The sequence below is a fragment of the Verrucomicrobiota bacterium genome (assembly GCA_019247695.1).
In the GTDB taxonomy this organism is placed as follows: Bacteria; Verrucomicrobiota; Verrucomicrobiia; order Chthoniobacterales; family JAFAMB01; genus JAFBAP01.
The window spans coordinates 1-57,498 of sequence record JAFBAP010000183.1 but is presented as its reverse complement, the minus strand read 5'-3'; the positions used below and the strand labels follow the sequence as shown (position 1 = coordinate 57,498).

Genomic DNA, 57,498 nt, shown 5'->3' with positions numbered 1-57,498 from the left:
CGTGCAGCGCCGGGCGGGCCAACCGGCTCCACCAGGTCTCATCGACAAAACCCACCACCCAGTCGGGGTGCGCCTCAGCTAACCTCAAGAGCCGCGCCCGGGCTTTTTTTTTCGCTCGTGGGCCGGGTCGGGGCTCGTGATCCACTGCTTGGCCCGCTTCCAGCCCAGGCGCAGCCGCTGGATGGCCTGCCGCACCGTCTCAGCACTCAACACCCGCTCGCTGAGCCCCTGCTGGTAAGCCACTTCGGCCGCCAGTGGCAACGTCCAGTGGCTCTGGGGGTAGCCGAAGGCGCGCGGGCTTTGGTGCAGCAAGTCCCGTAAGCGCTCGGCCCGCGGGGCGTCCAGCAGCCGGTGGGCCGAGTGGGGCCGGCTGGAGCCCCGCGTCAAGCAGTCGGGCCCTTGCTGCTCGAAGGCGTGGAGGGTGTTGCGCACCGTTTGGGAGGCGCAGCCCAGGGCGGCGGCGATTTGGGCCGGCCGTTGGCCCTGGGCGCTGGCCCGCAGGATTTGGCAGCGACGCAGCGTGAAGGCGTCCCGGGACTGCAGGCCGGCGCGCAGCTGCTGGACTTCTTCGGCCGTCAAGGGCCGCACAAACAACGGAGGCTCCATCGTCGAGCTTACCACGGCCCGGGTACTCTCACAACACGTCCTTCGAGATTGCACTAGGTCCGGGGTACCCGCGGTACTGTGCCGGGTGCCAGCGATTACGAGGCAGAAACCTCCAAGTCATTGCGCCTTTCGTCATTCCACACTCGGGAAACAAACGGACCTGTCCCTAGGAGAAAAACGGGCCTGTCCCTATGTACGCCCAGGGTCCAAGGAAGAACGGACCCGCTCTTCCGATCTGGAGGAGAGCCTTGGCCCTTGTAGGCCGCTCCCTGGTATCATCTGGCCTGTCCCCGTCGTATAATCTGGCCTGTCCCCGTACCGGAGGTTTCCCGGGGGCGGCGCAGCCGGAGCGCCAGCGGGCTAAATCGGCCCATTTGGCCAACCTTGGCCCGGCGCTGCGCCCAAGTCGGGGAGGGTAATACGGGTGGGCACGTCTTGTGGGGCGACCGGGACAGACCCGCTTACCGGAGCTGGCCATTATTCGTCGATGCGGACAGGCCTAATTGATCGATGTTTTATCGGCGCCCGGCCTCGGTTGGGGCGACCCGCGGGAGCGCGGTCGCTGGTTGGCGTGGATCGATAGGGACAGACCAATTGCCGCCAGGGCAAGGGGAATGAGAATCCGTATTTGCAACTTTGTTTTTATGAGTTATGAATTCGCCTGACCCATGCGTCTCGCCCGCCTCAAAGGCCCCGGCCCCACCTGCTTTTACCACTGCCTGTCGCGCATCACCGGCGGCGAATTCATCTTTAAAACCACCGGGTACGGCTCCGGAGAAGCGGAGTACTTCGTACGCCTTCTGCACGGGCTGGCGGCTTTCAGCGGCATCACGATTCTCACTTACGCCCTTATGGGCAATCACTTCCATATCTTGTGCGAAGTGCCCCAACCCCGTCTCCTGTCCGACCCGGAGTTGCTGGACCGGGTCGAGGCCCTCTATGGGCCGGAACGCCGCAACACCGACGAGCGGGTGCTGCAAGGCAAGACGCCCGGAGGCGAGCTAGCTGCCCAAACCTTACGGCGAAGCTACCAAGCGCGTATGTTCGACCTGTCCCGCTTCCTTCAGGAGCTCAAAAGCCGCTTTGCCCAGTGGTACAACCGCAAGCACGATCGCTACGGGGCGCTGTGGGCCGAACGATTCAAAAGCCTGCTGGTCGACGGGGGCGTAGCGCTGACGGCCGTGGCCCTCTACATCGACCTCAATCCGGTGCGGGCTGGATTATGCGCTGACCCGAAAGATTACCGTTACTGCGGCTATGGCGAGGCGGTGGGGGCAGGCCGGTTGCGGGCAGGGCTTGCGCGCGCCTTGGGTTACGATTCGCAGACAGGGGCTGACTGGACGGAGGTGCAGGCGGCCTACCGGCGATTGCTGTATCGTACGGGGGTGGTCAGTTCGCAGGCGGGCCAAGCGGCGCTGGGCCTGGAGGCAGCCCGCCGGGTGGTCGAGCAGGAACAGGGGGCGCTGTCGTGGCTGGAGCGGCTGAGGTGCCGGCTGCGATTTCTGACCTACGGGCTGGTGCTGGGCCGCCGGGCGTTTGTGGAAGAGCAGGGGGCGCGGGTGCGGCCGCGGACGACGCAGCACTTGAGGGAGGCTGGGGTGACCGCCGGGGATCCGCCGGATGAGAAAGCGGTCGGGGGTTGGTTTGTGTGGCGCCGTGGCCGTGCCGTGCCGGTGGAAGAGAGCGGTTGAACGCCGTGGTGCCCGGCTAACCCTTACGGAAATGGGTCACGGCAATCCGTCTTTTCCGGCGCCTTACCTTGTTGAGCCCGCTGAAACCGTTCGACGGTTAACTCCCGTTCGCGGTCGTGGTCGACCATGGGCAGAGGGTAACCTTTAATCAGCGGGCTGTTTGGGGGCCGCATAAGGTCGATCAGCTTCACGTCGCGGAGTTCGGGTACCCATTTCTTAATGTACACGCCTTCGGGATCGTAACGCTTCGTCTGGGTCCATGGGTTCTGGATCCGGAAATAGGGCGCTGCGTCCGCCCCCGTCCCAGCGCTCCATTGCCATCCACCGTTGTTGGACGCGATTTCACCGTCGACAAGTTTTCGGCAGAAGAACTGTTCGCCCCGCTTCCAGTGCACGTGCAGATCCTTGGTCAGGAACATGGCCGTTATCATGCGCAGCCGGTTATGCATGAAGCCGGTGGCCAATAGCTCGCGTATCCCGGCATCGACGATCGGGAAACCAGTGGCGGCTTCACGCCAACGGCGGAAAGCGGCTTCGTCGTCGTCCCAGGCCAGCGCATCAAGGCCGTGGACGAAATTCTGATGCACCACTTCGGGGTAATGCCAAAGGATCTGCAGATAGAATTCGCGCCAGATGAGCTCATTGATGAACGCTCCGATGCTCCGGCGTTGGGCGGCATCACCGCCGTGCAGGAGTCTTTCGGCCGCGGTTAACACCTGACGGGGCGAGAGCGTGCCCCAGCGCAGGTCTTGCGACAGTCGCGAGTTGCCCGCCTCGGCCGGCAGGTTGCGTTTAGCAGCGTATTCGAAGATCGGGCCATCCAGAAACTGTCTGAGGCGATTCCGGGCCGCCTTCTCGCCCGGTTCGACGATGCTGGCTTCGGGTTGCAGGTTCCAGTGGGCAAGGGTGGGAAGGGGTTCGCTGGGGACAGTCCCCGGGGTATGTAACCGGTCGATTTTAGGTAGTACCGCCGGACGCGGGACGCCCTGCCAGGCGCGCGCGTAGGGACCGAAAACGCGAAAGGGCTGCCCGGACCGGGTCAGGACGGCATTGGGGGCTTGAATCGTCACGTCAAGAAACCGGTGGAATTCGATGCCCCAGTCGCGCGCCCTTTTTTCGAGACAGCTTTCCAATGTCACGTCGAAAGGGTCCACCCCGCGGTTGGTATAAATCGCTTCAGCAGAGGTTTCTTTGACCAAACGTTCGAGCTCGGCGCACGGTTCACCGATCCGGATGATGAGGCGCCCTCCGACCAGGGCCAGGTTCTTGGCCAATGAATCCAGGCAGCCGCACAAGAATTGCTGGCGGCTCGGGCCGGTCCAGGGATGGCGGCCTTTCCACGTCGACACGACGTAGAGAGGCAGCACCTCGTCGCCGGCCCTGCAGGCATGGTAAAGGGCGGTATTGTCCGAAATCCGAAGGTCGCGGCGGAACCAGTGGATGACGCGTTTCATCGAGGACGTTACGCCTGGGGCGCTCAAGCGGTTGAACCGCCCATAAACCGGTTGACAGCCCTAAGGCAGAAAGTTAATTTCCCGGCTCTTTTGGAAGCACTTTATGAAGACGTTTTCAGCCAAAGCGAGCGAGATAGAGCGTAAATGGTACATCATTGACGCCAAAGATCAGCCGCTGGGCCGCGTTGCCGTCAGGATTGCCAACGTCCTCCGGGGCAAGAACAAGGCAATTTTCACGCCCCATGTGGACACGGGTGATTATGTGGTGGTCATCAACGCCGAAAAAGTCTGGCTTGGAGGTAAAAAAGAGACGCAAAAGACGTATATGAGCTTTTCGGGTTACGTTGGGGGCCACAAGTCCGAAACGGTGCAGCAGCGGCGCCAGCGCCGTCCTGAGCTTCTGATTGAGCACGCCGTGAAAGGGATGATTCCACACAATCGTCTTGGCCGCCGAATCTTTACGAAGCTGAAAGTTTACCGGGGCGACCAGCACCCCCACCAAGCGCAACAGCCGATTCCTCTGAACTGAACCGATTGTCATTATGCCTGAAGTTTTTGCCGCCACAGGTCGCCGTAAGACCGCCGTTGCCCAGGTTCGCCTTGTGCGGGGTACCGGGAAAATTGTCGTGAATGGCCGTTCATTTGAAGAATACTTCACGACCCCGTCGCTGCAGTTAACGGTGCTTAAGCCGTTTGAGGTGACAAAGACCACAAACAACTTTGACGTACGGGTGCGCACGGACGGAGGTGGTATCGCCGGCCAAGCTGGCGCGGTCCGCCTTGGCATCGCTCGAGCGCTGCTCCAATACGACGCGGCAACGCGTCCGTCCCTGAAGGAGCAAGGTCTGCTGACTCGGGATCCGCGCATGAAAGAGCGCAAGAAGGCGGGTCAACCCGGTGCCCGGAAGCGGTTTCAATTTTCCAAGCGTTAAGCCTTCGTTCCGGCAAGATTTTCAGAAGGCGCCGTCTTACGGCGCCTTTTTTGTCACACGGCGCCACGGCGGAACACGGGGCTGACGGCGGGAAGGCGGATTACTTTCGGATTTGGGGCTGCGATGGACGTTTGCCCTTCACACTGCCGCTGCGAACCCCGAACTCCGAACCTTACCCGCGACCCGCCACAGCGATTTGCAAACCGGGCTGGCTCCCGGTAATTTCGAGTTCTCATGTCGTGTCAAAAGATTGACCCGTCCCTCCACCAGGCGAAGAAGCCCGAATGGATCAAGGTTCGGCTGCCGAGCAGCCCGGTTTTCTTCTCAACCAAAGCGCTCATCTCCGACCTGCGGCTCCATACCGTTTGTGAATCGGCCCAGTGCCCGAACCGCTGGGAGTGCTGGAGTCAAGGCACGGCTACCTTCATGATCGCCGGAGAACGTTGCACGCGGGCGTGCGGCTTTTGCGCGGTCTCAACGGCAAAACCGTTCGCGCTGGAAGCGGACGAACCGCAGCGGGTGGCGGAAGCGGTGCGGCGGATGCGTCTTAAGCACATTGTGATCACGGCCGTGGCCCGCGACGACCTGGCTGACGGGGGCGCGGAGCACTTTGCCCAGACGATCCGCGCCGTGCGTGCACTCGATCCGGAAATCGTGATTGAGGTTTTGACGCCCGATTTCAACGGCAAAGAACCGGCGCTGGCATCGGTGGCGGCGGCGCAACCGGACATTTTCAACCACAACCTGGAGACGGTTGAGCGCTTGACCCCATTTGTTCGGTCCCGTGCGAAGTACCGCTTATCGCTGAATGTGCTTCGCCGGATGAAGGCAGTCGATCCGGCTGTGGTCACCAAGAGCGGGCTGATGCTCGGGCTGGGTGAAACGGAACCAGAGCTTTTTCAGGCCTTGGACGACTTGCTGGATGCCAAGGTCCAGGTGCTGACTCTGGGCCAGTATTTGCGGCCCACGCCGCAGCACCTGCCCGTGGTTGAATACGTCCGGCCGGAAACGTTCGCTTTTTACAAGGAAGTTGCTGAACGAAAAGGATTTGAGTACGTCGCGTCCGGTCCTTTGGTGCGTAGTTCCTACCACGCGGCCGATTATCATCCGGCTCGACGGCGCTCGCGCTGATGGGGCAGCAACCGTCACAGTCGCCGTGGACCGGCGCGATTATTCCGGCGTATCGCGAAGAAGCGTTCATCGGAGCTGTAGTCCAGGGACTCCGGAAACAAGTGGGCCCGGTTGTGGTGGTCGACGATGGTTCGCCTGATGGAACGGCGTCGGCAGCCGAGCGCGCGGGTGCGTTGGTGTTACGCCACGAACGTAATCGAGGCAAAGGCGCCGCCATTCAGACCGGGCTGAATTTTCTGGCCGGTACCGGCGTGGAACGATTTTTTCTCCTGGACGGCGACGGCCAGCATGATCCCGGGGATATCCGGCTGTTTTTTGATGCCGCGGACCGGACCGGGGCGGACCTGATTGTGGGCAACCGCATGAATGATCTCTCGGGCATGCCGCTGATTCGCCGCTGGACGAACCAGTTCATGTCATGGCAGATCAGCTCCGTTTGCGGACAGAAGCTTCCCGACAGCCAGTGCGGCTACCGGTTGGTGCGTCGCGAATTGATTCCGCTGCTGATGAGGTGCAGCACCGGCTTTGATTTCGAAACCGAGACGCTGTTGCTGGCTTGCCGCGAAGGTCACCGTGTGTGCTTCGTACCGATCCGGACAATTTACCGGGATGAAACCAGCAAGATACGACCCGTTCGGGATACGATTCGATACTTCAAGTTGATGGCGCGTTACCGGAAAAGACCGGGTAAGGCGTAGATGGAAGCACTCCGGCAGCCAGCCCGGAGGCTTCGCCCCGGCGCCGCTCCCCCCGCGCACCGCTGAAGGCACCACTCACCTCATCGAATTCGAGGGTGAGCTCGAGGTGAATTCCTTTCTTAATTCCTCGATGATCGCCGTATTGCCGGCCTGGCGGCGTTCCTGCGTCTCTTTCAAGAGTTGCTCTTCCAGCTTGCGCCGTTCCTGCTGGTAACGTTTGCGGAACCGTTCGCGTTGATCCTCGGTCAGGTGCAGACCTGATCTTTGCAGGGCTTCAGCGGTATCTTCGTCCCGCTTTTTCTCGCGCATGCGCTGGCGTTGCCGCAAAATTTCGCGCTCCTCGGAAGTGAGATCCTCCCAGCGATGATAATTCTGGAGGAATCTCTGCTGCTGCTCAGGCGTGAGTTGCTCAAAGGAATGCCTGAACTCCTCCAATCGATTTGTCGTTTGCTGCTGGGCCGACGACGACGGGGAACTCAGGGGCGAGCCCGGCACCGGCGTGGGTGCTGGCGTCTGCGCGTGCCCGGTGACAAAAAGACCAAAGATGAGAGCGCTTAACGAGCTGAGGAATCTAGCCATACGGAGGATTCCTCTGAAGCCATATCGTAGTCCAAGTCGGCAATAACTTCGACATCAGACGGCTCTGCTTGCGAGACGACGATCGGTTTCGGCACAAAAACCTTTTTGCTGTGCTGAATCGGCAATGCCAAAATTGCCAGGGACACAGCCACAGCCCCGGCAGCCGCACCAGGCAACCCGAAACTAATCCAGTTTCGCCAAAAGCTTCGCCGTCTGGCGTCAACCTGCCGTACGGCCGCAAGCACTTTGGCGCTGAAGAAAGCTGAAGGCTCAACCCTTCTTGCTTTGCCCAACAAAGCCCACAACTCGTCCTGTTCAGGATCCTTCATCTCGTGTTATTCAACCCTGGGCTACGGTCAAAGTTTCGAAACAGATACGCTAAATCAGGTAATCCGCAGCCTCGTTTCCAGCCGCTTCAAACGGCCGGGAATACCTCCGGGACCCAAGATAACTCAGGAGTGGCCCGTCTTCCAGTTAGTCTCCGGCTTCCAGGAAGCCTTCAAGCTGGCGGATGCGGGTCGGGTGACGCATTTTACGCAGGGCTTTCGCTTCAATCTGCCGGATACGTTCCCGGGTAACGCGGAACTGGCGGCCAACTTCCTCAAGGGTCCGGCTGTAACCGTCCACTAGACCGAACCGCTGTTCCAGCACCTGGCGTTCCCGTTCGGTCAGGGTGTCCAAAACGTCGCGGATCTTTTCGCGCAGGAGGACAATGGCCGTCATGTCGCTCGGATTTTCCGCGCCTTTGTCCTCGATGAAATCTCCGAAGCTGGTGTCTTCACTATCGCCAACCGGTGATTGCAACGAGATCGGCTGTTGCGCCATCTTCAGCACGGCGCGAACCCGCTCGACCGGCAGTTGGATTTCTTCGGCCACCTCCTCCGGATTCGGCTCGCGCCCGTACTCCTGAACCAGTTGCTTCTGCACCCGCATCAGCTTGTTGATCGTCTCGATCATGTGCACGGGAATGCGGATCGTGCGCGCCTGGTCGGCAATGGACCGCGTAATCGCCTGTCGAATCCACCAGGTGGCGTACGTCGAGAATTTGTAACCTCGCCGGTACTCGAATTTTTCGACGGCCTTCATCAGCCCCATGTTGCCCTCCTGAATCAGGTCCAGGAACGAGAGGCCGCGGTTGGTGTATTTCTTGGCGATGGAAATGACCAGCCGCAGATTGGCTTCGACCATTTCGGTTTTGGCGCGCAGGGCCTTGCGCAACCATGACTTGAGCTCCTGGTACTGCGCCAGAAAGTCTTCAGGTTTCTGCCAGAGCCGGCTTTCGAGTTGTTGCAGTTTCTGGCCGTACTCAGCCATCTTTTCGGTCGCCTGCTGGTGCCGGAACTTGGCGATCTCGTTCTGGAGGCTATGAATGTGCCGGGATTGGTCATCCGCCAACTGAACGAATTCTTCGATGACCTTCTGTTTGAAGTAGAAGCGGGGGTAAAGCTTCATCAGGGCGGTGTGCGCCTTCTGAAACTCGATCCTGGCCGTGTTATTGTCCTGGTTGCCTTCCGCCGCCCGGACCCGAATGAGCCTGGCGTATAACTGTTCGGCGTCGTTGCACGCCTTTTCCAGCTGAGCGCAGAGCTTCGGCAACGCCTTCAGGTACCGTTCGCGGCTCTCGATCTTCTTATCGAGGATAACGCGATCGAAGCGTTCGCGTCCTTCGACCAACTTCTGCGCCAGCTCAAGGTAAGCCCGCGCGGTGAACCCGAAGCGGTGGATATGCTTTTGCACCATCACTTCGGCGCCTTCAATCCGCTTGGAGATTTCGACTTCCTGTTCCCGCGTGAGGAGGGGAACCTGGCCCATCTGCTTGAGGTACATGCGGACGGGGTCATCGAGGATGTCGATCGTTTTATCCTTTCCGTCTTCATCGTCGTCCTCGAGGTCCTTTTTACCGTCCTTAAACCGGTCAACTTCGGACGCGTCGATGATGTCGACTTCCATCGTCCGCAGACGGCTGAGAAGCTGATCCATTTCGTCCGGATCAGCCATGCCGTCCGGCAAGGCTTCGTTGATGTCGTCGTACGTAAGGTACCCTTGCTCCTTGGCGAGCTTCAGGAGTTCACGCAGGCGCTCCTGCAGATCCACGCTGCCCTCACCGGAGCCGGATTTTAGTTCGGAGCCCACGAGCCCGTTTGTACCTTTTGGTTCCACCGGATCGTCTTGATCGGCAGCGAGGCTTTCGATTTTAGTTTCAGCCCGGGAATTCAACTTTTTACCTGCGGTCACCGTTCCGCGGTGAGCCCTTTCGCCTGTCGTGTGTTTGGAAGCAGCCGGCGTTCGGGCGGCCTTTGGATTCTTTTTATTTGAGGTCACCTTCTTGGGCATAACGAAACGAGTAGGCGCAGGTAGTAGTTGCGGGGACGCACCGGCAGACGTAACCGAGAAAAGCTTTACGAGGAGGATGCACCATCGATCACAACGCCCGGGTCAAAAGTCGCGAAATATCTTTGACGTCCGATTCATGGTCAAGAGTTTCTTTTAGCTCGCGTTCCGCCGCCAGCGACGCGGGTGAATCCTCAGGGCTCAGCCGCAGGATCCGTTCGAGCTGAACGCGGCGTTCGCGCAAATGCTTGGCCGCGAATTCGAGCCAGAAGACCTTGCGCACTTCAGGGTCGATGGGTTTGAGGGCAAGCACTTGTGAAGCGAGCGCTGCCTCCACGGGCTCGCGGGTGGCGAGGAACGTGGCCAGACTGGCCGCATTTTCCGGGTCAAAATCTGCCGCCAGGACGGTGCGAAGGAACCCGGCCTCCGGCAAGTGATCGAGGATAAAACCCCAGGACTGCGCCCGCAGCCATTCCCGGGTGGCGCGATCGGTCAGGGCGATGTTGGCGAGCACCGTCAGGTCGTGCCGGAGGGTGGCCGGGGGTGGGTTGGGGCCGTTGGAAGGTAAGGTTCGCCCCCGGGCAGCCGGCTTGGGCGCTCTGATCATCTCTTCCAAAGCCGTCCGCGGCAGGTTGAACCGTGATGCGAAGCGGCTGAGCATGGTTTCGCGGGTGACCTGGTCAGGAACGAGGCTCACAAAATGGGCCAGTTTGCGCGCAGCCGCGACCCGCTCGGCCGTGGTCGGGTTTGTGGTCTGCGCCGACACGCGTTCGATTTCGAAGTCGAAGAAATCCTTGCTCTGCTCGACGAGGGCCTGAAAGGCCGCGGCGCCCTGGCTGCGAATCAGGGAGTCCGGATCCTCCTTGGGCGGCAGCCGGCCGATCCGCACCTGCAACCCGGCCGCGTAAAGGATTTCGAGGGCGCGTTCCGCCGCCTTTTCGCCCGCGCGGTCGGCATCGAAGAAGAGCAGCACTTCCTCCGCAAAACGCCGGAGCAGGGCGGCATGTCTTTCGGTGAGCGCGGTCCCTTGCGGGGCAACGACGTTCTCGATGCCCGCTTCGAAGCAGGAGATCAGATCGATCTGTCCCTCCAGGATGATGGCCACCCCCGCCTTGGCCACGGCTCGTTTCGTCCGGTCAAACCCGAAAAGGATGTTCCCTTTCGAAAAGATGCTCGTTTCGGGCGAGTTGACGTATTTGCCCCCGGAAGCATTCGGGTCAAGCACGCGGCCGCTGAAAGCGATCACTTCGCCGACGTCATTGCGGATGGGGAACATGAGCCGGTCGCGGAACCGGTCGTAGTAATCCCCCTCGTGTTCGTTGCGCAACACAACCAAGCCGCTCTCCAGCAGTTCCTCGCGCCGGAAGCCCGCCGTTTCCGCCCACCGGCTCAACTGATTCCAGCTGTTCGGGGCGTAACCGATCTGCCAGCGTTTGGCGACGTCGATGTTCAGGCCGCGCTGCTGCATGTAAGCCCGGGCGTGATCGGCCTGTCTCAGGCGCAGCAGGTTGTGGTGAAACCAAGCCGCGGCTTCGGCGTGCAGGCGCAGCAGGCGGCTCCGGCGTTCACGGTGGGCTTCCTCTTCCGGGCTCCGCTCCAGTTCGGTCAGGGTGATCCCGGCGCGACGCCCGAGCCGGCGGACGGCTTCAGGGAAATCGACGTTCTCATACTGCATGAGGAACTGGAACGCCGACCCGCCGGCGCCGCAGCCAAAGCAGTAATAGGATTGTTTGGACGGGCTGACGTGGAACGAGGGCGTCTTTTCGTCGTGGAACGGGCACAGGGCCCGAAATTCGGTGCCGGCACGTTTAAGGGGAAAGTATGACCCGATCAGCTCGACGATATCGGTCGCGGCTGCAACCTGTTCGATGGTTTCCGGTGCAAAACGCCCCATGTCTCAGCTCTGTACAAAATCCAGCCGGCGCCCGGATCAACAGCCTGGCCGGGGTCAGCCGCCGGCCACCATCTGCACGATCTCCACTACGTCGCCTTCCCTAAGACGGACCCCGTCGAAATCTTTGCGCGCCACGGGCTCACGGTTACGTTCCACCAGGACCGCTTTTTCCGGCAGGTTAAGCCTGGCCAGCAGTTCGCCGACGGTGAGGTCGTCGGACTGAACCGAAGGGTGGCCGTTAATCAGAATTTTCATGCGTCCGCCAGGGTGAGAGCCGGGTCCCAATCCTTCCAAACCGGCTCAAGGCCGAGGCGGGTCAACGTGGCGGCGACCTCTTCAGGCGAGCGATCGTCGTCGATGGCAAACTGCGCTTCGGCTTTCCCAGGGACATTCGTGGCGGCCGTGGCACGGCCGCGAACCGTGAGGTGGAGCGATTCGCAGCCCTGGCCGGTATAGCCTCCCGGCGCCGTGCAGCTGCCCGCGCTCATCATCGTGATTCCCAACGGCATCAGCGCATCCCGGAGGGGCCCCGGTTCGCGGGTGCTGAGAACCAGACCGACTTGCGGGAGCATGACCCTGAGCGCGCAGACCAGCTGGACGAGTTCGCGTTCTGAAAACGTCGTCCTCGGGTGAAAGTCGCCCGCCGCCGGGCGCAATCGCGGCAAGCTTACCGTGATTTGTGCCCGCCAACACTTGCGCAGCAGAAATTCCACGTGCTCAAACAAGTGCATCGCTTCCGTCCGCCAATCCCCCAAGCCGAAAAGGACGCCTATCCCCAGCCGCCGGAACCCGGCGGCAAACGCGCGTTCGGGACATTCCAGGCGCCAATCGAAATTGCGTTTCGGCCCGGACGTATGCATTTCCCGGTAGATGGCGCGATCGTAAGTCTCCTGGTAAACGACCAGCCCTTCCGCGCCGTTGGCCACCAGGGGGCGGTAATCTTCCACCTCCATCGGCGCCACTTCGAGGGATACCGCCGGAATCACGTCCCGGACCGCGGCCACCACGGAGGCCAGGTACCCGTTGGACACGTACTTGGGGTGCTCACCGGAGACGAGCAGGACATTGCGGATGCCCCGATCGGCCAGGTAACGGGCTTCAGCCAGGACCTGCTCGACCGTCAGGGTCACCCGCAGGATAGGGTTGTCACGGGAAAAGCCGCAATAGGCGCAGTTGTTGATGCACTCGTTGGACAAGTAAAGCGGTGCAAACAACCGCATCGTGCGCCCGAAATGCTTGCGGGTGATGGCGGCCGCGCGCTGCGCCAACGCCTCCAGACCCGGATTCGACAAAGGTTCCAGAAGGCGTCGGAAAGATTGGGCGCTGGCGGACAAGGTGCGGTTCGGATCACGGAAGCGTTCGGCAAACGTCATGTAGGCAAATGGGTTACCGGGATCACCATACGCCGGTGTGCCCGGGCTGCAATGAGTTCGGGGTTCGGAGTTCGGAGTTCGGTCACACGGCGGGCACAGCGGGATTGGCGGGCACGGCGACAGAGTTCACACGGCGAACACGGCGGACCACGGCGACCACGGCGGGAGGAGGAGAGTTCGGAGTTCGGAGTTCGGAGTTCGGAGTGCGGAGCGGCATCATGGGTGCCGGCTGCCGCTGTCAGGTCCAGCGTTTGGGATTCTTTTTCTGCGTTCTCTGCGTGTTCTGCGGATGATTCTGCCTTCCCGCCATGTGAGCGTGCCCCTCGGAGGAGATCGGACCCGGTTCCACGACGGCTCCGAGCCCCGAACCCCGAACTCCGAACCCGCCTGAGCATCCAAATATTTACACCTCGCGTATTTTTGGACGTGGCACCGTTAACTCAGGGACTACCGGCGGAGGATTTCACGCCTACTCACCCGCAGGTTTTTCGCCGGTTGGTAGACGACCAACTCGTACGCAAGTTGGCCGGGTTAACCCAGCTATACCGCGACAAACGCCTGGACCTTTTTCATGAAGCGCTTCTGGAGTATATGCGGAGGCCCGGCAAACGCATCCGGCCTCTCCTGTTTCTCCAGGCAGCGGAGCTGTTCCAGCCAGCAGAATCGGCGCATCTGCTTAATGAGCTTGTGTCGGTTGCGACCGGTCTGGAATTGTTGCACGCGTTCGTGCTGATCCACGACGACCTGATCGATAGTTCTGATTTCCGGCGTGATTTGCCGTCGCTGCACCGTTCCCTCGAAGACCGAAGTAAGGGCGGCCAACCGGCCCGCACCGGTTCTAACCTGACGATCGTTTTCGGAGACCTGCTTTTTGCGTTAGCCCAGAAATGCATCATCGATACGCGGATCCCGGTCCGTGCAACCTTGCTTTCGAAACTTCTGGATTACGTTTTTGATACGGGTTATGGCGAGATCGCCGACATCCTGCTGGGCGAGGGTTGTATTTCGCAGGTAAGCGCAAGGGAGATCAAGTGGATGTATCAATGCAAGACCGCCCGGTACACCTTCGAATGCCCGCTCGTTCTGGCCGGAATCATCGGCGGCCTTACGGAAACGGAATTGCGCCAGTTGGCTGCCGTGGCGCAGCCGGCCGGTCTGGCGTTTCAGATTCAGAACGACTTGAAAGAATTCGTGCGCGGGGTTCAGGGCGGGTTAAGCGATGATCTGGTAGAAGGTAAAAAGACCTTGCTATTATGCACCGCTTACGATCGCCTCGGGCCGGAAGACCGCATGCAGTTGCGTAACTTGCTGGGTCAGAAGTCACGCACCGCATCGGATCTCCGTCAGATGCAACGGCTCATCGTGAAGAGCGAGGCAGTGGCCGAGCAGGAGGCGGTGGTGGAACAATTATTCCAGCAAACCTGCCTGGCGATCGAATCACCGATGCTCAGGCCCGAAATCCAGACCGGACTGCACAATCTTTTGCAAACGATCCGACGCCTCATTCAAACCTCATGACAACGTGCACGCCAGCGGTCGCACCTTCATCAGCCGAACGGCCTGGCCCTCAGCTCCGGGCGGCGGTGATCGGGAGCGGTTTTGGCGGGTTGGCGGCCGCGATTCGTCTGCAGGCGCGCGGCTACCAGGTCCACCTGTTCGAAATGCGGGATAAACCGGGCGGCCGGGCGTACGTTTATGAACAGGACGGGTTTACGTTTGATGCAGGTCCCACCATTATTACGGCGCCATTCCTGATCGAGGAACTGTTCACGCTCGCTGGGCGAAACCTCGCCGATTACCTGCGGATCGTCCCCTGCGACCCGTATTACCGAATCCTTTTTCCTGACGGCCGCCGGTTTGATTACACCGGCGACGAAAGCCGCATCCTCGCCGAAATTGAGAAGTTCAACCGTGCTGACGTCGCGGGTTACCGCCGGTTTGTCCGGCAATCTGAGGCGATCTTCCGGCGTGCGTTCGTGGACCTGGCTGACCGGCCATTCTCGACTTTCCGGGACATGGCCAGAATTGCGCCGGATCTTATCCGCCTGCGCTCGCACGAATCGGTCTACGGGCTGATCTGCCGTTACCTGCAGGACCCGCAACTGCGCCAGGTGTTCAGCTTTCACCCCTTGTTAATCGGCGGCAACCCGTTTCAGGCAAGTTCGATCTATTCAATGATTCACTTTCTGGAGCGGAAGTGGGGGGTGCATTTCGCGATGGGCGGCACCGGGGCAGTGGTTAACGCTCTGGTGCAACTCTTTCGCGAGATGGGCGGCGTGCTGCACCTGAACTCGCCGGTGTCGCAGATCCTGGTGGAGCGGGGACGCGCGACCGGGATACGGACGGCCGGCGGCGCCGAGTTCCGCACCGCGCTGGTCGTGTCAAACGGGGATACGGCGAACACCTACCGAAAACTGATCGCGCCGGAGTGGCGCCGGAAGTGGACCGACCAACGCCTGCAAAGGATGCGCTATTCAATGGGCCTGTTTGTCGTGTACTTCGGCACGGACCGCACCTACCCCGACCTGGCCCACCACACGATCATCCTGACCGAGCGTTACGGCGAGTTGCTCAAGGACATTTTCAGCCGCAAGGTTCTGGCCTCCGACTTTTCAGTCTACCTGCACGCACCGACCCGGACTGACCCGACGCTGGCACCGCCGGGCTGTGAATGCTTCTATGTCCTTTCACCGGTGCCGAATCTGCAGGGGCGCGTGGACTGGGCCGGCGTCAAGGAAGCGTATGCCGAGCAAATTCTGGCCTCGTTGGAACGGTGGTGCCCGGATCTGCGCCGTCATATCGTCACACGGCGCATCATGACGCCTGCGGACTTTGAGTACGAACTTGATGCATACGCAGGATCTGCGTTCCAGTTCGAACCGGTTCTCACGCAGAGCGCCTGGTTCCGACCCCATAACGTCAGTGAAGATGTGCAGGCGCTCTATTTCACTGGCGCCGGTACCCATCCCGGGGCGGGCCTGCCGGGGGTGCTCTGCAGCGCCAAAGTGTTGGACCGGGTGGTGCCGGCGCCGGGGGCGACGGCGGGTTTAAGCTCGACCCGCCGGGACATTCTGGCATGATCGCCAGGGAAACCAGTTCAGGGCTATGTTTGCTATCTCTGCAGGGTGCCGCCGGCCGGATGTGGCCGCTCATGTAACGCTTGCGGCAAGTGAGCGCTATTGCCGGGAGAACACCCGCAGGCATGCCCGGAGCTTTTATTTTGCCTCATTCGCACTGCCTAAAGGTAAGAGAGTCGCGGCGTACTCGCTCTACGCCTTTTGCCGTTACCTGGACGACCTGATTGATCAGCGGCAACCGGGACACAACGGTGCCGAACTGGTTGCCCGGGTCCGTGAAGAATTCGCGGGCCTGGTTTCCGGGGAGGTGCCGGGCCCACCGTTTGCCCTCGCGTTTGCCAATTCCGTCAAGTCGTATCGGATACCTCCGGAACCGTTTTTGGACCTAACCCGAGGGGTGCTGATGGACGCCGGCCCGATCGCACTCCGGACGTGGGATGAGCTTCGCCGGTACTGTTATCATGTGGCCTCGGTGGTTGGGCTGGCGATGTGCCCTGTCCTGGGCCTCGCCGGTGGCCATGATGGCGCCGAGCACGCGGTGGAGTTGGGGATTGCCATGCAGTTGACCAACATCCTGCGGGACATCCGCGAAGATTGGGAACGGGGCCGGGTTTATCTGCCGGCGGATGAACTGGCCCGCTTCGGGGTGAAGATCGAGGACGCGGCGTGCGGCAGAGTTACAGAACCTTTCCGGCAATTAATGCAGTTTCAAATCGCGCGGGCGCGGGCCTTCTACATTCGCTCCGAGGCCGGAATCCCGATGCTGGCCGATGATGGTTCCCAGGTTACGGTCTGGATGATGCGCCATATCTACGCCGGCATTCTGGAGGAGATTGAAAAACAGCAATTCGATGTTTTCCGGAAGCGTGCCAGCACCTCACTCGCGCGTAAAATCGCCCTGGCCGGACGGGCGTACCGCGACTACCGGCGCACCCGGGCCAACAACCGCGGATCCGCGGTCGCATGCTGAAGGCGCGCCGCCAGGGTTCGTTCGTCCTGCTTGTGCGCGTGCTTATCTGGCTGGCATTGCGCCGCCGGTTCCAAGGCATCTACCTGATCGGGGCCGAAAACCTGCAAGCACTGGGCCGGAAACAATCCCTGGTGGTGTGCGCCAATCACACGAATTGGTGGGATGGTTTTGTCGCCGGTTTGCTCACCGCGCAACGGCTCCGTAAACGATTCTATGTGGTGCAGGAAGAACGGCACTTGCGGCGTTACTGGTTTTTTCGTTTTGCCGGCGCCTTCGGCGTCGACCTGGATGCCCCAGGAAAGGCGCTCGCCACCGTCCGGCACGCGCAGGCGCTCCTCAAGCAGCCGGGCGCGGCGGTATGGATCTTTCCGCAAGGCAAGTTGATGGCGCCCGACGAACCTATCCGGGTCCGCCGGGGCGCCACCTACATTGCCGCCCGGGCCGGTGCAGCCATCCTGCCGTGCGCGCTCCGGTACGAATTCCGGGACCAGGAGAACCCATTTATTTTCGTTGCGTTTGGGCGCCCGTTGCCCGCACCCGCCGCGGACGAAACGCTGCAGGCGGAGTTGCAGCGTTTGGTGCGGGAAGCCAAGCGTTTCGCCGATCCGGACGTACCGTTGCCTGAATGTGCATTGCTTCGGTCCAAGCTTTCGATCAACGAGCTCTGGGATGCATGCGTAGCCCTGATCAGGGGATTGCTACGCCGGCGCTACCCGTAAGGACTTTCGTTGATCGAAAGGCGGCTAACATCGACCTGCTGACCCGCTCCTTGCCCGCGTCGATTGGGTAAGAGCTAATACCATTCAGGCGATTATCTCGGTAACGTTTCGACCGGATTTCAGCCCTGAAGGGGCGCTGGAACATAGCCCGGGGTTACCCAGGGGGTAAAGCCCCGGGCTAAGTTCCTTTGGCCCTTCAGGCCATCAAACCGTCTGCCGGCCCGTTTGGCTTCGCCCGTGTATACGGTCCAATAGGTGTAACGCTGGCAGGGTACCCGGGAAGGAAGGCAAAATTTTACCTCCATGGCCGTCGAAATGGTATAACTCGCACCGTGCCGAATCAGAACGGGTTACGTTCCGGCAGCCCCGTGCCTGCAAAAGGCTGGTCTTCCAGCGAGTAGGCGTAATGGTAATAGCTGTGCCCGGTATCCCGCTTGCTGACGGAATTAACCACCACCCCGGGTACTTCGACCTGGCGCATCCGGAGTTCCTCCAGTGCCTTTTCGGTTTCGCGGGGGCGGCTGTGCCGCAGGCGGACAACGAAGAGCGCCCACTCGGCCTTGGCCGCCATCGTTGGGCCATCGTCGGTTGCAAGCACGGGTGGGGTATCGAGGATCACGTAATCGAACTGTCTGCAGAGTTCATCGAGCGTGCGATCAAAGTTCGACCGGAAAATCTGTTCACTGACGTTCGGGACCCGGTTTCCGGACGGGAGCAACATCAGGTTCTGCATCCGCGTGGTGTGGATGCTCTGCTGAACGGAACTTTTGCGCATGAGAAGGTCAGAGAAACCGGGACCGGTTTTGACCTTGAGCAACTGGTGCAGCTTCCCGCGCCGGAGGTCCGCGTCGATCAGTAACACGCGCGAATTGGTGGCCGCGAGCGCAATGGCCATGTTTACGGCGATGGTCGATTTACCCTCGTTCGGGAAGGCGCTGGTGACCGCGATGCAGCGCCGGTCGCGCACGCTCGGCGGAAGCAGCATGAGCGTGGAACGAAGGTTCCGGAACGATTCGGCAAAACCGATGTGTTTGCGGGTACAATCGAGGACTGTCCGCTGGCGGCTAACCCAGCCGTCGTGCAGGATTCTCCCGAACACCGGCAAGCCGAGCGTCCGCTTGATCTGGGAAATGGTCTGGAAACGGCGCGCGAGCCGCGAGAACAGGGTCGTCGCGCCTACCCCGATCACAAGGCCGATCGCCAGGGACATAGCAAGCGTGACGAGTAGACGGGTGTGAACCGGAACAGGGGTCGATGGGCTCTCCAGGACGTTAATGACCTCCTGATCGACCTGCCGCGCCACATCAACGTTCTGGACGCTGTTAGTTAAGCGTTGGTAAGTTTCACGACTGGCAGCGAGCCGGTCCTTGAGCGTCTGGTATTCGGCGATGTTCTGGTTGAGTTGGCTGATCTTGTGCTCACGCTGCGAAATTTCGTCCTGCAACGCGGTCATCTCGCGGTCAATCGATTCGACCCGTTCCGTGTTCCCGTGTTGTATCTGGTCCTGCAGGAAACCGACCAGGTTTTGCGCCTCACGGATGCGGAGATCGATTTGCTTAATCCTGGGATGATCCCGACGCAGGTTGTTCTGCAGACGCGCTTTTTCCGCCTGGAGCATGGTCAGGTTTTGCCTGGCCTGGCGCAGTTGCTGGTCAGGCAATTGCTGTCCGGTCTGATCAGGCAGAACTCCGTTGAGATTGTTAGTGTCGGCGTCCTGAACGGCGCCGGCCGCCGCCGCGTTCGGGTCCGGGGCTCCCGTTACGGCGATCGACTTCTGCAAACGAAGGTCGGCGTAACGCTTGCGCAAACTCGCCAGGTAAGCGGTTTCGGCCGTAACCTCGTCCTCGAGCGAGCCCACACTGATCTTTTGCTGAAAGCTGTTCAGGTCCCGGGTGGCGGCGTCAACCTCTCCGCGGACCCGCACCACTTCCTCGGTCAACGCGGAAACGGCTTCCCGAGACTGCTCCGAACGCATTCGTTTACGGAGCTCGATGTAAGCCCGGATGGCTTCCTGGAGGTAAGCACGGGTGTAATCCGGGTCGGTGCTGGTGGCCTCCACGATGAACACCGTCGTTTTCGGAACGGCGGTGGCTTGAAGTTCCACCCCTTTTTCCGGCGGCAGCTTGCCCTGTTGCCGGAGTGTCTTGTCGGCCTCACGGCAAACGTCCCGGCTTTGCATGACGGCTGCCTGGGTGCCGACAAAATCCGCCGCGGCGGCTTGCTCACTGTACACGGACGCTGACGGGATGTTGAGTTTGCCGCCTACAACCATTTTTGCGCCTGACTTGAATTCGACCGGCGACAGCAGGTGTATCGCGTACCCGCATCCGAGGGCGACGATAGTGATGACCAGGATCAGCCACCAAAAACGCCGAATTTCAAAGAGAAAGGCTTCGAGATCAAAAGATTCCATAAAACTACCGCCCTGCAGAGCGCTCACCAGTTGATAAGACGTGCCGGCACCATGATGACATCACCGGGTTTCACCGTGAAATCGAGGTCGCCGCGTGCCTTGTCCAGTACCTGTTTCACATCGACGCGGTAGACTTTCTCCCCGGAGCTGGTCTTCCGGAGAACTTTCACTTTACGCCGGTTCGCGAAATCCGAAAAGCCGCCGGCGCGCAAGATGGCGGTCGTTACGGTGAGTTGTTCGTTGGCCGGGATTTCAAGCGGCCCCTGACGGCTGACTTCACCGGTCAGGTAGATGGTCCCGGGCGACTGCACCGTACGCCGGTCGAGCGCGATCAGCACGGTCGCCTTTTTGTAAAGGCCGCTTTCCAGCACGCGTTTCACGTCGTACGCCAGTTCGCGAGGGGTTTTGCCGGCTGCCGGTACCTTGCCCGCATAAGGGACTTCCACCTGGCCGGAGTCGCTGACGGTCAGGCTGACGGGTTGCTCCTCGTCTTCGACGATTCGGAAATTGAGTTGGTCGCCGATGTTGATGCGGGTGATACCGTCGAGTTGGTCCATCGATTTAACCACCCCGGTCAAACCGATGGACGAGATGCCGCTTGTCGTGGACGCGGTGGAAATTCCCGACGGGACGGCTTGAGCTGAGACGGAGCTCGCAGAAAACGCCAGGACGGCAAAGACGGTCAGGACGTGACTAAAACGCATAATTAACACTGAGTGTGACCTCGTTCTGATTGTAACTTCCGCTGCCGGCAGCCTCGCTGACCAGTCGCCCATTGCTGACGAAAGTGAAACCGCCGTTGTTCGATGACCGTTGAGTGTACCGGTATTGCACGGCGGTTGAAAGCTTCAGACCTAACCGGTAGGTGATACCCGTGAGGATACTGAATCGGCTGTAATCGCCCCCGTTCAGCGGGCTTAACACCGTTCCATCCTCGTAATAGCCTTCGAGGTTGAGCCAAACGCGTTTATTAAGGCGGTAATTTGCGCCGATGCTGACCAGGGTGCGCTCCGTGGGCGTAAGCCCGTCCGCATAATCCAGGTCATGCGAGACCGATGCGGTCAGGTTGACGAGCCGGGTCAGCTGATTTCTAAGCACCGCACTGACGTAGTAACCTGACGTGGGCGGCTGCGGCTCGTTCAGGAAAACCACGCCGACGTCAGGGTAACGTACACTGAAAAAGTTCACGCCTGCTTCGAGTTGGAAGCTGGTCAGACGTGTGAGCTGCATCTTCAGAAATGCACCCGGGCTGATGGCGTCGACCTCGGTTGCGGATGTCCCTGAGCTCTGGCTCGCAGAAAACGACGGGCCGAACGAGACGGTGGGTGTCAGTTGGTACGCAGCTTGCAGGCTGCCGCGGATGGTGTTCCGGTCGCCGTTCGTGACGGAGGTGAGGGGGATCTGGTTATCGGTGCGGGCACTTTGGGTGACGTAGGTGTCATCGATTAGCAGCGTCAACACGAGTTTGTTCAGGTCCCAGTCAACCGCGGTGCCCACGTCGTTGCGGAAACGGTTGAGGTCGAACACGTTGGTGGCCGTGGGGTCGGTAGTCGGATCTTGAATCAGGGCAAAACGATCATACAGGCGGATCCGAAAATCCCCAATGCCCACCAGCCAGCTGATTTGCGAATCGGGCGCCACGGCGAGGCTGAACCGGTTGCCCCCGCTGCCGGCCAGCACCTGTCCGAATGATGCACCCAGGCGGAGGTGGAGCGAGTTGTGGATTGTGAATGGCCAAAGCAGGTCCAGGTTAAGAGTTTCATTTAACTGCAGCCGCGGACTGGTGGAGGTGTTCGAGAGGGCGGCGTTATCGATATAGAAGAGGGATACGCCGGCGTCCAGGTTGCCTTGCACGGGCCCGAACCTCACCAGCGCGCTTTCGGTATAAGGCTCGAAATCAGCGGCGCCGAGTGCGCGCGAGAGGGACGCGCGTACCGGTTCCTGGGCCTGAGCGGCCGGGCCTGAGACGAGCAGGAACATCAGGGCGCCGATTCCCAACGCGCGGGACCATCCTTTCATCAAGGGCGCAGCTGCCGGACCTGGCGTGGTGACGACTGGGATCATCGTGGATTCAGGTCTGCCCGTTGCAGACGGCACGCCGCCGGACGTTCCCGGCGGGACGAGACCCGGGCGCGGGCCTGTAAACGGGAAGGGGAGCCGCGGCGCACGGACAAAAATGCGTTCGTTAAAGAAGTCTCTATACGGTGCGAATGAGTGAATTTAACGGCCTGTTCCCGACCGGATTAACTAACGGCCCTTGGCAAATAACACGGTCTGCAGCGTCTTCAGGATGATCGCGAAGTCAAGCGCCATCGAATAGTGCCGGATATAATAGAGATCGTACTTCAGTTTTTCTTCGGCATCCTCACTGCTGGACCCATAGGAATAGTTAACCTGGGCCCAACCGGTAATGCCCGGGCGGACCAGGTGACGATAACCATAAAACGGGATTGCGCCGTCATAACGTTCCACGCATTTGATCCACTCTGCCCGCGGCCCGATGATGCTCATATCGCCGCGAAGCACGTTCCAGAGCTGCGGAAGTTCATCCATGCGGGTCTTGCGCAGGATTTGCCCGATCCGCGTCACGCGCGGATCCCGGTCTTCCGTGTAGATCGAGCCGGTCTCGGCGCCTTTGCGCATCGAGCGAAACTTGAAAAGCGTGAAAGGCCGGCCATCACGCCCGATCCGCGTCTGCCGAAAGATCGCCGGACCCGGGCTTTCGAGACGCACCACGAGAGCAGTCAGCAGCATCAGCGGCGCACAAAAGATCAAACCGGCTACCGCGACCGCAAAATCGAAAACGCGTTTAACGTGATCGTAGATTGAATCGCGAACCAGCAGCGACTCGCGCGCGAACGCCCACCAGGCTTCGATGCTTTGGACGGGAACCTGCCGCCAGAACGTTTCATGGAACGATTCGAGCGTGTAGACCGGGATGTGCCGGAAGTGCACGTAAGCCAGAAACTGCCCCAACTGCGGGTCCAGGCTGGATGGCTTATACCCGATGATCAGGCCGTCGGCATTTGCGTTCAGGTGCGGGAAGGCATCCTCGAAGTCGGAAAAAGTCCGCAGCTCCTGATCCATCCTCCGCTGTCCGAAAAGGACGGCAAACCGCGCCGCGCTGTCGGCGGCGGCCAGGAGAACAAAATGGCGGCCCGCATGGTGAGTGCGCAACGCCCCCGTGATCCACCGGCGGGTCGCCAGGGCATGGACGCCAAACACCAGGAACGCCAGGAAGAAAAACAGGCGGCTGGGCTGCTGGGTGACCGAGCCGAAAGTGCACAGGCCATAAACCAATGTGGCCGAAACCATCATGGCGACCGCCAGACCCAGAAAGTGTTCAACCGAATAAGACAAGCTGAGCATGTTGGTACGCCGGTCATACCCGCCCAGGATGTGGAAAGTCAGTACGGTGACAATCGCCGGGATAACTATCATCTGCCAGACAATCTCGCCCGGTGTCCCGAACAGCAGCGTTCGGAGCTCGGAAAAGATCAGGAAGATAGCCGGCCATGCAAGCAGATCGTTACTGACCAGTGTAAACGCCGGTAACCAGCTGATTCCCCAGCCTAGCCCAGTGCGCCGTTCATAAACGTTCGGCGCGCCTGTCCTCCTTAGCGTTAAATTTGATAAACTTCCTGTCGACATCATTGGCATAAACCCCGGAATGCCTCCTTTTTACGAGACTGAAGCGGCTATCAAAGGCCGGTATCATTTCCAAGACGCAGCGGCGAACGAGCGGCTCGTGGGATGGTTCGACCCGCATATCCCATATCCTTTATAAAATCAATGATTAAAATTCTCCCTATTAACATTTGGTCCCCTGAACGTACCGGGAACGCCGAACTCCGACGCTGCTTCGTACAACGAACGGTACCCCGGCCGGAGGTGCTCCCAACCAAATTCCCGGCGAGTGGCTGAGGCCAGGTTAGCACGCTGCACAGGATGCATTTTGCCCGCCTGCAAAATGCGCGTCAGGCATCCCCGGATCGATTCAGCGTCGGGACCTGCGACCGGCAAACCGTGCCTGCCGAGGAACTCAACCCAGGGCGTTTCGCGAGTGGTCAGAACCGGTGTGCCTGCCTGACACGCTTCCAGAATCGCCAACCCGAAGTTCTCCGAATAAGTGGGAAGGCAGAAGAGATCCGCCCCTTGAAGGTAACTCCACTTGCGGTCGTCCCAAACGGCCGGAAGCCAGTCAATGCGGGGCAGTTGTGCCTGATTTGCCTTCGCTATTCTTTTGAGGCGGCGGGTGTAAGCTTCCGGGCCGTCGCCCACCACAACGAGCCGGTAAGCGTCTGGATCCAGGTTCAGGCTGGTGAGGGCCGCGAGCAGCAGGTGCATGCCCTTTTTGGGGTGAAGACGGGAAAGGTAAAGCAGCACGAACTCATGCGCCGCCCAACCCAGGCCGGCGCGCGCTTCCTTATAACTTACTTGTTTCGAGCAGGTTAATCCGAGCGGTAAGGTAACGATGGAGGGGCTGAACCTGAACCGTCGCAGGTTGGAGGCTTCAATCCGGCTTGTTGCCAGAAGCGCGCCGGCCCGGTTCAGCACCGAACGTTCCCGAAGGTAAAAGTAGGGCCACTTTTTCCACCAGCGATGCCGCCATGCCCACGGTTCCAGCATGCCGTGTGGGGACACGACGTAGCGCAATCCGCGCCGGCGGCACTCGCGGGCGAGTCGGATAAACCGGGGTTGCCACAGGCCGTGCAGGTGTACTGCATCCAGGCCGTCGAGCGTGGCGGGTTCGACTACAATTTCAAGGCCGGCAAGGGGCAGTTCTCTGGCTAAACCGGCGATGGCCAGATCCAAGCCTCCGGCGCGCAGCGGCGCGGGTGGAATAAAATAACCGATGCGCATATTAATTCGCCGCGGTGGCCAGTTCGTACAGGTAGATGTAATCCCGCGCCATGCGCTCGACCGAATATTGGCGCGCCGCGAGGTCGCGGCAGCGCTCGCCGAGTGCTTGTCTGCGGGAGCTGCAGGCAAGCGTGGTGATCCACCCTTCTTCACCCGCGCGGAGGACGCCTGCAGATTTTAAAAATTCTAAATCATCATACAAATTAGACGTCACCACGCACGGCAGACCCGCCGCCATCCCTTCCAGCAGTGCCAATGGAAGGCCTTCGTACGCAGCGGCATGCAGCAAAAAATCGGCTGCGGCGTAATAGGGGAGCACGTCCTGTGCCCAACCGGGGGTCAACACGCGCTCGTCCAATGCGTGCCTGATAACCTCGGCATCCCATTGCGGCCGAAGCGGTCCGTCCCCTACCCAGCAAAACCTGGCCCGAGGTTCAACGGCGGCAACCTGCGCGGCATGCTCAAGAAATAACAGGGGCCGTTTCTGCTCGACCATGCGGCCTACCCCAAGGCCGAGCAAATGGCCGTCGTGCAGGCCGAGTCGCAGCCGCGTTTCCTGCCGGAGACGGCTCAGCCTCTGCCGGCTCGGGAGCGTTACACCATTCTCCACGAGGGTGGCGCTTCGGCCGTTGCGCCATCCCAGAAAACGATTCAGGTCTGACCGGCGGCTTGCGCCGATGGCGACCAGCCGGCCCGGGTACCGGTGCAGGAGGGCGCGCGCTACCGCGTCGCGCGCCCAGCCGTGGCGGGCGTTCAGGTACCGGGCGGTCTGGGTTACGTGGATGGTGCAGACCGTCGCCAGGGAGGCGAAGCGTGCGGCCCAGATCAAGTCGAGCCCGTCTTCGAGGTTCTGTTTGTTCAGGTGAACGACGTCCGGCGCAAGTTTTCTCCAGGCAGCCGCCACGCGCCGGCCGGACCGGAGGTCGACGGCATCACTGAACGAGCGAAGCCGGCGGTCGTACGTATTAAGGTAGGACTCCCGGTGTACCGGCCCGATCGGGACGAACCTGCGTGCAAGTTCGTCCATGCGCGGGTGGTCCGAAGCCCACAGGCCCGGTTCGTGGCCCAGGCCGCGCAGCGACTCCGCCAGGCTCAGGAGGAAAAGCTCGCCGCCACCCCGCGATCCCGAACTGGAAGAAACAAGGAGGATTCGCATCACCGGGGGCTGTTGCTGAGATCAGAAAGGACCGTCACCCACTTTTCCGCACCACGAACCGGCGTCCAATCCATGGCCATTTTCCGGGAAGCCGCCCCGTACTGGCGGAGCAGGTGCGGCCGGGTGATGAAATGCTCCATCGCGCCGGCGAGCGCCGCACTCCGGCCGGTGGCAAAGCGGATCCCGTTAACGCCGGGTTTGATCAGGTCAACGCCGGCTCCCACCGCTTCGGAACAAATCACGGGCAGGCCCGCACCCAGGGCTTGGTTGACGACCACCCCCCAGCCGTCGTAACGGCTCGGCAGCACAAACACATCCGCCTCGGAAAAGAGTTGCGGCAGGTGCTCGGGGTCAGAGAAACCTTCGTAGCTGATCCGTTCCCGAGTGGCGATGGAGAGGTTGGCGAGCATGCGGTCCAGGTCCGCCCGGCGCCCCGCCAGCCGCAAGCGGGCGCGGTGTCCGTTTCGAATCAGCTGGTCAAATGCCTCCAGCAAAACGTCTACGCCCTTGCGCGCGATCAACTGGCCGCAAAACAGAAAAACCATCCCGGCATGCAAGGGATCGGTTGAGGGATCGGTTTTAGGCGGCCGTTTGGAGAAGGCCGCCAGATCGCAATGGTAGGGGACATTGAAGCAAGGGGTGCCTGGAAAACGGCCCTGGTAAGCCGCTTGCGCGCGCGAGCCGATCGCGACGATCGCATCGACGTTGCGGATGGGGTCGGATAAGACGCGCTGGATGCGGGCCCGCCCTGAGCTGCATTGGTCCCGGAGTGCCTCGGCCCAGAAAAGCAGCCGCTGGCGCTTTGGCCGGAACCGCAGCAGCCATTGCGCAACCGATGAAGTCAGCGAATTCAGCGCTACAAAATCGTGCCGTTTGAGCGAAGGCATCTTTGTCACGACGTGGAATCTGGCGCCGGCGATCGAGAACCAGAAGCCGGGTAGGATCGTTTCGTACGGCTGCAGCGGCACTTGCGGCCAGGGAGAATCCGGGGCGCTCGCTTCAAGGTAGTAAACCTGCAGCCGCAGGTCGGGCCGGGCGTTCAGGGCGCGAAAGAGGTCGCGCTGGTAAGGCGACGGTACGACCGAAATGACGCCGAGATCAAAAGTGTGCATGTCCGTTGCGAGAAGCCCCTCAGCGGCCGGCGCCTGCGTGATGATCCTGCGCGTCGAAAAGCGGCCCTAACGCCGTCCCGCGCGGTTCGCGCCTGGGTTTTGGGTTTAACAGCATGGCCAGGACCATGGCGGCAATCGTCGGCAGGATAGCCACGCTGAACACGTAAAGGCTGCGCATGGAAATGGCGATGGCCAGGAAGCCGGAAGCGTAAATCAGAAGGCCGAGACCTGAAGACAAGCCAACGGCGAAACGAGCCCACCAGCCCGTCAGCGCACCGAAGAGCAGCCCGGTGATGACGACGGCCAAAGCGCCGCCGGCCATGTAAGCTTCACCGATGTAGGTTGAAGAGATGGTCATTTGCGGATCGACCCCGAGTGCGTCCTCCATCGACACGCTTAACCCTTCCGGCTTGCCCGGCCAGAGGGCCCGCGGGATGGGGTGGGTGAGGGCGACGTATGGCACTTCCAAGCCCAGAAAGTCGTGCGCGGACGGAAAAACCTCCGCCAACTGGGCCACGTTAACCAGGTTGAGGTCCACGAAAAAGCTCTCAGTCTCAGAAACCCCAACGCTGAGCTTCGGCATGGCCCGCGCCTCGGATCGCATCCTGAGGTAACCTTTCAAACCCACCGTGCGGGTCTCGAGCATAATTTTTGAAGAGACGAAAAAGCCGGCGGCGGCGCACACGCATAGAAGGCCGAATTCCAGGATCCGTTTGCGGGTGAGGCTAAGGCTGTAAGCGATCAGAAAGGTGATGAGGTAGGCGGCCAGCACGTTGCGGGTTGAGCCGGCGAGGCCCATGAACAGGCAAAACGCGTAAACGAGCGCCACCGCCATCCAGGTCAAGGGCCGGTATTTTTCCCGATTGGACAGGATCAACCCGGCGACGGGCGGCACCAGGTTGACCATGGCGCCCAGTTCATTGAGGAGGGCGCGAGCGTCTCCGTACCGTCCACGGCCCCAAGGCTGGGTGAAGCGCGGTCCCATCATCGCGTCGATCATCTTGAGGACGTTGAAATTGACGGCCAGCAGCATGTAGAAGGTGCCCAGGAAAAAGCTGAGCCAGAAGACGGTAAGCAGGACCCGCGGCGGCGTCGGCCTCTGGACCAGGTCTTCCAGGAATTTCGGGGCGCGCGGTGCGAAGTGCCGGCCCACCACCATGGATCCGAAAGCCAGAAACGCCAGGGCGCACGCGGTGTGCATCGATTTGGCGTGAACCATTTCGTTTACCTCCGGCTGGGGCAGGAGGAACTCAAAGAAAGTCAGGCCGTACAGCGCCAGCAACGCAACAATATCAGGCCGGAGGAGGGCTTTCCAATTGCGCACGGTTTCGAAGCCTGTCGCCACGGCGAAGGTGCCGGCCAGGCACAGGGCGCCGTGGGAGGCGACCTCGGTGGACGTCTCGCCGAAAAGCATGAAGTACGAGAGGAAGAGGCCCGCCAGCCAGCAAACGGTAGCTTCGCCATTCGGGCGGGAAACAAGTTTCGTTCCGTCAATCATGAGGCTCCTATGAGGCTGATACCGAAGCGACCGAACTGCCGAGCGCGTGCTCGGAGAGGCGGTAAAGGGCCCTGGCCGGACCGGTCCAGGAATAATCGCCGTCTACTCGTGTTGGTTGGCCGGCCCAGAACTCGAGCTCCACCGCTAACGCGTCTGGGGCCCTGGCCGGAAATACGGAACCGTTTATCCTTATATCGATCAAATCTCTGGCGCCCACGGCATCACTCACCACGCACGGTGTTCCGCAGGCTAATGCCTGAACTACCACCAGGCCGAACCCCTCTTCCAGAGAAGGCAACACCAGGACCGAGGATCGCCTCATCTCGTCCGCCAACCGTCGCTGGCTCACCGGCCCGTGAACCGTCAGCGGGGTAGCGCCGCGATAGCCGGCAAGCTCGGCTTTAACCTCGTCACCGACGCCTCCGAAAACATCAAGCGCCCAGTCCGGCCGCCCAACCTTTTCCAAAGCGCGGAGCAGGGTGCCAAGGTCCTTGCGCAAACTGACCTGGCCGGCGAAAAGGATCCGGAACGTGCCGGGGCTGCCCTCATCCGAAGCCGGAAAGAAGACGTCGGGGGCCGCGCCGTAAGGCACAACCCAGATCCGTTCCGGCCGGACGCCGAATGCGACGAGTTGATCGCGCACGACGGTTGAAGCCGCGCAGTGCCGATCGGCCAGGGCATACTCTTCCTCCTCCCGGCGCCGGAAAGCAGCGTCGTAAACGGTCGCTCGCTCGATGGAGAGTCCCGCCTTTTCGTACTCCCGGCGCATGACCTGCACCCAATGGCGCGACGGGCCCGTGGCATGATTCAGCACCGTCGTGACCCCGAGGGTTTTGGCCCGGCGGAAGATCTCCCCGGCCTGGCCCGGGATAGCGTGCACGAAATGGTGTCTGGCCAGCGCGCCGGCCACCCACCGATCGAAATGCCGGTCCTGCCACACAAAAAGGGTCCGGGCACGCGGCCGGAAACGTTCGGGTATCCGCAGGAGCCCGTAAGTGACAACGGTTCGCAGGCTGTGAGTCCGCAGGCGGGTGGGGTGCGGTTCCTCCAGCCGCCACGCGGGATAGCCGCTGTAGAACGTCGTGTGAACCCCGAGCGCCGTCGTCGCCTGCGCGAGCGGGTAGAGGTGACAAGGGTTGGTAGCGGCAAACGCGAGATCAACCATGGCCTAACAACTCCTGCATGCAATCCAGGGGTAGGTGCCCGCCGTTCTTAAGGGTGCGGAAGGCGAGGTAAGTCCGGCTCCTAACCGGGGCCCGCAGCCCGAGGGTCCGCCGCGCGATCGGGATGGCCGCACAAAAGCCTTGCACCACGGGAACCGCGCCGTCGCGACGCCAGGCGTAAACGAGTGTTTTGACGATGGTCGATCCGAGGTGAATCGGGAACCACGGCCAGGGCACATTGTAGATCGCAAAGAGAACGGCGTTCTGCGCGCCGAGCCGCCAGAGCTTCAGCCGGTCTCGCACCGGCGATTCGTGATGGTCGATCAGAGCCTGAAACCCGTTCCGGATAAAGCGCCGTTTGTCCAGCAGGCGGATGGCGAGATCAGCTTCCTCGTGGTGCATGAAAAACGGTTCCCGATACCCGCCCGCCTGCAGGAAGTTGTCGCGCCGGAGGATGACCATGCCGGCGTAATAGTCCGTGGTCACAAAAGTGCCGCCGGCCTGCGGTGCAGCCGTCGTGATCCGGCGGTCCAGCCGGACGTTTACGAACGGCAGCGTAACCCCGGCAATCTCCGGGCGGTCAAACAGTTCCAGGGTCCGTTCGATGGCGTCGGTGGTCGTGAGGACGCAGTCATCGTCCAGGGTCAGAAGAAATTCGCCGGTGGCGGCCCTCGCGCCGGCGTTGCGGGCGGCGGCCGGTCCGCGACTTACTTCCCGGCGCAACGTCCTGACCTGCGGGAACTCGGCGCCCAGCATCGCGGCTGTGCCATCGGTCGAACCGTCATCGACGCAGATGATTTCCGAGCGGACGGTCTGTGCCTGCAAGGCGTGTAATACCCGGCGCAGCAGTTCCTTGCGGTTCCTGGTGGGAATCACGGCCGAAACCCGCGCTCGGGCTTGCGCCGGCGATTGGTCGTCAGCAGCTTCGCTCATCCGTAGCTCGGTTGGGTTGTTTCGCCGGCGGTTTTTCCCATTCCGGCGCTGGTGGAAAGCAGCGGCAGCGCCGGGCAGGCCAGCAAAAATTTCCAGCGTCGCAACGCCAGGTGCCATCCGAAGGTTCGACGATAAAGGTGCCAGGCCTGCCGCCATTGGCCGCGTTTCAGGCCTTCGACGACCGGTGGCCGCACGGCTCGGGTAATCAAAGCGAGCCGTTCCCGGCGGCGAGCATTACCTCCGGGGTAACGCCCGCGCCGTTCTTCGTCCACCAGGTGATTGATCCCCTGCAGGGTCCGCGTAAAGTTCCCCACCGCGCTGGGGCCGTGACGCCGGTAGCCGAAGGTGCGCGGGTGCCGGATCCAGACAAAACCCGGTTCTGCGCCGAAATGGAGCGCGAAATCGAGGTCTTCGGCGTTCATGTGGCTTGGTTCAAAGCGCGGCCGGCGATGCCGGCGGACGAGCAGGCACGAGGCCCCCAGCCAGATCGGGTGCGTCGCCGAGGCGAAGTAATCGGGGAAAAAGCGTGCGTCGAGTTCACCTGCCGCTGCAACGGCGGCAACGGCGATTTCCGAGTCATCGGTAAACCAGAAAGGAGAGCCGGCGATAAAACCGGCGCCCGGGTACTGCCCTAAAACCTGCCGGTAAACTGAAAAGGTCCACGGCAGCCAGACGTCGTCGCTGTCCAGAAAAGCCACATACTCGCCGGAAGTCGCGTCCAGGCCGAGGTTACGCGCGGCGCCCGGGCCGGCTTGCGCCTGCTGAAGGAAGGTCACCTCTCGCCCGCTCTTACGCACGACTGATTCGGTGTCATCGGTGGAACCGTCATCGACCACGATGACCTCGAGCAGGCCGTCCGGCCTTGGCGGGAGCGAATCCAAAGCGCGTGCCAGGAGGTGGCACCGGTTGTGCGTCGGGATAACGACCGAAATAACAGGCATGCGTCAGCGCCTATAATGAAACATTACAAATTTCACAAGTGCAAAAATTACAAAAATGAGAGGCTTCAAGCACGCGCGGCACGCGCGATGATGACCGCGGATATTTTTTGACTGGATGCCCGCTTTGATTACCTGTTCTACGCATTATAGCCAATGAGACCGAACCTGCCGCATCCGGTTACAGCGCTTCCCTGACTGATGTCTCGCAATTTTAAGATCCATTGCATCTGCGTCGTCAAAAACGAAGGCGATATCCTGCGCGCCGGTCTACAGGCTGCCTCCGAGTGGGCTGACCGGATTATCGTCTACGACGGCCAGAGCGACGATAACACGTGGGACATCGCCTGCAGTATGGCCGGCGAAAAGATCGTCCCCTGGAAGCAGGACGGCAAGGTCTTCCAGGAAAGTCTGCGTGCGGAGGTCTTTAACGCCTTTCGGGACGGATCGCGTTCGGGCGACTGGTGGTGTCACCTGGATGCGGACGAGTTCTATGTGGAAGACCCGAGGCGGTTCCTGTCCCGGGTGCCGTGGCCCTACCACGTCGTCTGGGGGATTGCCGTCGAGTTCTATCTGACTGAAAAAGATGTCGCTCCCGACTACCAGTTGCGGCCGGAGGTGCCGGAGGCGGACCTCGGCCGGCTCACGTATTACTCCGTCAACAACTCGGAACCTCGATTTTTCCGGGACCGCGAGCGGTTGGTCTGGCCGGCGAACACGGGTTGGCCGCTGAATATGGGCCCGGTTTACCCGAAGCGCCTGCTTTACAAGCACTACAAATACCGATCGCCGGAACAGACGCAGCTACGACTGCAGACGCGGCTCAAATCGGTGGCGGGCGGCTTCACCGGCTGGGAGCATGCCCGGGCGGCCGTCTGGCGTGAAAAGCTGCAGGCCTCCGCCGGCCTGAAACAACAGAATTCGGATGCGTTTGAATATGATGCCGGGAAGCTGCCGAAGCACCTCGATCCTTTAGTGAAACGTTCTGCAAAATTGTTGGCACACGGGTTAGGCGTCTTGCCGTGAAAACAGTTCTGCAGGACGAAATGGCGGTTTGCAAGGAGCACGAGGTATGAGCCGGCCGGCTGAAACGGCAAGTTCCAGGTTGGATGGTTTCGATGGAGACGGCGAACCGATTGCCGCCGGGCAACGGGGGAGGCCCGGCACCCCGGAACGCCCGCTCGAGCGAGGGCACCGCACCGGCCACGGCTTGAAAGATCATACACAACAAAGGAAGGGAGGGCTGCGTTCGTTCTCGCGTGAACCCCGGAAACGCACCCCGCCATGGACGCCCGATTCGCGGTCATTCTCCCGGTAGGCCCGGCAACGGAGGAAATCGTCCGGGCTCGCGACCTGCTGGATTCGCTGCAGGCGTATGAGGCCGGGAATTTTACGTTGGTTTTGGTGGATGACCATGCTGGCGCCCGGGATCTGGACCGTGAAATTGCCGGTGAGGCCGATTACCCTCGCGTGGTGACCACGAACCCTCGAAGGGGGCGGGGCAGCGGCTGGGGTTCAGGGGCGGCGGCCGGGACCCTGGCGGCCCTCCAAACCGTGGTGGGGCTTCCGGATGATCACGACTTCGTCGTCAAGCTGGACACCGACTCCCTGGTGATTGACGCGTTTTCCGAACGCGTTCTGGAGGCATTTCAACGGCGGCGGGAGATGGGGATCATGGGCGCTTACCAGTTTAGTCCCGCTTCGGACCGGGAGAGTTCATCAGCCCCGGCCCTTGAAAAGCTTTTGCGGCAGTGGGCCGTCTGGCGGCGGACCCCGCTTGGGGGAACGGCGTTGCAGGTGGGTTTTCTGGGCCGGTACGGGCGCATCCGCAACGTCATCCGGCGCGCCTTGCTCAATGGGTATCGCTTGGGCGAACACTGCTCAGGTGGCGGGTATGCCATGTCGATGCGGGCCGTCCGGGCTCTCGAAACGGAGGGGCTTCTGGATGACCCGCTGCTCTGGTTGAAAACCCCGTTAGGGGAAGATACGGTCCTGTCGCTCTGCGTTCAGGCCGTCGGCTTTTGCATTCAACAGAACGAAGCTGAACGCGAGGTTTTTGGGGTGAAGCACCTGGGCCTGCTGGCCGCTCCGGAGGAACTGGGGCGACGCGGTTACGCCATCATCCACAGCGTGAAGGATCACAAGGAATACCGCGAAGGGCAGACGCGTGCTTATTTCAGGCAGATGCGCTCAGTGGCGCGGCCCGGCGCGGCTTCTTGCAGGCTCCGGTAAAGCTCCACCAGCGCGTCGTTTCGCTCTTGCAGGTCATACTCCCGCTCCACGTATTCCCGTCCTGCCCGGCCAAGTTCGGGCCAGCGTTCAGGCTGCGAGATGGCGTGGTGCAAGGTGGCGGCGAGCGCGTCGCTGTCACGTTCGGGCGCCAGAAAACCGGAGCGCCCGTCCAGGATGCTTTCGGGAAAGCCGTTGTGCCGGGTACAGATCACCGGCAAACCCATGGCCTGGGCTTCCTGCAAGACCATGCCCTGGCCTTCAACGTCGCCATTCGGGCCTTCCACGCTGGCGAGGAGGAACAGGTGCGAATCGGCGAAGATCTGACGAACCTCCGCCTCGTTTTTCCAGCCGAGCAACCGGATGCTGGCGCCGGCTCCCAGCTCTTGGATCAGCTGAGCAAGGCGCCCCCTCAGGTGGCCGTCGCCCACGATATCGTATCGCACGTTGGGGAAGGCGGGCAGGATTTTTGCCACCGCCGGAATGGCGTATTCAAACCCTTTTTTCTCGGTGAGCCGCGCCACCGTCAGAATACGCAACGGACCATCCGCCGTCGGCCGGCGTTCCCGAAACGGGAACTTGGCGAGGTCCGTCCCGAGCTTGAAGCGGACGAGTTTCCGGGCGTCGCAACCGGCCGCCACCAACCGGTTTCGGATGTAGAGGCTGGAACAGGTGAACGCATCGCCGTACCGGAAGAGGCCGGCGTAGATGGAATGGCCGCGTTCATGGAGGTATGAAGAGATATCATAGCCGTGAAAAGTCGTGATAAGCGGACCGCGAAGTGCGTCAACGCTGCGCAAAAGCTGCGCAAAAAGGCCTGACGGCCCGAAGTGACTGTGGATCACGTCATACTCCGGCCGGCCGATAAAGGGGCCGAAACTGGTGAACTGCGACAGGCTCAGGGCATCGCGCCCAAACCGGAGGGGGTTCAGGGCCCGGAAGGGCCGGAGCCGCCGGGTTCGCAACGCGCGAACCGCGGTTTGCGCGGCAACGGCCAACCGGCGTACCCGGTCCGGGGTTGCCTCCACGTAACAGGTCCGCTCATGGAGACGGTAACGTTCGAAGTCCGGATGAACCGAACCTGCCGGGGGCCGGGCCAGGGCGAAGATGTCCACCTCATGGCCGCGATCAAGCAACCCGGTGATCTGATTGAGAATAAACGTTTCGGACAAGACCGGAAACGGGCCGACGATAAAGGCAATTCGCATCTCGATTCAGCCTCCGGCGGCGAGGAGCCGAGCCCGTCTCTTTGCATACCACCGTCGCGCCCGAAAGACCACTTCCGGTCCGAGAAAGCGGCCAACGAGGCGTTCCGGCAGAGAGCGGCAGGATTCGTATCGCTGGTTGCAAAGGCGCGCCAAATAGATCCAGCGGCGCGCCTCACGCCGGTACGCGTCGGCTTCGGGTCCGGCGGCGTCGAAATAAAACATCCAGGCAACGTAAAGCGCCTGGTTACCGATGGTTTTACGGTGCCGCCGGCTGAGTTTATGGTAACAGCGATGCAGGTACCAGCGCCGGTAAGGCGCCTGCGCCAGCGTCGGGCGGGACCGCGTCAGTGATCTCGCGTGTTTGGTCCAGGTTGCAAGCGGTTCATCGATGTAGCCGAAACGGACGGACGTTTCCGCGATGCGGGCCAGCAAATCGCGGTCCTCGCTGAAGCGCATCTGGTCGACGAAGCCACCCGCAGCCTTGATCAGATGTTTGGGGAACACGAGCGCATCGAGGTGGATGAATTGCCTGATCATCAGCGCCACCAGGTTGTCCGTGGTCGCCACCTCCGGAAAGCGCAGGACCGAATCAGGTTCCGAGCCGTCCAGGTATACGACCCGCAGGGCGCAAGCCGCCCCGTGATCGGGCGAAAGCAGGGCGTCGCTCATTCGTTCCACGAAACGGGAGGAGAGCCAATCGTCGGCGTCATGGTAATGCACCCACGGCGAGGTGGCGGCCTCCAGCAGGCGATTGCGGGCGAACCCCGGGCCGCGCGTCCTCGAGCCTCGAAGCACCCTGGCCCCAAATCGCCCGGCAAGTTCTGCCGACTTGTCGCTGCTATGGTCGTCGTAGACGATCACCTCGTTGAACGGGGTGGTCTGGCGATTGATCCGGTCAAAAAGTCCCGGCAGAAATGCGGCTGCATTGTAGCAGGGAATCAGCAATGAAATCGCCTTGCTCATCGGGGTCGTCATTGGGAAATCAGGCCGCTGCAGCGGCCGTGTTGCGTCGCGTGAGGCGGGCGAGCTTTTCGGCAGCAGCAAAGCCAAGCACACGAAGCGTAAACCGGTACTTCCACGGTGCAGCCGGCCCGTCCAGGGTGATCAACCCTTCCCGTCGTCGATCCAGGAAAAAGTTCCGCGCCAGCACGAGATCCTGGGCGGCGAGCGTGCGCGCCATTTCGAAGCACGCAACTCCGGCCAGGCGCCGATAATGGGGGAGGTCGTCGGGCGCCGCCGTTGCCAGCCAGTCAAGGAAGGCGTGGATCAGCCGGGTCTTGCCGAGCACGACGCCGGACTTATCCCTTCTGCAAACCGTGTTTTCGGACCAGAGCCGGTAGATCGCGCGCGGCCCGTCCACCAGGGCGAAGTTCAATCCCGCCCGCAGCGCACGAAAATAAAGCTCGTATTCCTGGTTGAAGCGATAATCCTCATTCCAGCCCCCGATATCCAGAAGCGCCTCTCGGGACCAGAGGCAGCCACCGGTCTGCGGGAGATTCCAGCGAAGCCATTCCGCTTTCCAATCGACGGGCTGCGCAATTTGCTGCGCGCCGCGCCGGACGAGCCGGTCGCCGTGCCACTTTTCGAAGATCACCGGGCTGCAGATCACGTCGCGGCCGGCGGCCGCTTTTGCACCCAACTGGATGGCGATTTTCTCCGGCGGCAGTGAATCGTCCGCATCCAGAAATTGCACCCAATCGCCTGAGGCCAGACGCAATGCATGGTTGCGTGCCGCGTTGCCGCCGCGGCGTCCCTGGGCTACAAACCGGATCCGGTCGCCGAACTCACGGCAGAGTTCCGGGGTGGCGTCGGATGAACCGTCATCCACCACGATGATTTCCTTGTGTTCCCACGTCTGCGCCAGCGCGGCGCGAATTGTGTCCGCGATCCACCGTTCACAATTGTAAACGGGAATCCCGATCGTTACCTTTGCTATCCTGCCTTGAATTGATCCCATCGTGGTCACCATCCGGCGAATGCTCTACGCGATGCAGCGCACCGCGCAGTGGCCTTACCGGAATTGCGCCTCCAACCGGTCAAATACGCGCTCACGAAACGCGTCGTTGATGGCAACCTGTGCCGCCGCGCCCGCCAGAAGGCTTGGACGAACCCGGGGCGCATCTGACCAAAAGCCCGTGAGCGCTTCGCGAAGTTCATCCCGGAACGCGTCGACCGGCGTTTGCGCCCGGCACAAGATCAGCCGCGGGATACCCCCGAATTGTTTCTGCAGTCCCCGGAATTTCTGGACGTAGTATTCGCTGCCGGCCAGTCCGATGGCGGGAATTCCCATCGAGAGCGCAAAGACGGCCGCATGGTAAGAAGCGGTGATCACCACCCGGCAACGGCGGATCGCCGCGTAAACCGCCCCGAGTTCGAATGCGGGCGCCTCGAAGGGCACGGCACCGGCGCGCAACCTCGCGTTGGGTGCGAAGTCGCCCGGCGCGATCGGAATCGAGGTCATCCCGGCGCCTTGCCGGACGCAGAATTCATGTGCCACCTCCTTGATCACCGCCAAGTGCCGGGCGGCGAGCTCGGAGTAGTACTCGAGCCGGATGCTGACCCCAAGCGCATCCCCGAGTGCCGGCCGTCGCTCGGCAAATGCCCCGGCAACGGCATCGTCTCCGGTCAGACACAGGTCAGCTCCATCCAGTGACCAACCTTGCAGCAGTTGCAGTGAACTTCCTTCCCGAACCCCGATCGCGCAAAGATTGCGCATCGTTGCACGTACGGTCCTGAGGATGCGCGGCCGGTGAAGCGGGCCGATGCCCAGCCCGAAAGCTGCTGCCGGCACCTTGCGCCCGGACAGCGCCTCAAGCGTATTGGCCAGTTTGGTGGCCAATGATCCGAACGGATCGGCCAGGTAGCCGCCCCCGGCCCAGAAGTAAAGGTCGACTTCGCGGAGGAAATGCAGAAACGCCGAGACCGCGCCTTCGCGCGGTTTATCGCTGCGCGCCCCGAGTTCGATCAAGGGTGCAAGTGAAGGCCGGCCCGTCAGCCTGCGGTAGACGCGCGCCGGGCCTTGCAGCCGGGGCACCTTGGTCTCCACCAGCCAGCCCAGGGCGGCCGCTTGCGACCATAATTCCCGGCCGACCGGGTCCACGGCCGCCACGTCAGGCAACGTCGCCTTCAGGCGCTCGGGACTGGTGGCGAACGTAAAAATCCTCGCGCCGGGCCACCTCCGGCGAATCCCGCGACACGCCGCCATTAACATCGCCAGGTCACCCAGGTTCGTCAGTTCGGGTAAACCGTTATCGACGAGAACATTCATTTAAAATGCCACAAATTGAAGACGGGTGTCGAGTGTCGAGTGTCGAGTGCCGGTCACACGGAGAGCCGCGGCGGGAAGGGGAAGAGTTCGGGGCTCGGCGTTCGGAGTTCGGAGGCATCGTAGAAGCGGGTCCGATCTACCCCGAGGGTCACGTTCACACGGTGGGAAGACCGAATCATCCGCAGAACACGCAGAGGACGCAGAAAAGAGGAAGCATCCACAGATTACACAGATTGACACAGATTAAGGACCCGTGGGGCGAAGCCGCTCCGAACTCCGAACTCCGAACTCCGAACTCGACACCCGACACCCGACACCCGTCTTCCATTTGTGGCATTTTCTGCGGTGGCATTTTATATCGTGTCGATGAAGGTGCGCTCGGCCCGCTGGTACTGGAACAGGCCGGCAAAGAAGATCGATCCGGTCAGAATGATGGACCAGACGGTGACCGGGGCCGGCATGAATGGGGTACCGAGAAAGCCTGCGCGGAAATTCTCGATGACGGGCGCTACCGGATTTACCCAGATCAGCCAGGCGTACCTGGCCGGGATTTTCGAGGCGGGATAGATGATCGGGCTTGCGTACATCCAGATCTGCAGGCCGAAGCCGATGAGATGAACGAGATCCTGGTATTTCGCCGTGAACGATGCAAACAGCAGGCCGAAGCCGAGCGCCAGGACTGCCGATTGGAAGATCACCAAAGGCACGGTGACGATTGCAAGTGCGGTCGGGTAGACCGGCGCGCCGTTGACTTTGAAATAGGTGATAAACGCGATCAGGCTGACGAGTTGAACCGCGAGGGCAAACAGAGTGGACACCGTCGTGCTTAATGGCACAATCAGCCGCGGGAAAAACACTTTCGAGAACAGGTTGGCGTTGGTGAGAAACGTGGTCGCGTTAGTATTGACGCACTGGGAAAAATAGGCCCATACCGTCAAGCCGCTGAGGTAAAAAGCCATGGGAGGAATGCCCTCCGTCGATATTTTAGCCACGCCGCCGAAAATTACGGTGAACACCAGGGTAGTCAGCAGCGGCTGAATCACGAACCAGAGCGGTCCCAGTAACGTCTGCTTGTATTTCACCACGAAATCCCGCCGGACCAGCAACAGGAAAAGGTCCCGGAATTCCACCAGGCTTTCCCAATCCACCTTCAGCCAGTTTTGGCGGGGGCGAATTTCGATCTCGTAGCCCTCTCTTATTTGCATAACGGCCGTCCGCAGCGCTCCGTTTACCGTCGCCCGGAGTGCAAAGGCGCTCCTGCCGCTAAAGATAAGCGGCTTTTCATCAACAAATCTTTTTCTTCAGGCAAGAGCGCGCCCCGTGAAGCCGCTTCCAAAAGTTTCCTGGCGTCTTCCTGCTGGCCCAGGGCAGCTTTGATGATGCCGGCGTACAAGGCGTCATCCGGGTTGTTCAGGACGTCCGGGTTGATTTGTGCAAGCACCCGGGCGGCGTCGTCGAGATCGCCTTTTTGAAAAAGCGTGAAAGCGTACGTGGTGCCGAACTGCGGGTGGTTGCCCCGGTCATTCTCCCAGTTGTCCCGGGCCCAATCCAGGAATGACCCGTTCTTGATGCCGAGGAGAGAACCGAGCATCACGACATTGTTCTTGACGGCGCGATCGTTGAAATCGAGCTCCAGAAGCCGGTTGGCTACGCGGAACAGCCCCTGGGTATTTTGCTTCCGGCCATACCAGCGCCAGAGCGCCGCCAGCGCCTCACGCCGATCGGAGGAAGCATCCGCCGCGGCCCAGAGCGCGCTTTCAGCCTCGGTTTGCCAACCCCACTCCATGGCCAGGTGGAAGAGGACCGATACGCATTCCGCCTGCTGTCCGGCCCGGGCCAGGCTTTCGCGCCACGCATTCAGCGCTTCTGAAAGCACCAGGTTGCCCAGTTCACGGCGCGCCTTAAGGTTGTAGGCAACCCGCAGGTATTCATTTGTGCCCCAGTCCGGGGCCTTGGTCCACTCCTGGAGACCTGCCCAATCCTTCTGGCGCACGAAGGTGTCCGCCAGGATCGCTTTGAACCCCGGATCATTTGCCACGTGCGGGGTCACCTTGGAAACGACGCTGTGAGCTTCGGCCGGCAGATTTTTTGCATTCAACCAGCGCACCACCTCGGAAGCCGGCAACGGTTCGTCCTGGAAGCGGACGACGCAGTTATGCAGCAGTTGGTCGAACCTGGTTCGGTCCGTTTGCAGAAACAGATCCAGCGCGATGAGCACATCCTCAAACCGGACCTGCGGCAGCTGGAGCAAATAGTCCACATGCGGCTCGGCCCCGGTAAAATCGTGGTTCGAAATCTCGAAGGTGGCCAGCAGGCGGTGGCATTTTTCCGCGACGGACGGATCGGTGGCCAGGGCCGTAAGACCGGCCTTGGCGGACGAAACGCGGTCAGGTTGGCCGGAGGAGAGGTCGAGCGCGTCGAGGTTTAGACGGTCCGCATTGGTTGCTCCCGGCGCGGCCGCGGCCCGCCGGAAAAAATCATCCGCCTCAGACCGGTTGTTCATCGCCAGGGCCAGCACACCCGCATCACGGTAAAAGCGAAGGGAGCGGGCCGGCCCGGGCACGCGGTCGAGCGCGCTGCCGGCCGCTTGGTATTGCCGGGCGTTCATCGCGGCTTCGGCCAGGCTTAACCACGCCTCCGGAGATTGCGGCGCAAGCTTCGTCATCCGCTCGCGCCATTTCACCGCTTCCTCCGGCGACACCAACGCGCTGAGCTGCGCCATCAGATCGATGGCTTCGGCATTATTCGGATCGAGTTGGATCGCCCGGCGGACTGCGACCGTCGCCTCGTCGAGCTTATTATCCTTAAGCGCCTGGGCCGCGGTACGCGTGGATTGCTGGCTTTGCCACACGCGAAACTGATCCAGCAAACCGCCGTGAACCGGTGTAAGGCTCAGAAAGAGGAGTGCAGCCGCTTGAGGCCAAGTCATTTTTTCGAACGTTCAAGACAGTGCACCCCCGAAAGTGGGCCTCACCTTCGAGGGTGCAGACCTGGCTAATGGTTGGTCAAAGTCCGTGCCTTTCAGATCAGGCAATACCGGCCGTCCTGCGCTGATCCGCCTTGCGGAGCCAAAGCGCCCCGAACGCGCATGCCGCCAAGCCGATTGCAAGCTGGCTGGCCTCCGGCACCGGCGCGAATGAGAGGTTGCTGATGGCGAACCCGTGCAGGGCCCTGTTAGGCGTCGGGCTGGTAAAATCGAACACGATCTGATGCAGCGGCAGGTAACCGTACGCGACGCGCACGTTACCGGCACCGCTGTCCGGACCGTGATTCGGTGAAGGACCCGTACCGGTGACCGTGCTGCCCGTGACCGTGTTGTCCGCACCGGCCGTCAGGGCGACGCCCGGAGTGATAAACTGGATCTGGTCCACGAAATTGGCACGGTCACGGGCATCCACGTCGAATAAATCAAACGTGACATTTTTGACCCCTTGTTTGTACCCGGCAAAGTCGAGCGTGACTTCTACTGTGCCCGGCGTCGCACTCACGCCTGGCCTGTTGAAATTCGCTACGATGGCCAGGTTTGAGTTTCCGGACGGCAACCCTCCATCAAAGATGGTGTTGGTGACCGCCGGCGTCTGTAAGTGCGTAGGTCCGGAGCGAAACGCCGTGACGTTGCCCGACAACTGCACGGTGGCGTCTACGGCGCCGCCGTCTGAGGCCGTGAATGAACCCTGATAAGTATTCTGGTTCGTGCGGCTCAACGTACCTTGCGGTTGATCATTCCAATCGAGCGTTATGCTGGCTTGAGCGGTAAGACTGGCCAAGCCCAATCCCGCGCCCAAGCACATTATCCATAGTTTTTTCATGCTTTTCCGATTTTCATATGGGTGCTGAACCCACTTTACAACCCCCAATGCTATCAACCGTGCGGATAATAGCACTCATTAATGCAAAATTAATTAAAAATTTCATATGGATTTGAATTGTTGGCGGTGCCGCCGAGGTCAGAATTTTAACGGATGGCTCCATTCACAAGAGTTCGCTACCCTATAAACTGAAAAGTGATAATTTCTGATCAGAGCCAGGCGTTTACAGGGTCACCGGCCCGTTTTCCGGACGGATGATCTGCGTCAGCCAGCGTTGCGCTTCCTCTCGAGCAGACTGCGGGGTCAGGTAACCGGCCGCGATTAACTCCAGGGACCGGCGATCAGCCTCTTTGTGCCGTTCCCAGACGCTGCGGAGCCGGCCGGTGACGGAACCGGCCTGCCGCTGCTCGACGTTGTCGCGGACCGCCGAGCCGTCCACGATAAAGAAGACGTTCAACGGGCCCGAGTCGTCTTCAAACAGGAGGTGGTGAACCTGGATCAGGTGCCCGGGCGCTTTGATGTCGAAGAATCCCAGGTCCTTGTGCAGGCGCCGGCCGGTCGCAGGCAGGCAGATTTCCGGGGAGTGCTGCGAGCGTGCGAAGTAGGCGTGCAAACCGGGGCGCCATTCGAAAAAGTAACCGATCCATTCCGTACCGGGCCGGTCGGACCAGCGCACCGCCTTTCCGGTATCGCATTGCAATTGGTTGCGGACGGCGTCCGAGACGCGCAGCACTTTTAAACCTGCCCCGTTGAAAGGTTCCGGCCAGACCGCCGTCCAGCGTGCCCCGGCCGAGACTTGGCGGGGCTGAAACCAGTAAAGACGCACCAGTTCGGCCCCGCCCAGCCAGAGGACGCAAAGAACCAGGCCGGGGAACGCCCACGAAGGGCGGGAAGCGGCTATCGCCGGCCTCGGATGCACCGCCGGCGGCGGGGCGGGCGGCGCCGCGGGCAGCTTGCGTACGATGGCCACCAGCGCGAGGCACGCCGCGGCAAATGCCACGGCGCCCGCCGGGTCATGCCACCGTTCCACACCGCCGGAACCTCCCTGGCTGCCCACCCAGGCGAGCAGGACCAACCGGCCAAGGTTCGCCGCCGTCGCCAGCACCGCACCGATGAGCACGATCAGGAAACGCCTGGGCCCACGCCAAGCGGTAAAATCGGAAAGAAAGAGCCCTACGGCAACCATGGTTTGCAGGCTTTTAATCCCGCTGCACGCCTCATCGACCCCGATCAGGCCGGCCGCGGTTTCGACCACGCTCCCGCGCTGGCAGGCGGCCACGCCGATAAGGTTCAACAATTCCGTCGCGACAAACGCTCCAAACCGCATGAGACCGGAAGTGATGGGGAGTTCCAACCTGCCCAGCCAGGGAACGCCGGTAAGGACAAAAAGGGCGGGGAACGCCAAAGCTGCCAGCCACGGTTTGCCTCCCGCCAGATAGATCGCGCACAGGGTCACCGTGATCACGACTGCAGCCAAAGCCCAGACGGCGGGCCGCCAATCCAGGTTTGCGTCGAGGATTATCCGCAACGGGAGCAGCAGCAGCGTGCCCAGGAAAACACCGGCAAACGCCGTGACCGACGTCTTCGGTTCGGGTGCCGGCAGGTGCCGCCGCCGCCACAGCAGGGCGAGGACCAGGACCGGGACGGCCCACCCGTACTCGTAGTCCTCCAGGACTCGCCAGAAGGCGGACAAGTGCCACAGGAGCAGTACCCAGGCGTAGCCCGCGACCAACGCCAGCAGCCAACCGGCGAGACCGGGTTTACGCGCAAAGATTCGATCGAGGTGATTCAGCATTCGCCGTTGCGTTGTCTGGAACGTTTTATAATTCTCAGGGTTCGACCCTGCCCAAAGCTTGATTTTTCCAGCAGTTCGGCCATTTCAAGCGCCAGGATCGGCCGTGCGCGGCTTCAAGTTCGTAATATTATGATTAATTGGACATACTGTTCGATCCATACATATAAGACCTGTGCGTGACACGCTTAGAGGCAAAATCGTTCGGGGTCAAATCCCGCCGGTTCCGCTGCGCCCGGGACGGCGGCAGGGCGGGCCGCGACCGCGGGTGAGGCGAAGCGCCGTTTCGCTATGATTAATCTGCGCAAGTTTTCAACCGCCGGATTCAACCGCGGCATGCCGAGGTGGCGTGAAGCCCTCTGGGCGCTGGTTCGGTGCGCCTTTTTCGAGACGCCGGTGCCTTTTCCGTCCGGCCTGAAGGTTGCCCTGCTGAGGTGTTTCGGTGCGAAGATCGGCCGGGGCGTGGTGGTCCGGTCGCAGGTGAAAATCTCGTTTCCCTGGCGGCTGGAGGTGGGCGACGATGTCTGGATCGGTGATGGGGTCTGGATCCTCAGCCTGGCCAGGGTGACGCTGCACGAGAACGTCTGCCTTTCGCAGCGGTGCTACTTATGCACGGGTTCCCACGACTACCGCAGGGAAACGTTCGACCTGGTCACCAAACCGATCGAGATCCGGGCGGGGAGTTGGATTGCGGCCGGCGCGTTCGTGGGACCGGGCGTCACGGTTGGGCCCGGTGCGGTCGTTGCCGCCGGTGCTATCGTGACCGCGCCGGTTCCGCCTTACTGCCTGGTTCGAGGCAATCCGGCTGAAGTCGTCAAGGAGATCAGGGAAGCGGTGCCGGATGCGCGTCTTTATTCTTAACCAGTACAAACCACCCGACCCTTCGCCGACGGCGAAGCTGGTGGGGGATCTGGCGGCGGCGCTGCGGGGCGAAGGTCATCAGGTGGTAATGATCGATTCCGGCCAGGATTACCGGGTTCGCGCCAAGAGCCGGTATTCGCGCGCGGGGCGGGAGCTCAAGGCCTTGAGCCGTCTCCTGTGCCGGGGCCTGCTGGCCGGGCGGGCTGACGTCGTGATCTCGACGTCATCGCCGCCAGCGATCCTGCTGGTCGCCACGGCACTCTGCGCGCTCAAGCGGGCTAAATCCGTTCACTGGGCGCTCGATCTCTACCCGGAGCTGGCGCTGGCGCTGGGTGGCGCGGTGCCCGCACCCATCCGGAGCATTCTGCATACGGCGACGGGTTCGTGCTACCGGGCCACCACCCGAACGATCTGTCTGGATGCAGACATGCGGGACCACCTCAAGCGCCGGTACGGGATCGACACTGAAATCATCCGTCCATGGCTGCTGCACGGCCTGGACCGGACCGGTCCGGGCCGGCTGGCGTATCCGTCCAGGGATGGGTTTACCTGGCTGTACTCCGGCAATCTCGGCCAGGCGCACGACTGGGAGACCGCGATGGCCGCACAACGCATTCTGGAAGATCGCGGGTGCCCGGTCACCCTTGCGTTCCAGGGCGGCGGTGCGTCCTGGGAGCCGGCCCGGCGCCGGGCGGAGCAGCTCAAGCTGGCCCGGGTGGAATGGCGTCCGTACGCGCCCGAAGACCGGCTGACGGACGTTCTCCTTCAGGCGCACGCGATGCTCGTAACCCAGAAACCCTGCACCCGAGGCCTGCTCTGGCCGAGTAAGTTGGGATTGTTGATGTGTCTGCCGAGGCCGTTAATCTTCATCGGACCGGAAAACGGCGCGATTGCCCGTGAGATCCGCGTTTGCGGTTACGGCGAGTGCTTTCCGCCGGGCGCGGCCGGTCCATTGGCCGGGTATGTTCAAAATCTGTACGAACAATGGCCGCCGGGAGAGAAGCCTTCGCTGCGCCCCGGCTGGACTTTCGAACAAGCCTGGAAGGCGTGGCGGCGTGTCCTGCAGGAGGTGAGCGGAAGACTGTAAATCCCAGGCAAAGCTTGCCGCGGTTCCCGTTAATCTCAGCCTGCTTCGCAGTAGGTCGCCTCCGACCGCGGCAAGGGAACCGGTTCACCTTCGAGGCGCAAACCTTCCAGGTGAAACTCGATCGCATCGTGCATTTTCCGTTCGAGCTCCTCCCTGGTCGCTCCGGTTGCCACACAGCCCGGCAAATCCGGCGAGTAAGCCGAGAGTCCGCTGCTGGTCCGCTCGATGATGACGAGATACCGATTCATTTTAATCCTGCCTGTTTGAGGATACTATTCGTTGTACCAGGAGCAAGCTCATCACCCGGTTTGCCCGCGATCGTGACCAAGCCGGGCTTCTGAGGATGCTTGTACTGCCGGTGACTGCCGCGTGTTCGCACCAGAAACCATCCATCGTTTTCGATGAGCTTGATTGCTTCGCGGACCCTCATCCCTGACTGATCGGTACCAGAAAGAAAAGGCCGGCGGTAGGTAATACCGCCGGCCTCGACATTTTAGTTGTTAGTACGTGACGGGTCAGGCCCCGGTGCCGGCGCCGCTACTGGCCCACGTTAACCGTTACCGGCGCAGTGCTGGTCTTGACACTGTCCGAAATGGTATACTTGAAGGTGAAGCTGTTCAAACCGCTCGCGGGTGGTGTGAGCGGCGCCACGTAGTGAAGCGACCCGTTCTGGGTGTAGACCGAACCGGACGTCGGCTGGGTGTAGCTGATGATTTGCAGGGGCGTGCGCCCGACAATCTGGTCGAAGTCGTTTGTAAGGACATCGAGCACCGTATCCTGGCCCGCATGCACCGAGAAAACGTCTCCCTGCGCCACGGGTCCGCCGTTTGCCGTGGCCTGCTGGTAGATGCTCTTCACGGCGGCGAACTCCGGGCTGGCATACCACGTGCGGTAAAGGAGGATGTCGCCGCGTGTTACTGCCGCGAGCAGTTCGTTGCGCCGGTTGACGTAATCACCATCGACGACGTTGATCACCGAAAAGGCCCCTGGGGTGATCGCCACGGCGCTTGCCGGAGTGCCGCTCGTGCCCGCGCTGGTGCCCATCGGACGAAGTTCATAGTAGGGCGCGGTGTAAGCAAAGTACGCATCGTACTTCTCTTCAGGAATCAGCAGCACGTCGGGATGTTTTTCCTGCAATTGCTGGAAGATGCTGACGTCGTAAACCCCATTTACGCCACCGTTGGTGTCGATATAGAAGAGGGTGCAGCCCCAGCGCTGCTGGGCGTAGGTGATGCGCTGATCCAGGGCGTTAAAGATCGATTGATTATCGGGGTATTCCTCCTGGACGTAGCCGCCCTGGGAGAAGGGCACGAGGTGCTGGCAGCGCAGGCAGACGCCGACACGGAAGCCGGCGTTCTTGATCGTGCTGAAAAAGCCATCGGCGATCGGATCCATTTCCGGCGCAAAGGTTGGCAGCAGGGTCGGGTCCCCGATGAAGGTCACCAGGCCCTGGGGGTACTGCTCGCCCTCAAGGTCCCAGACGATGCAACCCTGCGCGTTCATGGATTTGAGTTCTGCCACGACCTGCGCGGCCGTTGTCATGATGCGGGACTTGAAGCTGGCCTGGCCGGCGGCCGTGAAAACGTTAATCGTCGGATCATTATACCAGCCCCGCGGATTGGTCGGGTAGTTGCGCTGAACGGTGGCCAGGAAAATCGACCCGATGGGCCGCCGGTCTTTCCAATTCAACTCCTGGACACGAGTTGCCTGGAAGGCGGCCCAGAGTTCCGGCGCAATCTGCTGCTTGGTGCTTCCTTCCGCAGCCCACCGCAGGCTGACATGAAACGTGACGGTTGCGCCCGAGGGGATGGGCTTTTCGGTCGTGACCCGAAGCGGGTAACCGCCCCAGTATTTCGAGCTGAACTGCGTCACCTCCGGGGTGTTCACGTCGTCGTTGACCAGGCCCAGGATGCCTGTGCCGTAATCACCGATCAACACCGCGGGAGCGCTGTAATTATCGGCGTTGGGTGGATCGGTATCATCCCAGCCCTTCGGCGTAACCGCATTCGGAAACATGACGTCACCCAGGATCAGCTGGAGTTTTGAGAACGGCGTCGGGTCGGTGTTAGTTACCGAAATGTCGTAGTTTAGCGTATTGTACGTTGTGGTGTAGGTGCAGGTTGCGGATCCCCACGGGTAAGTCTGGCTGGTGGTGGTTCCGTTTAACTGGGCCGTGAGGCGGCTCTCATAATTGGAGGATGAATTATTGCCTCTCCAGGTAGCGACGAAAAAGTCACCGACGAGCGTGTTGCCGGAGCGCCGGCCGAGCCACTCCCGGCCACCCACCTGCAGGGAAGTTAAGCCGTATTGGTTCAGTTGGATCGCGACCGGTCCGGGGGTTCCGGGCGGGACGGTCGTGGTTGAAGATCCTGTGCTCTGGGCGAGAGCTGCTTTGTTGGGCAGGAGCAGCGCCAGGGCGAGCAGGAAAGGAATGGATAAATATTTTTTGAAGGGCATGACGACAAATGATGATCCGCTGCGTAGATAATCGTCATGAATTCCATAAAATTAATAATAACTGTATTACGCCTGAGCCTTTAGGCAGTTGCCGGAGTGACCACCGAGCCGCCCCAAATGGGCCCAGCGTCCGCCGCGGCACCCGCACCTCCAGTGCGCCGCCCCGGGGTACGCGCATTGCATTTGTCCCGCGCCCGGCAAATATCCTCCCCATGCTTTACTTCATCGTTCCACTGAAGGGCCGCGCGGCTTCCCACGATTGGGATCGCGTCTCGCGGCTCTGCCGGCGGACCCTGGCTTCTCTCGACCAGCAAACCTCACGAGAGTTCCGTATCTTTCTGATCTGCACAGACGTGCCCACCGGGTTGCCCTCGCATACCGGCCTTGAGATCATCCGGGAGAGTTTCCCTCCTCCAGCCCCGAACAAGCAGGCGCAGATCGCGGATAAAGCCGCCAAAGTCCGGCGGGGGCTGATGGCGGTGCGCGAGCGGGGCGGGGGATTCGTGATGGGCGTTGACGCTGATGACTTGGTGCACCACGATCTGGCGGCCCTCGCCGCGGCGCACCCGCAGAGCCATGGGTGGATGATCCGGAGCGGCTACAGCTACGACGAAGGCTCCCGCTGGCTCGAGTGGCACAACGATTTTCACCTGCGCTGCGGGAGTTCCCACATCATCCGGTTCGCGCGCGAGGAGCTGCCGGAGGACTTGGCTGGACCGGCGGAGAACTCTTTTGCCCTCCGGCACGGGCATCACACCATCGCGGCTTACCTCGCCGCAATCGGACGTCCCCTCAGCGTTGTGCCTTTCCCGGGCGCCATTTACGTGAAGATGACCGGAGAAAATAATACGGGCCCGAATCCGAAGAGCATCGGAATTCGGGCGACCGTTTCCAAAGCGCTGCGCACCCGTCCGGTCACCCCCGCCATACGGAAGAATTTCAATCTGCGGCCTTTGTGAGGTACCTGCGCTGCCGCGTGCAGTGGTTCTTCAAAGTCCCGAGAGGCCTGCCTCCGCCAAAATGGAACGGAGGGTATTGAAATCGCGATCGCGCCACCACGCGCGATAAAGGAGAATATCGCCTCGACGAACGGCCTTTACCAGTTCGCCGCGCCTGCCGGCAACCGGCCCGTCTGCGGTGTTGATGACGGTAAAGCATTTAGGGTAGACGGCCTGGGCCCGCCAAGGGCTGATCGCGGTGCCGGCGGAGCCGGCGATCGAGCGCAGCTCTTTGTAAGGCGCGGCGTAGGCATAGGTAAGCGTCTGTTCGAATTCGGGAATCAGGAGCACGTCGGGGTGCTTCTCATGAAGTTCCTTCAACACCTCCGGCTGGTAGGCCGGTGAACCGCCGTAGGAATCGATGTAAAACAGGGTACAGCCCCACCTGGACCTGGCGTAGGTAATCCGTGCATCGAGAGATTTGCGAAGCAGTTCGCGGTCGGTGAACGGCTTTTGATAAAAACTGCCGTTTGCCCGGAACGTGATGGCGTCGGCACGCAGGCAGACGCCGGTCCGAAAATGGGAGCCGCTGAATTTCGCGAACAGGTCATCGGCGACCGGTTCCATTTCGGGGGCGAGTCTTGCCACGAGGCGCGGATCGCCGGCGTAGGTCGCTTCACCCTGCGGGTATTGCTCGCCCTCGATGTCCCAGACGATGATTCCCTGCGCGTTCGTGGCCCGCAGGTTGGCGAGGGTGCCGTTGGCGAGGTCGAACAAACGGTTGAAGAACGTGACCCGTCCCTCCGGCGTGGTGACGTTGATATTCCGGTCGTTGAACCATCCGCGCGGGTTTGTTGGCCATCCGGTGTTGGCGCGCGCCAGGATCAGCGAACCGATCGGCCGGCGATCGGGCCAGGCCAGTTCCTGCGGATTGCGCTCGCGAAACGCTCGGACGACGTCATCGGTGACCTGATCCACCGGTGTGTCGCTCGAACGGAACCGCAAACTGCTGGCCATCCGCACGGTTTCACCGGGCGCAAGCGGCGCCGGTCGTTGCACGGAAAGCTGGTACCGGCCGGGTGCCTGTCGAGAGCCCCATCGCGTAAGGGTTGGGACGGACGCCATCGGATCCACCGTCACAACCTTGCCGGTGCCGTAGTCCGCGATCAGAATGGTGGGGCCATTCCGGTTGTCATTTTTGGGCGGGTTCGTGTTATCCCATTTGTCCGGCGTGCGATCGCCTGGAAACTCAAGGTACAGGAGGTCGCACTCTACCTTGCTCATCGTCCGGGTCGACCCGTTATGGACCTCCACGGAAATGTCGAGGTCCGACGCATGAACGTCGTAGCGCACCTGGACCGAGCCCCACGGGTAAACCCGGGCCAGCGTGGCAGGATCGGGCCGGGCAGTTTCGCCGGGCCGGTCGTAATGCAGGGCCGGATCGCCTTCGTAAAGGACCAGCATCCCCGGTTCGCCGAACCACTCTTTGCCGGCGTGGCCGAGGAATTCCTGTCCATTGCAGACCAGCGACGAGATGCCGTTCCGATCAAATTTCACTTCCAGCGGGCCGGCTGCCCATGAGCGTGGGGCAGCGGGAAAAAGCGCCGCGGACCAAAGTACAATGTACCAGCCGCCGAAGAACAGCCTGCGCATCATATCCGAAATCTGATTCGTCACGGCGTTTCAGACCCCTCCGGAGCACCCGCAGGGACGGCGCCGCGCCATTGGGCGGCGAGGCTGGCCCACCGCTTTTTCAGGACGAAGTAGGGCAGCGTCCCCAGGACGCGGCTCATGATTCGCCCCACAAACTTTGCCTCGGGCTCATGACGCACGCCGCACAGGTTGGCCACCGCGACGTTTTCCCGGGCGCCGGGTATGACGCCGTTCCAACAGAGCCACCAGCCGCGATGCAACGCATGTTCGCCCAGGATGCGCCGGTGCGGAGCATCGAGGATATCGTAACAGCGTCGCAGAAAGATGCCGTCGAACCGCCACCGCGTCTCCGTTTCGGCGCGGCCCAGCGTGGAGTCCGGGTGCACCACCCAGTCGACCAGCGCCTCATCCACATACCTGAATCGCAGGCCTCTCACCGCTGCCCGCACGAGAAATTCGCGATCTTCCGCAATCCGCAGATCTTCAGCAAAACCACCGGCGCGCAGGATGGCCGAACGCGGAAAGATGAACGCGTTCACATGCACGAAATACCGGATAAAAAACGCGATCCAGTCCGTGTGCGTACCGGCTTCCGGATGGCGGTAAACCACGTCCGGTTCCCGGCCGCCGCTCCATCGCTTCCGGACGGCGCACATGACGGCCGTGCGCTCCTCACCGAGACAGGAACTCAGTCGCTCCAGAAATCGCGGGTCCAACCCGTCATCCGCATCGTGAAAATGGACCCACGGTGCAGAGGCGGCTTCCAACAACCGGTTTCGAGCGAACGCCGCGCCGCGGTTCTCGCGCCCGGTGATGACGTCGAAGCCGAGAGCCCGCGCCACCGTGGCAGTGTCGTCCTGGCTTTTGTCATCGTAACAGATCACTTCGGCGAAAACTGACGTCTGGGCTGCGATTTGCTGCGCGAGGCCCGGCAGGTGCCGGGCGGCGTTATAGCACGGGATCAGCAGCGAAACGCTCCGTTTGAGATTCATGGGCGAGGGACGAGATCAGGCTCAATGCACGCCGGCCCGGCCGTGACGGAGCCGCGACCAGAACTTCTTGAGAAAAAAGGCGGTTCGCGGACCGCCGCCGTGGCTGAGCAGGCGCTCCAGCATGCTCGCGCCGGCAAGGTGGCGTACGCCGCAGAGCCGGGCGATATCGATGTAGCGGCGATCGGACATGTCCTGGCCTGTGTAATACAGCCACCATGCCCGATAGAGCCAGGATTCCCCCAGGATCCGGCGGTAACGGGCATTCAGGCATTCCAGGAGCCTCTTGATGTAAAGTTGATCGTATTGCCAGCGCAGCTGTCGCGAGACCCGTCCGGTGGTCGATTGCGGGTGGATCCGCCAACCCACCAACGCTTCATCCAGGTACCGGCATTTTAAACCGCGGGCGGCGGCCCGCGCCTCAAACTCCGTGTCTTCCGCCAGGCGTAACTCGTCGCGAAAAGCGCCGATCTGCAGGAGGAACGCTCTGGGAAAGATGAACGCGTTGAGGTGAATGAAATGGGTCAGGAAGAATGCCAGCAGGTCCGGTTCCGACTCAAGCCGGGGAAATCTTTCGATGCGCGTTGGTCGGGAGTTATCGTCCCAGGTTTTTCTGGTGGCGCAGACCGCAGCGGTCCGGGGATCGCACAGCAGTTGCACCATCTTCTCGAGGAACCGCGGCGAAAGCTCGTCATCAACGTCGTGGAAGTGAACCCAGTCGCAACGGGTCGCCTCCAGCAGGCGGTTGCGGGCAAATGCGGCCCCGCGGTTCTCGGCCCCGCGGATCACTCTGATGCCCAACCCGTCCGCCACCGCGGCGGTATCATCCCGGCTGGCGTCATCGTAACAGATAATTTCGGCAAACGGCACCGTTTGCTGCCGGGCCTGGGCCACCATCTCCGGCAGGTAAGCCGCGGAATTGTACGCCGGAAGAAGTAACGCGACCCTCGCCGAAAATTTATCCTCCATAATTACTGCGCGTGATCGTACGGCCTTTGTCAGTGCCCCACGCACGCCCCCAAGTCAAGCCCCTCCGGCCGTCGACGGCACGTTAACGGGCTTGCCGAAAACGCATTTGCTGGTTTGTTTGTGCCGCCCCCACCCATGAAGCTGTTTTACTGGAGCGCGATCAGGAATTTTGGCGACTTGCTTAACGCCTGGCTTTGGCACCGGCTGATTCCTGAATGTTTTGACGACGATCCGTCGACGGTGTTTTTGGGGATCGGCACAATCCTCAACCAGAACCATGGGATCGAGAGGCTGCCCCGGAAGGTCGTCATGGGTTCCGGCGTGGGGTACGGCAAGTTGCCCGCCCTGGATTCCTCCTGGGAGATTTACTGTGTGCGAGGTCCCCGGTCGGCTCAGGCGCTTGGGTTGAGCCCGGATCTGGCGATTACCGATCCCGGCATGCTGGCCCGCCGGTTCATCCCCGCCTCGGAGCGGAGCCCGCGTTTTAAATTCGCGTTAATGCCGCATTTCCACCATAACCTCGACGCGTGGAAATGCGTCTGCGCCGACGTCGGCATGGACTACATCGACCCGCAGGGGGATGTCGAAACCGTAATCGCACAGATCCGCGATTGCGAAGTGTTGTTGAGCGAAGCGATGCACGGCGCCATCATCTCGGACGCGCTGGCTCATCCCTGGGTACCGGTGCGTATCGACGACCGGATTCTGGATTTCAAGTGGCTTGATTGGTGCGATTCGGTCGGGCTTGACTATGCACCGCACCGGCTGCCGCGCCTGTTCGAACTGCCACCCGACAACGACTTTTTTCTCCGCCAGCACACGCGGGCAACCCGCTTTATTGCCCGGCGGGCGCTGCGGCGGGTGATGCGGGCGGCCAAACCATTGCTGAGCGATCGAAACCATCTGAATGAGCTCGATGTACGTTTGCTTGAGCGCGTCGAGCGCTTCCGGCACGATTGTCTGGCGGGCCGGTTTGAGAACCGGAAATCCGTTCGGACCCATTGATCTGTTCACCCCACCGCAGAGCCTCGCTACCCCCCACGATGAAACTCTTCCGGCTTAACCGCCTCTTTAACCCGAAATCGCAGCGTTGCTTCGACGTGGCGGTTGATCACGGGTTTTTCAACGAACTCGGCTTTCTCGGCGGCATTGAGGACCTCGAGAACGCCGTCAAAACCCTCGTCGGGGCCAACCCGGACGCCATCCAGTTGACGGTCGGCCAGGCCGAGGTGCTCCAGCGCATTCCCGGAAAACAAAAACCGGCGCTGGTGCTCCGCACCGACGTGGCCAACGTCTACGGGCGCGCGCTGCCGCGAGCCCTTTTCAGCCGGATGATCGACCAGGCGGTCGAACAGGCGTTGCGGTTGGATGCCGTCTGCGTGGTCGTGAACCTGTTCCAGATCCCCGAGCAGCCCGAGGTCACCGACCAATGCATCCGGAATATCCTGAAGCTCAAACCGGATTGCGACCGGTACGCGGTTCCCCTGATGATCGAGCCGCTGGTGTTTCAGCCTAACACCAAAGCCGGCGGTTACATGGTCGACGGCGATATCAATAAGATTCTGCCGCTGGTCCGCCAGGCGGTCGAACTCGGCGCCGACGTCATTAAGGCCGATCCGACCGATAACCCGCTTGATTACCATCGAGTAATTGAGGTTGCGCGGGTGCCGGTCCTGGTGCGCGGCGGCGGCAAGGCTGAAGACATGGAGATCCTGCGGCGCACCGAACAGTTGATCGGGCAAGGCGCCGCCGGCATTGTCTACGGGCGCAACGTGATTCAGCACCAAAACCCGGCCGGTATGACCAAGGCCTTAATGGCGATCGTCCATGAGGGAGCAAAGGCCGAGGATGCCTGCCGCTACCTTTAAACCTGGAAGGGAAGCGTATGAAGCGTAAACCGGTCAAAATCGGCATTATCGGCGGCGGCCTGATGGGACGCGAAATTGCCAGCGCCTTTGCGCGCTGGCGGGCTTTGCTCGATGTGTCCGTCGAACCCCAGTTGGCGGGCGTCGCGGACCTGAATCCGGCGGCCCTGGAATGGTTTGATGACGGCCGGACGTTCCTGACGTCCGATTACCGCCGGTTGCTTGAGCGGCCCGACGTGGAGGTCCTCTACGTGGCGGTCCCGCACAACCTGCACGAAAAGATCTACTGCGAGGTGCTGGAGGCGGGCAAAGATTTGCTGGCCGAAAAACCGTTCGGAGTCGACCTGGCTGCCGCCGAGCGGATTGCCGGCACGGCTGCCGCGACCGGGCGCTTCGTCCGGTGCAGTTCGGAGTTCCCCTATCTGCCCGGGACGCAGCGAGCCATCCAGGCGGTACGCTCGGGCCGGCTGGGCCGCGTCCTGGAAGTGGTCTCGGGCTTTCATCATTCAAGCGACCTTGATCCGGGCAAGACGGCCAACTGGAAACGCCAAAGCGCGGTCTGCGGCGAGATCGGCGTACTCGGCGATCTGGGCATGCACGTCTGCCATGTGCCCCTGCGGCTGGGGTGGGGACCGGTCCGCTTGTTTGCCCAGCTCCAGAAAGGTTATCCGGAACGGCCGGACGGCAAAGGCGGGAAAGCGCCGTGCGATACCTGGGATAATGCGCTGCTCCATACCTGGACCCGGATTCAAGGACAGGAAACTCCGCTGCGATTGGAAATGAAACGGTTGGCACCCGGCGCGACCAACACCTGGTTTTTTGAGGTGCTCGGCACGGATGGCGGCGTCCGGTTCAGCACGGCCGAACCGAAAAGCTTCTGGACCTTCGAACGCACCAAGGAACAATCCTGGAAACGGACCGAGCTCGGGTTCGAGGTGCCGTTCAAGACGATTACCGGGGGTATTTTCGAGGTCGGCTTCAACGACGTGATCCAGCAGATGTGGGCGGCGTTCCTGATGGAGCGTGAAGGCGCGCTCGGTGACCGCTTCGGCTGCGCAACCCCGGCCGAGGCGGTTCAGAGCCAACGGATATTTGCCGCAGCACTCGAATCGCAAAAGGGGTGCCGGGTGGTGGATGTCGCGGCTAATGCTGCCGGTAACGGATCACAAGACCGGTGACCGGTGGACGGCAGGGCCGCGCGCTTCTAAAACCGGCTTGATCCCGGTCCCGTCGCCCCGGGTGAGACCGGCCTTCGGAAGGCTGGACCTTGCCGAGAGCTTTTGAGGGTCCTAACCGGGCGTCGTTTGCCGCGGAGCGGGCGCAGAGGATTTTCCCCTGGATTTTCCGGAGAATACGGATAATGCCTCGCTTTTCCAGAGGCTCGACGAGGTGCCGGTTTGACACCATCGTCCTTTGTAAGATACTCGCGCCACGCAACGATGCCGACCTTTGGTGTGATTCTGATGATTGGACCCGGCGAGGCGGAGCTGGCAAGGGCTCGGGATACGGTCGCCTCCCTTTACCACTATGAGAGTGATTTTTACCTTCTCCTGGTGGATGACGACCGGGGCGGACGTGACCTCCTGGAGCTTGTTCCCAGGGAGCGCCGAGGCGCGGCCGGCGCGATCAAGAATCCTCGCATGGGAAAGGCGGACGGTTGGTGCCAAGGCAGCACGGCGGGCATTCTTGCGGCCCTCGCCATTTTAAAGGCCATGCCGGACCTGCAGTTTGTGCTGAAAATTGATCCCGATTCGTTGGTTATCGCCCCATTTGCCAACAAGGTTTGCTGCCGGTTTGCTGCGAACGACAACGTGGGTTTACTCGGGAATTTTCGATTTAATCCGACCTCCTTGTCGCACCTGAAAAATTATTTCCCGGCTGCACCTGCGATCGAGAAGCTCCTCTGTCAGGTGAGCATCTGGAGGAGAACGCCTTGCGGCAAGCTGCCGGCACTTCAACTTGCGTTGTGGGGCCGCTACCGCCGCATTCGACAGACGATTCGCCACGCCTTGCTTAACGGCTACCGCTTGGGCGAACACTGCAATGGCGGCGGCCTGGCCTTATCCAAGGAAGCCGTGCACCGGATGCAGGCGGCCGGGATGCTGGACGATCCCTGCCAGTGGCTGGCGACACCCTGCGGCGACGATGTGGTCATCGCCCTCAACGTCCGCGCGGTTGGATTGCTGATCGAGGATTTCAGTTCTGACGACGAACCATTTGGCGTCGACCACCGAGGATTACTAGCTCGACCGGAAGCCTTGGTGGAGCGTGGCCACAGCATCATTCATAGCGTTAAAGATCACGGTCAGTTCCGGGAAGCGGAAACGCGAGCGTATTTCCGAGAACGGCGTGAGGTCCATGTCTCGGGAGCGATCTGATCATTTCTCGGTGAGGTTTACGCACGGTTAGTTCAACCGGTGCCGAGACGGCCTTGAGCGACTCCCTACGGTTCTGCCGCTCCTTCAGCAAATCCAGCCCGGCGGGACCGGCGTTTGTTAAGGTGAGCGTACAGGCGTGCCGCCTTATACCACTCCGGCGGCCATGGTGGTAAAACCTTGCCTTCCCTTCCAGGTGCCCTGCCGGTGTTACACCTATCAGACCGTATAAGCGATCCGGGCCCAACGGGCCGGGAGAACATAGCCCAGGGTTTACCCCTGAGCTTTACCCACATTGTTTGAGGGCAGCGCGGGGACAACCGTGACCGTCTTTCGGCCCGAAGGGCCAAGAGAACTTAGCCCAGGGCTTTACCCCCTGGGTAACCGTCAAATCACGATCGAGCCCTGAAGGGGCGGCAGAACCCGACGGCAACGCTTTCTACCGCCCCTTCAGGGCTCGATCGGGG

The 57,498-nt window shown here is 61.4% G+C and carries 50 protein-coding genes and 1 pseudogene (1 of these 51 only partly in view); 18 read left to right on the top strand and 33 right to left on the bottom strand.

Annotated features, from left to right (window positions below):
* Positions 1-606 (bottom strand): annotated as a pseudogene (locus JO015_21445) (IS630 family transposase) (it extends 498 nt beyond the left edge of the window).
* Between the two features lie 668 nt (positions 607-1,274).
* Between JO015_21445 and JO015_21440 the strand changes: the two are divergent.
* On the top strand, positions 1,275-2,297 hold the full coding sequence (locus JO015_21440; GenBank protein MBW0001669.1) for a transposase: 1,023 nt from the start codon (positions 1,275-1,277) through the stop codon (positions 2,295-2,297).
* Between the two features lie 23 nt (positions 2,298-2,320).
* On the opposite strand, the gene JO015_21435 is transcribed toward JO015_21440, so the two are convergent.
* On the bottom strand, positions 2,321-3,751 hold the full coding sequence (locus JO015_21435) for a deoxyribodipyrimidine photo-lyase (GenBank protein ID MBW0001668.1): 1,431 nt from the start codon (positions 3,749-3,751) through the stop codon (positions 2,321-2,323).
* Between the two features lie 103 nt (positions 3,752-3,854).
* Here JO015_21435 and rplM point away from each other — a divergent pair, with 103 nt between their 5' ends.
* From rplM to JO015_21415, 4 genes are all read left to right on the top strand, one after another.
* Positions 3,855-4,280 (top strand): 50S ribosomal protein L13, encoded by a 426-nt coding sequence (gene rplM / locus JO015_21430; GenBank protein MBW0001667.1) that lies wholly within the window; start codon positions 3,855-3,857, stop codon positions 4,278-4,280.
* Positions 4,281-4,293: 13 nt separating this feature from the next.
* Positions 4,294-4,683, top strand: coding sequence for a 30S ribosomal protein S9 (gene rpsI, locus JO015_21425; GenBank protein ID MBW0001666.1), 390 nt, complete (start codon positions 4,294-4,296; stop codon positions 4,681-4,683).
* A 234-nt stretch (positions 4,684-4,917) separates the two neighbouring features.
* Complete coding sequence (lipA, locus tag JO015_21420) at positions 4,918-5,814, top strand: lipoyl synthase (protein ID MBW0001665.1); 897 nt, start codon at positions 4,918-4,920, stop codon at positions 5,812-5,814.
* Entirely contained in the window at positions 5,814-6,512 is a 699-nt protein-coding gene (locus tag JO015_21415; protein ID MBW0001664.1) for a glycosyltransferase family 2 protein, read from the top strand. Before lipA ends, JO015_21415 begins: the two co-directional genes overlap by 1 nt.
* A 75-nt stretch (positions 6,513-6,587) precedes the next feature.
* On the opposite strand, the gene JO015_21410 is transcribed toward JO015_21415, so the two are convergent.
* The 6 genes from JO015_21410 to thiH form a co-directional block, all read right to left on the bottom strand.
* Positions 6,588-7,091 (bottom strand): DUF3106 domain-containing protein, encoded by a 504-nt coding sequence (locus tag JO015_21410; protein ID MBW0001663.1) that lies wholly within the window; start codon positions 7,089-7,091, stop codon positions 6,588-6,590.
* Positions 7,067-7,420, bottom strand: a complete 354-nt coding sequence (locus JO015_21405; GenBank protein MBW0001662.1) for a hypothetical protein — start codon at positions 7,418-7,420, stop codon at positions 7,067-7,069. The genes JO015_21410 and JO015_21405 overlap by 25 nt, the downstream gene beginning before the upstream one ends.
* Positions 7,421-7,565: 145 nt before the next feature.
* The gene (gene rpoD / locus JO015_21400; GenBank protein ID MBW0001661.1) at positions 7,566-9,425 is read right to left on the bottom strand and encodes an RNA polymerase sigma factor RpoD; all 1,860 of its coding nucleotides are present in this window, start codon (positions 9,423-9,425) and stop codon (positions 7,566-7,568) included.
* An 88-nt stretch (positions 9,426-9,513) separates the two neighbouring features.
* On the bottom strand, positions 9,514-11,316 hold the full coding sequence (dnaG, locus tag JO015_21395; protein MBW0001660.1) for a DNA primase: 1,803 nt from the start codon (positions 11,314-11,316) through the stop codon (positions 9,514-9,516).
* A 54-nt stretch (positions 11,317-11,370) separates the two neighbouring features.
* The gene (thiS, locus tag JO015_21390) at positions 11,371-11,571 is read right to left on the bottom strand and encodes a sulfur carrier protein ThiS (protein MBW0001659.1); all 201 of its coding nucleotides are present in this window, start codon (positions 11,569-11,571) and stop codon (positions 11,371-11,373) included.
* A complete protein-coding gene (gene thiH / locus JO015_21385) occupies positions 11,568-12,689 on the bottom strand; it encodes a 2-iminoacetate synthase ThiH (GenBank protein ID MBW0001658.1) in 1,122 nt (373 codons plus the stop codon). Before thiH ends, thiS begins: the two co-directional genes overlap by 4 nt.
* 426 nt (positions 12,690-13,115) lie before the next feature.
* Between thiH and JO015_21380 the strand changes: the two genes are divergently transcribed.
* Genes JO015_21380 through JO015_21365 form a run of 4 tightly spaced genes read left to right on the top strand, consistent with a single transcriptional unit; the run spans position 13,116 to position 17,455 of the window.
* Entirely contained in the window at positions 13,116-14,207 is a 1,092-nt protein-coding gene (locus tag JO015_21380; GenBank protein MBW0001657.1) for a polyprenyl synthetase family protein, read from the top strand.
* Positions 14,204-15,769, top strand: coding sequence for a phytoene desaturase (locus tag JO015_21375; protein ID MBW0001656.1), 1,566 nt, complete (start codon positions 14,204-14,206; stop codon positions 15,767-15,769). The genes JO015_21380 and JO015_21375 overlap by 4 nt, the downstream gene beginning before the upstream one ends.
* A gap of 25 nt (positions 15,770-15,794) precedes the next feature.
* Positions 15,795-16,736: a phytoene/squalene synthase family protein gene (locus tag JO015_21370; protein ID MBW0001655.1), complete on the top strand. Its 942-nt coding sequence runs from the start codon at positions 15,795-15,797 to the stop codon at positions 16,734-16,736.
* A complete protein-coding gene (locus JO015_21365) occupies positions 16,730-17,455 on the top strand; it encodes a lysophospholipid acyltransferase family protein (GenBank protein ID MBW0001654.1) in 726 nt (241 codons plus the stop codon). The genes JO015_21370 and JO015_21365 overlap by 7 nt, the downstream gene beginning before the upstream one ends.
* A 340-nt stretch (positions 17,456-17,795) precedes the next feature.
* Here the strand turns inward: JO015_21365 and JO015_21360 are convergent, their stop codons facing one another.
* The 11 genes from JO015_21360 to JO015_21310 form a co-directional block, all read right to left on the bottom strand.
* Entirely contained in the window at positions 17,796-19,868 is a 2,073-nt protein-coding gene (locus JO015_21360; protein MBW0001653.1) for a polysaccharide biosynthesis tyrosine autokinase, read from the bottom strand.
* 23 nt (positions 19,869-19,891) lie between these two features.
* On the bottom strand, positions 19,892-20,572 hold the full coding sequence (locus JO015_21355) for a polysaccharide biosynthesis/export family protein (GenBank protein ID MBW0001652.1): 681 nt from the start codon (positions 20,570-20,572) through the stop codon (positions 19,892-19,894).
* Complete coding sequence (locus JO015_21350) at positions 20,562-21,932, bottom strand: hypothetical protein (protein MBW0001651.1); 1,371 nt, start codon at positions 21,930-21,932, stop codon at positions 20,562-20,564. Before JO015_21350 ends, JO015_21355 begins: the two co-directional genes overlap by 11 nt.
* A 183-nt stretch (positions 21,933-22,115) precedes the next feature.
* On the bottom strand, positions 22,116-23,522 hold the full coding sequence (locus JO015_21345) for a sugar transferase (protein MBW0001650.1): 1,407 nt from the start codon (positions 23,520-23,522) through the stop codon (positions 22,116-22,118).
* A gap of 135 nt (positions 23,523-23,657) precedes the next feature.
* On the bottom strand, positions 23,658-24,731 hold the full coding sequence (locus tag JO015_21340; GenBank protein MBW0001649.1) for a glycosyltransferase: 1,074 nt from the start codon (positions 24,729-24,731) through the stop codon (positions 23,658-23,660).
* 1 nt (position 24,732) lies between these two features.
* The gene (locus JO015_21335; protein MBW0001648.1) at positions 24,733-25,887 is read right to left on the bottom strand and encodes a glycosyltransferase family 4 protein; all 1,155 of its coding nucleotides are present in this window, start codon (positions 25,885-25,887) and stop codon (positions 24,733-24,735) included.
* On the bottom strand, positions 25,887-26,999 hold the full coding sequence (locus tag JO015_21330; GenBank protein ID MBW0001647.1) for a glycosyltransferase family 4 protein: 1,113 nt from the start codon (positions 26,997-26,999) through the stop codon (positions 25,887-25,889). The genes JO015_21335 and JO015_21330 overlap by 1 nt, the downstream gene beginning before the upstream one ends.
* 19 nt (positions 27,000-27,018) lie before the next feature.
* A complete protein-coding gene (locus JO015_21325) occupies positions 27,019-28,497 on the bottom strand; it encodes an oligosaccharide repeat unit polymerase (GenBank protein ID MBW0001646.1) in 1,479 nt (492 codons plus the stop codon).
* 7 nt (positions 28,498-28,504) lie between these two features.
* Positions 28,505-29,662 (bottom strand): glycosyltransferase family 4 protein, encoded by a 1,158-nt coding sequence (locus JO015_21320; protein MBW0001645.1) that lies wholly within the window; start codon positions 29,660-29,662, stop codon positions 28,505-28,507.
* Positions 29,655-30,593: a glycosyltransferase family 2 protein gene (locus JO015_21315; GenBank protein ID MBW0001644.1), complete on the bottom strand. Its 939-nt coding sequence runs from the start codon at positions 30,591-30,593 to the stop codon at positions 29,655-29,657. Before JO015_21315 ends, JO015_21320 begins: the two co-directional genes overlap by 8 nt.
* Entirely contained in the window at positions 30,590-31,534 is a 945-nt protein-coding gene (locus JO015_21310; protein MBW0001643.1) for a glycosyltransferase family 2 protein, read from the bottom strand. Before JO015_21310 ends, JO015_21315 begins: the two co-directional genes overlap by 4 nt.
* 198 nt (positions 31,535-31,732) lie before the next feature.
* On the opposite strand from JO015_21310, the gene JO015_21305 reads away from it, so the two are divergent.
* Together JO015_21305 and JO015_21300 are read left to right on the top strand one after the other, a co-directional pair.
* Positions 31,733-32,557, top strand: a complete 825-nt coding sequence (locus JO015_21305; GenBank protein ID MBW0001642.1) for a glycosyltransferase family 2 protein — start codon at positions 31,733-31,735, stop codon at positions 32,555-32,557.
* Positions 32,558-32,815: 258 nt separating this feature from the next.
* Entirely contained in the window at positions 32,816-33,763 is a 948-nt protein-coding gene (locus tag JO015_21300; protein MBW0001641.1) for a hypothetical protein, read from the top strand.
* On the opposite strand, the gene JO015_21295 is transcribed toward JO015_21300, so the two are convergent.
* From JO015_21295 to JO015_21260, 8 genes are all read right to left on the bottom strand, one after another.
* Complete coding sequence (locus tag JO015_21295; GenBank protein ID MBW0001640.1) at positions 33,703-34,968, bottom strand: glycosyltransferase; 1,266 nt, start codon at positions 34,966-34,968, stop codon at positions 33,703-33,705. The two genes, JO015_21300 and JO015_21295, sit on opposite strands and share 61 nt — an antisense overlap.
* A 6-nt stretch (positions 34,969-34,974) precedes the next feature.
* Positions 34,975-35,931: a glycosyltransferase family 2 protein gene (locus tag JO015_21290; GenBank protein MBW0001639.1), complete on the bottom strand. Its 957-nt coding sequence runs from the start codon at positions 35,929-35,931 to the stop codon at positions 34,975-34,977.
* 19 nt (positions 35,932-35,950) lie between these two features.
* On the bottom strand, positions 35,951-36,925 hold the full coding sequence (locus JO015_21285) for a glycosyltransferase (protein MBW0001638.1): 975 nt from the start codon (positions 36,923-36,925) through the stop codon (positions 35,951-35,953).
* A 54-nt stretch (positions 36,926-36,979) separates the two neighbouring features.
* Positions 36,980-38,236: a polysaccharide pyruvyl transferase family protein gene (locus JO015_21280; GenBank protein MBW0001637.1), complete on the bottom strand. Its 1,257-nt coding sequence runs from the start codon at positions 38,234-38,236 to the stop codon at positions 36,980-36,982.
* A 353-nt stretch (positions 38,237-38,589) separates the two neighbouring features.
* Entirely contained in the window at positions 38,590-39,441 is an 852-nt protein-coding gene (locus JO015_21275; protein MBW0001636.1) for an ABC transporter permease, read from the bottom strand.
* Positions 39,442-39,464: 23 nt separating this feature from the next.
* Positions 39,465-41,165 (bottom strand): hypothetical protein, encoded by a 1,701-nt coding sequence (locus JO015_21270; GenBank protein ID MBW0001635.1) that lies wholly within the window; start codon positions 41,163-41,165, stop codon positions 39,465-39,467.
* 97 nt (positions 41,166-41,262) lie between these two features.
* Entirely contained in the window at positions 41,263-42,045 is a 783-nt protein-coding gene (locus JO015_21265; protein ID MBW0001634.1) for a hypothetical protein, read from the bottom strand.
* 223 nt (positions 42,046-42,268) lie between these two features.
* Entirely contained in the window at positions 42,269-43,840 is a 1,572-nt protein-coding gene (locus JO015_21260) for an exosortase/archaeosortase family protein (GenBank protein ID MBW0001633.1), read from the bottom strand.
* Positions 43,841-44,128: 288 nt separating this feature from the next.
* Here JO015_21260 and JO015_21255 point away from each other — a divergent pair, with 288 nt between their 5' ends.
* Both JO015_21255 and JO015_21250 read left to right on the top strand, forming a co-directional pair.
* The gene (locus tag JO015_21255; protein ID MBW0001632.1) at positions 44,129-44,698 is read left to right on the top strand and encodes a WcaF family extracellular polysaccharide biosynthesis acetyltransferase; all 570 of its coding nucleotides are present in this window, start codon (positions 44,129-44,131) and stop codon (positions 44,696-44,698) included.
* Entirely contained in the window at positions 44,679-45,785 is a 1,107-nt protein-coding gene (locus JO015_21250) for a glycosyltransferase family 4 protein (protein ID MBW0001631.1), read from the top strand. Before JO015_21255 ends, JO015_21250 begins: the two co-directional genes overlap by 20 nt.
* Before the next feature lie 35 nt (positions 45,786-45,820).
* Here the strand turns inward: JO015_21250 and JO015_21245 are convergent, their stop codons facing one another.
* The 3 genes from JO015_21245 to JO015_21235 all read right to left on the bottom strand — a co-directional run bounded on the left by JO015_21245 (position 45,821) and on the right by JO015_21235 (position 48,242).
* Entirely contained in the window at positions 45,821-46,033 is a 213-nt protein-coding gene (locus JO015_21245) for a type II toxin-antitoxin system HicB family antitoxin (GenBank protein MBW0001630.1), read from the bottom strand.
* The gene (locus JO015_21240) at positions 46,030-46,215 is read right to left on the bottom strand and encodes a type II toxin-antitoxin system HicA family toxin (GenBank protein MBW0001629.1); all 186 of its coding nucleotides are present in this window, start codon (positions 46,213-46,215) and stop codon (positions 46,030-46,032) included. The genes JO015_21245 and JO015_21240 overlap by 4 nt, the downstream gene beginning before the upstream one ends.
* A 107-nt stretch (positions 46,216-46,322) precedes the next feature.
* On the bottom strand, positions 46,323-48,242 hold the full coding sequence (locus JO015_21235) for a hypothetical protein (protein ID MBW0001628.1): 1,920 nt from the start codon (positions 48,240-48,242) through the stop codon (positions 46,323-46,325).
* Between the two features lie 212 nt (positions 48,243-48,454).
* Between JO015_21235 and JO015_21230 the strand changes: the two genes are divergently transcribed.
* Positions 48,455-49,201, top strand: a complete 747-nt coding sequence (locus tag JO015_21230; GenBank protein MBW0001627.1) for a glycosyltransferase family 2 protein — start codon at positions 48,455-48,457, stop codon at positions 49,199-49,201.
* A 30-nt stretch (positions 49,202-49,231) separates the two neighbouring features.
* On the opposite strand, the gene JO015_21225 is transcribed toward JO015_21230, so the two are convergent.
* From JO015_21225 to JO015_21215, 3 genes are read right to left on the bottom strand one after another with little or no spacing between them, the layout of a single operon-like run.
* Positions 49,232-50,836: a hypothetical protein gene (locus JO015_21225; protein MBW0001626.1), complete on the bottom strand. Its 1,605-nt coding sequence runs from the start codon at positions 50,834-50,836 to the stop codon at positions 49,232-49,234.
* 17 nt (positions 50,837-50,853) lie between these two features.
* A complete protein-coding gene (locus tag JO015_21220; GenBank protein ID MBW0001625.1) occupies positions 50,854-51,825 on the bottom strand; it encodes a glycosyltransferase family 2 protein in 972 nt (323 codons plus the stop codon).
* 21 nt (positions 51,826-51,846) lie between these two features.
* Complete coding sequence (locus JO015_21215) at positions 51,847-52,791, bottom strand: glycosyltransferase family 2 protein (GenBank protein MBW0001624.1); 945 nt, start codon at positions 52,789-52,791, stop codon at positions 51,847-51,849.
* Between the two features lie 135 nt (positions 52,792-52,926).
* Here JO015_21215 and JO015_21210 point away from each other — a divergent pair, with 135 nt between their 5' ends.
* From JO015_21210 to JO015_21195, 4 genes are all read left to right on the top strand, one after another.
* A complete protein-coding gene (locus JO015_21210; GenBank protein MBW0001623.1) occupies positions 52,927-53,796 on the top strand; it encodes a polysaccharide pyruvyl transferase family protein in 870 nt (289 codons plus the stop codon).
* 38 nt (positions 53,797-53,834) lie between these two features.
* Positions 53,835-54,659 (top strand): aldolase, encoded by an 825-nt coding sequence (locus tag JO015_21205; GenBank protein MBW0001622.1) that lies wholly within the window; start codon positions 53,835-53,837, stop codon positions 54,657-54,659.
* A gap of 17 nt (positions 54,660-54,676) precedes the next feature.
* The gene (locus JO015_21200; protein ID MBW0001621.1) at positions 54,677-55,834 is read left to right on the top strand and encodes a Gfo/Idh/MocA family oxidoreductase; all 1,158 of its coding nucleotides are present in this window, start codon (positions 54,677-54,679) and stop codon (positions 55,832-55,834) included.
* Positions 55,835-56,095: 261 nt separating this feature from the next.
* Positions 56,096-57,034 carry a hypothetical protein gene (locus JO015_21195; GenBank protein MBW0001620.1) on the top strand — a complete coding sequence of 313 codons (939 nt, stop codon included), beginning with the start codon at positions 56,096-56,098 and terminating at the stop codon, positions 57,032-57,034.
* Positions 57,035-57,498: the final 464 nt, after the last annotated feature.

Bases quoted from the DNA above. Each gene is read 5' to 3' on its own strand.
- JO015_21440 (MBW0001669.1), top strand. From the start codon at position 1,275: ATGCGTCTCGCCCGCCTCAAAGGCCCCGGCCCCACCTGCTTTTACCAC.
- JO015_21435 (MBW0001668.1), bottom strand. From the start codon at position 3,751: ATGAAACGCGTCATCCACTGGTTCCGCCGCGACCTTCGGATTTCGGAC.
- rplM (MBW0001667.1), top strand. From the start codon at position 3,855: ATGAAGACGTTTTCAGCCAAAGCGAGCGAGATAGAGCGTAAATGGTAC.
- rpsI (MBW0001666.1), top strand. From the start codon at position 4,294: ATGCCTGAAGTTTTTGCCGCCACAGGTCGCCGTAAGACCGCCGTTGCC.
- lipA (MBW0001665.1), top strand. From the start codon at position 4,918: ATGTCGTGTCAAAAGATTGACCCGTCCCTCCACCAGGCGAAGAAGCCC.
- JO015_21415 (MBW0001664.1), top strand. From the start codon at position 5,814: ATGGGGCAGCAACCGTCACAGTCGCCGTGGACCGGCGCGATTATTCCG.
- JO015_21410 (MBW0001663.1), bottom strand. From the start codon at position 7,091: ATGGCTAGATTCCTCAGCTCGTTAAGCGCTCTCATCTTTGGTCTTTTT.
- JO015_21405 (MBW0001662.1), bottom strand. From the start codon at position 7,420: ATGAAGGATCCTGAACAGGACGAGTTGTGGGCTTTGTTGGGCAAAGCA.
- rpoD (MBW0001661.1), bottom strand. From the start codon at position 9,425: ATGCCCAAGAAGGTGACCTCAAATAAAAAGAATCCAAAGGCCGCCCGA.
- dnaG (MBW0001660.1), bottom strand. From the start codon at position 11,316: ATGGGGCGTTTTGCACCGGAAACCATCGAACAGGTTGCAGCCGCGACC.
- thiS (MBW0001659.1), bottom strand. From the start codon at position 11,571: ATGAAAATTCTGATTAACGGCCACCCTTCGGTTCAGTCCGACGACCTC.
- thiH (MBW0001658.1), bottom strand. From the start codon at position 12,689: ATGACGTTTGCCGAACGCTTCCGTGATCCGAACCGCACCTTGTCCGCC.
- JO015_21375 (MBW0001656.1), top strand. From the start codon at position 14,204: ATGACAACGTGCACGCCAGCGGTCGCACCTTCATCAGCCGAACGGCCT.
- JO015_21370 (MBW0001655.1), top strand. From the start codon at position 15,795: ATGTTTGCTATCTCTGCAGGGTGCCGCCGGCCGGATGTGGCCGCTCAT.
- JO015_21365 (MBW0001654.1), top strand. From the start codon at position 16,730: ATGCTGAAGGCGCGCCGCCAGGGTTCGTTCGTCCTGCTTGTGCGCGTG.
- JO015_21360 (MBW0001653.1), bottom strand. From the start codon at position 19,868: ATGGAATCTTTTGATCTCGAAGCCTTTCTCTTTGAAATTCGGCGTTTT.
- JO015_21355 (MBW0001652.1), bottom strand. From the start codon at position 20,572: ATGCGTTTTAGTCACGTCCTGACCGTCTTTGCCGTCCTGGCGTTTTCT.
- JO015_21350 (MBW0001651.1), bottom strand. From the start codon at position 21,932: ATGATCCCAGTCGTCACCACGCCAGGTCCGGCAGCTGCGCCCTTGATG.
- JO015_21345 (MBW0001650.1), bottom strand. From the start codon at position 23,522: ATGATGTCGACAGGAAGTTTATCAAATTTAACGCTAAGGAGGACAGGC.
- JO015_21340 (MBW0001649.1), bottom strand. From the start codon at position 24,731: ATGCGCATCGGTTATTTTATTCCACCCGCGCCGCTGCGCGCCGGAGGC.
- JO015_21335 (MBW0001648.1), bottom strand. From the start codon at position 25,887: ATGCGAATCCTCCTTGTTTCTTCCAGTTCGGGATCGCGGGGTGGCGGC.
- JO015_21330 (MBW0001647.1), bottom strand. From the start codon at position 26,999: ATGCACACTTTTGATCTCGGCGTCATTTCGGTCGTACCGTCGCCTTAC.
- JO015_21325 (MBW0001646.1), bottom strand. From the start codon at position 28,497: ATGATTGACGGAACGAAACTTGTTTCCCGCCCGAATGGCGAAGCTACC.
- JO015_21320 (MBW0001645.1), bottom strand. From the start codon at position 29,662: ATGGTTGATCTCGCGTTTGCCGCTACCAACCCTTGTCACCTCTACCCG.
- JO015_21315 (MBW0001644.1), bottom strand. From the start codon at position 30,593: ATGAGCGAAGCTGCTGACGACCAATCGCCGGCGCAAGCCCGAGCGCGG.
- JO015_21310 (MBW0001643.1), bottom strand. From the start codon at position 31,534: ATGCCTGTTATTTCGGTCGTTATCCCGACGCACAACCGGTGCCACCTC.
- JO015_21305 (MBW0001642.1), top strand. From the start codon at position 31,733: ATGTCTCGCAATTTTAAGATCCATTGCATCTGCGTCGTCAAAAACGAA.
- JO015_21300 (MBW0001641.1), top strand. From the start codon at position 32,816: ATGGACGCCCGATTCGCGGTCATTCTCCCGGTAGGCCCGGCAACGGAG.
- JO015_21295 (MBW0001640.1), bottom strand. From the start codon at position 34,968: ATGCGAATTGCCTTTATCGTCGGCCCGTTTCCGGTCTTGTCCGAAACG.
- JO015_21290 (MBW0001639.1), bottom strand. From the start codon at position 35,931: ATGAGCAAGGCGATTTCATTGCTGATTCCCTGCTACAATGCAGCCGCA.
- JO015_21285 (MBW0001638.1), bottom strand. From the start codon at position 36,925: ATGGGATCAATTCAAGGCAGGATAGCAAAGGTAACGATCGGGATTCCC.
- JO015_21280 (MBW0001637.1), bottom strand. From the start codon at position 38,236: ATGAATGTTCTCGTCGATAACGGTTTACCCGAACTGACGAACCTGGGT.
- JO015_21275 (MBW0001636.1), bottom strand. From the start codon at position 39,441: ATGCAAATAAGAGAGGGCTACGAGATCGAAATTCGCCCCCGCCAAAAC.
- JO015_21270 (MBW0001635.1), bottom strand. From the start codon at position 41,165: ATGACTTGGCCTCAAGCGGCTGCACTCCTCTTTCTGAGCCTTACACCG.
- JO015_21265 (MBW0001634.1), bottom strand. From the start codon at position 42,045: ATGAAAAAACTATGGATAATGTGCTTGGGCGCGGGATTGGGCTTGGCC.
- JO015_21260 (MBW0001633.1), bottom strand. From the start codon at position 43,840: ATGCTGAATCACCTCGATCGAATCTTTGCGCGTAAACCCGGTCTCGCC.
- JO015_21255 (MBW0001632.1), top strand. From the start codon at position 44,129: ATGATTAATCTGCGCAAGTTTTCAACCGCCGGATTCAACCGCGGCATG.
- JO015_21250 (MBW0001631.1), top strand. From the start codon at position 44,679: ATGCGCGTCTTTATTCTTAACCAGTACAAACCACCCGACCCTTCGCCG.
- JO015_21245 (MBW0001630.1), bottom strand. From the start codon at position 46,033: ATGAATCGGTATCTCGTCATCATCGAGCGGACCAGCAGCGGACTCTCG.
- JO015_21240 (MBW0001629.1), bottom strand. From the start codon at position 46,215: ATGAGGGTCCGCGAAGCAATCAAGCTCATCGAAAACGATGGATGGTTT.
- JO015_21235 (MBW0001628.1), bottom strand. From the start codon at position 48,242: ATGCCCTTCAAAAAATATTTATCCATTCCTTTCCTGCTCGCCCTGGCG.
- JO015_21230 (MBW0001627.1), top strand. From the start codon at position 48,455: ATGCTTTACTTCATCGTTCCACTGAAGGGCCGCGCGGCTTCCCACGAT.
- JO015_21225 (MBW0001626.1), bottom strand. From the start codon at position 50,836: ATGATGCGCAGGCTGTTCTTCGGCGGCTGGTACATTGTACTTTGGTCC.
- JO015_21220 (MBW0001625.1), bottom strand. From the start codon at position 51,825: ATGAATCTCAAACGGAGCGTTTCGCTGCTGATCCCGTGCTATAACGCC.
- JO015_21215 (MBW0001624.1), bottom strand. From the start codon at position 52,791: ATGGAGGATAAATTTTCGGCGAGGGTCGCGTTACTTCTTCCGGCGTAC.
- JO015_21210 (MBW0001623.1), top strand. From the start codon at position 52,927: ATGAAGCTGTTTTACTGGAGCGCGATCAGGAATTTTGGCGACTTGCTT.
- JO015_21205 (MBW0001622.1), top strand. From the start codon at position 53,835: ATGAAACTCTTCCGGCTTAACCGCCTCTTTAACCCGAAATCGCAGCGT.
- JO015_21200 (MBW0001621.1), top strand. From the start codon at position 54,677: ATGAAGCGTAAACCGGTCAAAATCGGCATTATCGGCGGCGGCCTGATG.
- JO015_21195 (MBW0001620.1), top strand. From the start codon at position 56,096: ATGCCGACCTTTGGTGTGATTCTGATGATTGGACCCGGCGAGGCGGAG.